Raw genomic sequence first — 56,739 nt, 5'->3', positions numbered from 1 at the left:
GTGTTCCTGGTCCTGCCGTTCATCTGGATGTTATCCCAATACCCGGTGCAGTTGGTTTACCCGTTGGCGTTTCTGAGTTTTCTGCTGGCCTTGCTGGGGACCAGCCGAGGATTTGGTCCGTATGAACATAACCAACTGATTCTGCCAGAAGGGTTGGCCCTGATCATTGGCCTGGTTCTTGAGGTGATAGGATTGCTCGCCGGGGCTATGATTGCAGAACGGAGCGCGGCCCGTGTGGCCTTGGAGCGCTTGAATCGCGATCTGGAGCGGCGGGTCTTCGTGAACTCCCAGGACTTGCGGCAGCGCAATCGCGAGCTACAGGTGCGCGATGCCTTTCTGCAATCGGTTACCGAGATCAACCGCTTGTTCTCCGCTCCGGCAGTGCCGGGGTTACCGCAGATACTGGAACAGTTCTGCGCTATCCTGGCCTCCCGAATGCCACTTGCTGCCGTATGGATCGGGCATGTTCAGGAAGACGAGAACCGCATCGAGTTGACGGCAGCGGCCGGGCCTCTCGCCGCACCCTTGGCACGGGTGGTGCTGCCTTGCCATGCCCGTGCGGGAGTGCCGCAATCCCCTGCCGGACGGGCTATCGAAAGCCAGCGCACCATGCTGTTTTCCAGCGACGATCCGCTCTTTGCGCCGTGGGCAGACCTGATTCAGCAATACCGCATGGGGGGTGGTATCTATTCGCCTTTCACCTGGCCCGATGGTAGCGCCGGCGTGCTGGCCCTCTATCGCTACGTCGATACCGCCTTCCCGGCGGAAATCAATGAGCTGTTGGAACGCTTGAGCGCCGACCTTGCGGCTTTTCTCCGCCAGCGTCAGGTGGCGCGGGAGCTGGAGGATATTCGAACGCTCCAGAAGACTATGCTGGTGAGCGGTGACATTGCCCTGCGTGCTCGCGAGGCACCGCAGATGCTTCGTGCCATCTGCGATGAGCTGATCCGGAGTACCTTGTTCAATGCGGCCTTCATCATACGTCCAGATGCCGCAGGCGTGTTTCAGGCGCTGGCCTTGGCTGGACACAATGTCGAGTGGATTCTGCAGCGGCGTTGGACGATCCACCCGGACGATGTGCCGGACGGGCAATCTTTTACCTCGCGTGCCTGGCGTGAGGACAGATTCCTGGCGGTCCAGGATTATTTGGGCGCGTTGGGGGAAAATGCTGCCTGGTTTGCTCAAGCCCGAGAGAATCATTGGCATTCCGTCGCTACTTTGCCTATCTATCATCGCGAAGAACGCTGGGCGATGCTGAACGTCATCAGCGATCGAGCGCACTTGTTCAACGAGGAGATCATCGAGGTGTTGCAGCGCGTGGCATTGCTGGTTGGACATGCTTTGGATGAAATTCATCTGAAGGGACAGTTGTCGGAAGAACGGCAACGGCAGAGCCATCTCGCGCGTCATGATGCCCTCACGGGTCTGGCGAATCGACGCGGGCTTACCGAATTTCTACAGCCGGCCATGGCCCGTGCACGGCGTAATGACGGTTTGCTCGCCTTGGCGGTACTGGACCTCGACGACTTCAAACCGGTGAACGATCAGTACGGTCACGCAGCCGGGGATCTCTTGTTGCAAGAGGTCGCCAATCGCCTTCATTCTTCCTTACGGCAGAGCGATCATCTGGCCCGACTCGGGGGGGATGAGTTCGTTCTGGTTTGGGACAGCTTGCAAAGCCGCGAGCAAATCCATTCCATTTTAGAGAAGATTGGCGAAACCTTGGCACAGCCCTATTTTCTCTCCGATCTGCCGACGATCTATGTTCGTCTGAGCGCTGGGATCACGTTTTACCCGCAGCCGGATGTGACCCCCGGAGATGCCGACCTACTCCTGCGCCAGGCCGATCACGCCCTGTACGAAGCCAAAGAAAACAAAAAGATACGGGATTTCTTCTGGTCTTTCTTCGCCGATGACAAAGCGAACGAGCGGCGCCAGATTCAGGCGTTGTTGCGGGATGGCCAGCTACTTCTGCAGTACCAGCCAATTCTGGATCAGCTGCAAGATCGGATTGTCGGTGTTGAGGCCCTGGCACGACTTGCCGGCGCAGAGAGGGCGATATCGCCGGGAGATTTCCTGCCCTTCCTGTCTCCAGAGGATCAATGGACTCTCACCAAATTGGTCCTTGCTCAGCTCAGCAAGGACTGGGAAGAGTGGCAAGGCCAAGGAATCCATCTGTGGATCGCACTGAATATCCCCCCGGGTTTTCTGGCAAGTGAGCGCGGCCTGCAAAGGCTGCAGGAACTGCTCGCGGATTGCGCCGTCCCGGCCAGACATCTGGTGCTGGAAATACTCGAGAGTGAAGAGTTGTTGTTGCTCGACTTCACCGCGCAGTCGATTCGCAGTCTGCAGTCGCTTGGATACCGTGTTGGCCTGGATGATGTCGGAACAGGCTATGCCTCCCTTCTCTATCTGAAAGAGCTACCGGTAGACAAGATCAAGATCGACCAGGCCTTTGTGCTGCACCTGAGCGAGAATCCAAACGATCTGCACTTTCTGCGCGCCCTGCTCGACCTGGGGCAATCGCAGGGGCTGGAAGTCATCGTGGAAGGGGTGGAAAACCAGACCATTCGCAACGTCTTGCGCCTGATGCAGGTGCCTCTGCTGCAGGGCTTTGCCATTGCTCGCCCCATGTTTGCCGAGGCTATTCCTGCTTGGTTGCGAGAGCGTTCAGGCGTGCGCCCGCGGTCTGCGACAACGGATTATGATTTGTTGCAGCTCTACGCCGAGATTATCGACTATCAGAAGACCATCTTCGCCCTGGTGAGCTTGAATCCGGCCTGGTTTTTACGCTTGGCGCCCTGGTCCGGAAGCCAATGTCCCATCCACGCTCGCCTGTCTGCTTTTCCGTTTGTCGGCAGGGAAGAGGTACTGCAGGCCCACGTGGAATATCATCGACAACTCGAACGCATTACCACGGCCCTGGCAAGGGGTTCGGCTGGCGATATCTCTACCCTCCAGAGTGCCGGTGACCAAGTATTGCGTAGCATAGAACGAATTATCCACAGCCCGCGTTTGCCGCAACGCAATCGCTATGCCCAAGTCTGACTTCGCCATGCTCGCCGCGCAAGGTCAGCACGACTTTAATCGACGACGCCGGCGACTACGGCGCAGTATCCGTGGGTTTTTTGGGGGTATCGCCATCATATTTTTCCTGCTGTATGTTTGGCAGGCCCGCACAGAAATAGAGCGTCAGCAGGAAAACTTCTTCCATCTCAAAGCGCATCAGCTCAATACCATGGTACAGCAGATACGGCGACGTCTGGATGGCCATTTTCATGATCTGCTGTTTTTGCGGGAAACCTTGCATTTTGATGCGGGGCAGTCGCCCTATCCGGATCTCGAGAGCCGAAAGGCTCTGGAGAGTTACCAGAAGAACCACCGTAATTCTCTGGCGATCAATATCCAGGATGGCAGTGGAAATACCATTGTTTGGTCGACCAATCGCGCACAAAGTCCACATGCCATGGTCCCGGAGAGCGCGTTTTTTACTGCCAGTGACGAACCCGACTGGCTCGTTGCCGAACCCCTCTATGCGCCGAGGTATGGGTTGTGGATCGTTCCCACACGTATCCCTCTCTACGATGCACGGGGAAAACCGGCAGGTTTTCTGGGCCAACCGATTGCCATGCGGGATTTGCTAAGTGAGGTGCCTCAACCGGGAGTGGTGGTCTTGGTAGAGCACTTTGGTCAACCCATCGCGGAACTCGATGCCGATGGTCACTGGGGGCCGCCCGACCGGCAGAATATCTCCGATCTGCAGCGGGTACGGGCTCCCATACTGGACCTACCCTGGGATCTGGAGATGCGCTGGCGCGGCAGCGGTTGGCTGGATACCCTTTCTTTTGCGCAATGGTTGCAGCTTAGTCTGCCGTTTGTTGCGCTGATGATCCTCCTTTGGATTTTTTATCGCACAGCGATCAAAAATGCGGATTCCTTGCTTGGCTTGCGGCAATTCCAATCGGCGGCGCTCGTCATTCATCATCGTTTATTGCGGGTGAAGAATCTACTCGATCTCTACCCTGCGATCTGCGATGCGGTAGTCCAGGAAACTAGCATTCACAGTTGTTTTCTCCTGCAGGCCGATAGCAAAGAATCCATCGTGAACTTGCTGGCCATGGCGAGTACCGATCGCCAGTTTGTTGCCTTGAAAGATCTCTCCCTGCCCGTGGGGACGGCTGGAGAAGTACCCCAGACGTTGGTGGGCCGGGCGCTGCATCGTGGCAATGTACAGCGCATCGACCGCATACAGGACTGTGTACTGCTCGCCTCGTTGAAAGAGTCGTTGGCGAGAGAAGATCTGTGTTGCGCAATCGCCCAGCCCATATTCCTGGAGGGTCGTTCCCAAGCCTGGGGCGTGTTGCTCTGTTTACTGCGAGAGCAAAACCAGACGACGAATGCTGTCGAACCATTCTTGCAGCAGGTTGCGGAAAGCTTCGGCCTGATTTTGAGCCTCTGGCAGCGCCGGGATGCGCTGGAACAAGCCCAGGGAATGCTGGATCTTCTGGCGGACTTCGATCCCCTTACCGGTGCCGCGAATCGCTCGCGGCTGGAACAAGCCTATACCAGGTTTCACTTTCAGGTCGTAGAGAGTGGGGAGGGGGCGGCCCTGGCGGTGCTGGACATCGATGATTTCCATCAAATCAACGAGCGCTTCCAACGCCAGACTGGAGACCAAATCCTGGCGCTCGTACGGGAACGTCTGGAGAGTGTTTTGGGGCTGGGCGATCTGGTGGCGCGTCTTGGGGGTGATGAATTCATCCTGCTGTTTTCTGTCGTGGGTGGTGTGCGGGGTCTGCGGCAGAAGCTCGACGATGTGGAAGCGGCGCTCGGCATCGATTTTGCGCTGCCTGACGGCAAGCTGCAGTTGGCAGCCAGCATAGGTGTGGCAATGCTCGCCGGTGATGAGGAACATTACCTCGATAGTCTCCTGCGCCAGGCGCGGCAGGCATTGAGCTTGGCCAAGGCACACAAGGCCGATCGTTTGCACAGTTGGGCCATTGCTGGGCAGGAACTGGAAACCAAGGCACGCACCCTCGCGCAACGTCTACTGGCCGAAAACGCCCTGGAGGTCTGGTATCAGCCGATCATCGACGGTTTTGATGGTGGTGTCCGGGGAGTGGAGGCTCTTGCCCGTCTGCGGGATGTGGATGGCCGTGTCCTGACCCCGGCAGAATTTCTTCCCCATCTCAAACTAGAGGAGATCCAAAACCTGAGCTGGCAACTGCTCACAGCCGCTCTGCAGGACATCAGCGCCCTGGAGAAGGAGGGCTGGCTCCTGGGGCTTTCCTTCAATATCCCGGCACAATCATTCACGCGTTACTGCCTGCCTTGCCTGCGCGGTGTCCTGGCGGCAAGCCCTGTGTCGCCGGAACGCATCACCATGGAGATTCTGGAAGGTGGAGATTTCCTCGATCAGCCCGTGGCGGCAGAGGTGATGGCTGAGATTCGTGGCATGGGCATCCATCTGGCTCTCGATGATGTGGGTACCGCTTATGCCTCACTGCAGCGCCTGCGCGATCTACCAATTGACAAAATCAAGGTAGATCAACATTTTGTGCGCGCTTTGCCAGATCACCCGGAGGATCTGCACTTCATCCGGGTCCTGCAGGATCTCGCGGAGGAAATCGGCGTGGAGCTGGTGGTCGAAGGTGTCGAAACTGCTGAAATCCTCGATGTGCTTCTGACGCTCGGGGTCGCTAAGTTGCAGGGCTATGGCATCAGTCGGCCTCTTCCCTTCAAGGATCTGCGCCGTTTTCTGGAAGCCCCTCTGCGCCTGGACGGTGTAAGACCGGCCACATTGTTCGGATTATTTGCGGGGATTCTAAGTATTCACGCAGTGATCAAAAAGACCCTGCAGCCGCTGGGGCGACAATTGTTCGTTCTGGAGAGCGCCTTACGCCGCGATGGTCCCTATGATGCCGCCTTGTCTCGCTTAGGCTACACGCCAGGAGAACCTCTGCACATCGCCTATCGCCGGTATCAGTCGATGCTCTCCCGCGCTTTGGCGGGCGGAGCCGATTCTCCGCACAATCGCTACTGGCAGGACGTGGAGGAGGCGCTGCGCGACCTCCAGAGCCAAATCCTTGCCGAGCGTCAGCGAGAGATTCCTGGCAATGGAGACGAGCCCGCGCCCTAGGCGAAACTGTCGACATTTGGCGACAGTTGCCGAAACCAGCACGATGGTAGAGCGTTGATATTCCAACACCTTAATTTCCGGCATGTACTTTGCTTAGCAGTCTATCCGAAGGATCTGAACACAGAGGTGTCGCCATGAAATTCTTTGACAAAAAAGTTGTTGCTGCAATGGTGGGGGCGTTGTTGGGCCTTGCCTCCCTAGGCTACAGCGTGGGTGCAAGTGCCGACGATTTGAATCTTGGGGTTGCGGTCCCGGGCCTGAGTCTGTATCTGGGGGATGCGCCCCGTTACTATGTCGCTCCACCGGTGATTTATGCGCCGCCGCCCCGTCGGGTCTATTACGCTTCTCCGCCACCTCGGGTGGTGGTATATCAGCCAGCACCGCGCTGGCGTCCGGGCCCACCGCCATGGGCCGGTCGTTGGCAGCACGGACGCGATCGTGACGGGGATGATGGCTGGCATCGCGATTGGCATCACTAAAATTCAGAGAAGAGGAGATCGTATGAACATCATGACAGGCCGTATCGTAAAATCGGCGGTTCTGCTATTACTGGTCGCCGGCTTGGCGGGTTGCGCCAATATGAGCCCTACCGGCCAGCGTGCCCTGAGTGGTGGCGCTATCGGCGCCGCCGGAGGCGCCGTTCTAGGTACTGTCGTCGCTGGTAATCCTGCGGTGGGAGCGGCTGTTGGTGGCGCGGTCGGCGCCGGCGTTGGGGCGGCACTACCGAATATCGAGCGTTCCCTGAACGGGAATTGAAGTGGTTGCGGGGCGGCAGCGCTCCGCTTGACGCTTGTCCAACCCCTTTGCGATCATGGCACGATCTATCGGTTATGATCTTTGGGGGAATATGGAAGCCAGCGACCGAAAGCGCCTGCTGCGTGAAATGCTTTTTGCGCGTCGTTTTGAAGAGCGATGCGCCCAGGCTTATCAGGAACGGGAGATCGGTGGCTTTCTCCACCTCTATCCCGGCCAGGAGGCCTGTGCCATTGGGGTCCTGGAAAAGGCACGCAAGGGACAGGACTATGTGGTTACCGGGTATCGTGACCACATTCACGCAATCCAGTGCGGTGCCGATCCCAAAGAGGTTATGGCCGAGCTCTACGGCAAGGAAACCGGTTCTTCCCGCGGTCGCGGTGGTTCCATGCACATCTATGACGTCGATCATCATTTCATGGGTGGCTATGCCCTGGTCGGTGGCCCTTTCCCTCTTGCCGCCGGCTTTGCCAAGGCCATCAAGCTGCGCGGTGGGGACGAAATCGCCATCTGTTTTCTTGGCGATGGCGCTAACAATCAGGGTACTTTTCATGAAACCATGAATATGGCCAGCCTATGGAAGCTACCGGTGCTCTTCGTCTGCGAAAACAATCTCTACGGTATCGGTACGGCCATCGAGCGCGCCTCCTCCGAGATCAATCAGTACCTGCGCGTCGCCCCCTATAAGATCGCGGCTTCCCAGGTGGATGGTCAGGACATCGATGTGGTCATGGCGGAGGCAGAGAAGGCCATCACCCATGTCCGCGAAAAGAAAGAGCCCTATTTTCTCGAGTTGATGACCTACCGTCTGCGTGGGCACTCCATGTCCGACTCCGGCGCCTATCGCAGCAAGGAGGAAGTGGAGCAGTGGGCGCAGCGTGATCCCATCGGCATCTTCAAGAAACGACTGGAAGAAGCGGGCATCATCGATGCCGCTGCTTTCCAGGCGATGGACGAGGAAATCCTGGAGCAGATTGAGAACGAGATCGTCCGCTTTGCTCTCGCAAGTCCGGAGCCCCGGGTCGAGGATCTGGAGCGGTATGTGTATGTGGCAGAGGGGGCGTAAGCATGGCAGAGATGATGTATTGGCAGGCCATTTTGCGTGCCCACGACGAGGAGCTGGCACGGGATCCGTTGGTGTTTGCGATGGGCGAGGATATTGGTGTGGCCGGGGGGACCTACAAGGCGACATCGGGTCTCTACGCGAAATATGGTCCGGAGCGGGTAATTGATACCCCGATTTCGGAGAATAGCTATACCGGTATCGGGGTTGGTGCAGCCATGCTTGGTTGTCGCCCCATCGTCGAAATCATGAGTGTCAACTTCGCCTGGCTGGCGATGGATCAGCTCATGAACAACGCTGCCAAGATCCACTATATGTCTGGCGGCAAGATTCGCTGCCCCTTCGTCATGCGGGTGCCCGGCGGCACCGCGCATCAGTTGGGGGCACAGCACTCGGCACGGATGGAAAAGGTATTCATGGGGATTTCCGGCCTGCGCGTCGTGACCCCCGCCACCCCCCGCGACGCCTATGGCCTGCTCAAGAGTGCCGTGCGCTCCGACGATCCAGTCGTGCTTATCGAACATGAAAGCATGTATAACCTGAAAGGCGAGGTGCCGGACGAGGAGTTCTTTACCCCGCTGGAAGGCGTGGAAGTGATGCGTCCGGGGCGGGATCTGAGCATCTTTGCCTATAACATCAGTGTCCACTGGGCACTGCAGGCGGCGGAGCGTCTGGCCAAGGAGGGGATCGAGGCCGAAGTCATCGACCTGCGTGCCCTGAAACCTCTGGATCGTGCAGGCATTGCTGCCAGTGTGCGCAAGACCCACCGTGCCCTGATCGTCGAGGAAGATGAGGCCCCGGTGGGAGTGGGTGCCGAGGTGATGGCATTGATCAACGAAGATGCCTTCTTCGAGCTCGACGCCGCACCCGTGCGCGTACACGCGAAGGACGTGCCCATCCCCTACAATCGCCGCCTGGAAAAGGCGGCCATTCCCAATGCCGACGACGTAGTCGCAGCAGCCAAAAAACTGCTGGGTAAGTAATTTCCGGCGCCCCGCGAGGGGCGCCGCCCACCTATTTTGAAATGGTGAGATATGGCTGAAGCATACGTCATCAAAATGCCCCAATTGTCGGATACCATGACGGAAGGCGTGCTGGTCTCCTGGGAAAAGCAACCCGGCGAGCGCGTCGAACGCGGGGACGTGGTTGCGACGGTGGAAACCGACAAGGCCATCATGGACGTCGAGGTCTTCCGCTCCGGCTACCTGGTTGGCCCGCTGGCAGCCGTCGACGCCGTAGTGCCGGTAGGTGAAGCCATTGCCTATCTGGTCGATAGCCCTGACGTGAGCGTGGAGGCCAGTCCGGCACCGACATCGAGCAGCGCGACGTCTGGGCCAGCCACGCCTGGCGCTGACCTGGGGTATGCCATCAAGATGCCGCAACTGTCGGACACCATGACGGAAGGCGTGCTGGTCTCCTGGGAAAAACAGCCCGGTGAGCGTGTCGAGCGCGGTGACGTCGTGGCGACGGTGGAAACCGACAAGGCCATTATGGATGTCGAAGTCTTCCGCTCTGGTTTTCTGTCCGGCCCCTTGGTGGCGGCAGATGCCGTAGTCCCGGTGGGCGAACCCATTGCCTATCTGGTGGATGAGCCCACGCAGGTGCGGCGCGATACCGCCTCGGGGGCTGCGATGCCCACCAAGCCCACTGCAGAAACGGCGGCCCCTGCGCCCATGCCCCCTGCGCCCACTCCCGCTGCCAGCGCGCAAGCTCCGCTGCGGACGAGTGGCGCCGTCCAGCCGGCCGCCCGGCCGACGAGCGCTGCGGCCAGCCCCTATGCCCGCCTGCTGGCCGGGGAGCGCGGTGTGTCTCTGGAAGGGGTTCGTGGGTCGGGTCCCGCCGGCGTCATTGTGGCTGCCGATGTCTTCGCCCAGAGTTCCGCGCCGGCTGCCGTTACCGTCCCGGTAGCAACGCCGGTGCCTGGCAATGGCCGTGCGATGACTGCCATCGAAAAGGCCATCAGTCAGGCCATGACGGCTTCCCTCAGTATCCCGGTATTTCATGTGACCATCCACGTGCAGCCGGAGGCGCTGCTGCGCCTGGCCAAGGCCAGCGGGGTTTCGGTCACCGTGGCCCTGGCCAAGGCTGCCTCCGCGGCCCTCGCAAAGCATCCCCTGATCAACGCCGCCTATCAGCCGGGGGATCGCATCGTCGACAATCGGCCACACGATATTGGTATTGCTGCCACCACGGAAGATGGCGGTCTGGTGGTACCCGTCTTGCGCGACGTGGCCAGCCATTCCCTGCGTGAACTGCAGGCGGCGTGGAAGCCTTTGCTGGAGAAGGCGCGCAAGCGGCGCATGAGCCCGCCGGAGTATCAGAATCCCACCTTCACCATTTCCAACATGGGTATGTATGGCATCAGTCAATTCGATGCCATCGTCACTCCGGGTACGGCGGCGATCCTCGCGGTGGCGGCGACGGGTCCGCAGGGCATGCCGATCACCATCACCGCCGACCACCGGGTGGTCAACGGGGCGGAGGCGGCGGCATTCCTCAAGGATCTGAAAACGGCCATCGAGCAGCCCGAGGCTTGGGCCGGAAGCAGCGGTCCCGTCATCCCCGAGGGCGATTACGATACCCAGGTACTGGTCATCGGCGGTGGCCCCGGTGGTGAGGATTGTGCGCGGGAGCTGGCCGAGCATGGCATCCGGGTGACGTTGGTGAACAATGCCCCCTATCCCGGAGGCGAGTGTCTCTGGCGCGGTTGTATTCCCTCCAAGGCCTGGCGCGCGGCGGCCGACCGCATTCGCGATCGCGCCCACGATGCCGCCATGGGTATCGCCCTGGGCGAAGCCAAGCTGGATTGGGCGCAACTGGAAAAACATCGCCGCAGCATCCTGCAGACACGCGGTGAGATGGCGCTGAAGACTGACCAAGGTATGAAGATTCAGGTACTGGAAGGCTTCGCTCGGTTCACTGGGCCGCATAGCGTCGAAATCACCGGCAAGGACGCCCGCAGCCTGAGCTTCGGCGCCTGCGTTATTGCCACTGGTGCGCCGGCCTTCGTGCCACCCATTCCTGGCGCGCAGGAAACGCTGGCCGCTGGTGCTGCGGTGACCTCGGATACGGTCTGGGACCTTGCTGTGCCCCCGAAGAAACTCTGTGTCATCGGCGCCGGAGCCATTGGTATGGAAATGGCGCAGATGTTCCACGATTTCGGTGCCGAGGTGCTGGTGCTGGAGGCCCTGCCACGTCCGGTCGCCGAAATGGAGAAAGAGGTTGCTGAGCAACTGATGGCGGTGCTGGCCAAGAACAGCCCGCGTCTTACGGTGCGGACCGGTGTGGCGGTGCAGAAGATCAGCGGTGGCAAGGGAGATGTGACGGTATGCTATCGTGACGGAGAAGGTCAGGAACACGACTATGTCGCCGAGCTACTGCTGATTGCGACCGGAAAACGCCCGAATACCGAAGCCCTGCAACTGGACAAGGCCGGCGTACAGCTGGGCGAACGCGGCGCCATTGCCACCAATGATCGCTGTCAGACCAATGTGCCGCATATCTTTGCCGTCGGGGACGTCATCGGCGGCTACATGCTTGCCCATACGGCCGGCCAACAAGGGCGAGTAGCGGCGGCCAATCTGCTGGGTGAGTCGGCGCGCTATGATCAACGCAAGGACAGTGGCGTGACCTTCACCCGCCCGCAGGTGGCCTTCGTCGGTCTTTCCGGTGAGCAGGCCAAGGCCGCTGGGATGGATGTAGCAGAGGTCAAGGTACCCTTGTCCATCGACGCCAAGGCGATGATGACCGGCGAGACCGACGGCTTGATCAAGTTGGTCGCGGACAAGCAGAGCCAGCGTATCGTCGGGGTGCATTTCCTGGCGGATCACGCCGATACCCTGGTCGGCGAGGCCGTGTTGATGGTCCATGGCGAACTGACGCTGGAACAGGTGGGCAGCGCCATTCATCCGCACCCGACGCAGACGGAGCTCTTTGGTGAAATGGCGCGGCGTCTGCAATCTCGGCTGCGGCGCTCAGCGCGCAACAAGCACTAAACCCCTTGAACGAGCGCGCGCAAAAATCCGCCGCCAGCTACAGCGAGATCGCCGGCCTGCGCGGTTCAGTGATCCGTTTTTATGGAAGGATGCTGGATTTTGTCATCACAATCCTCATCTTCCTCATGCTGGTCACCTTGCTCTATGCGGTCTGGAGCCTGATTGGCGATGTCTACGCGGCATTTTTCAGTCTGCATCAAGAAGAGGTCATCTCTAGTCTGGTCTCGGATGTGCTCTCGGTTTTCGTGCTCATCGAGCTTTTCCGCACCTTTACCGATTACCTCGAGTTCCACCGCATTCGCCTGCGGGTCCTGGCAGAAGTCGCCATTGTCTTCATCCTGCGGGAGCTCTTCATTGGTCTCTATGCCCATCGGCTGGGCCCTTTGGACCTGCTGGCCACGGCGGCGCTCCTGGCAGTGCTGGTGGCAGCCCGCGTTGCCGCCATTCAGTTCGTGCCCAAGCGCGGTCAGGATGGTTCTTGACGCCCGCCGGTAAAGGCGAGCAAAATTGTCGGATATTTCTGATGGTACGCGCACGCGCGTGAGGAGAATGTGGGAATGAGCACAGCTACGGAAACCATGACGGATCTGGACACCCTGCCGCCGGTGATGACCCTGACCGACAGCGCCGCGGACAAGATCAAATCCCTGATCGAAGAGGAGGGCAGCCCGGATCTCAAGCTGCGGGTCTTCGTGACCGGGGGGGGCTGTTCGGGCTTTCAGTATGGCTTCACCTTTGACGAAAACGTCAATGATGGCGACACCGAGGTGGAGCAGTTTGGCGTCCGCCTCTTGGTCGATCCGATGAGCTATCAGTATCTGGTCGGTGCGGAAATCGACTATAGTGAGGGTCTGGAAGGCGCGCAGTTCGTTATCAAGAACCCCAACGCTACGACCACCTGCGGTTGCGGTTCGTCCTTCTCTGCCTGAAAGACCCCGGCAGAGCAAGGCCGAAAGGGAGGCGTCCGTCTCCCTTTCTTTTTTTGCGCGGGGTATGATGCAGTAGTTCCCTGCCCCTGTCCTAAGGAGAAACGCCATGACTGATGCCACTGTCGTCCCCGGACTGGAGGGGGTGCCCGCCACCCATTCCGCTATCTCTCATATCGATGGGACGGCGGGCTTGCTCTCGTATCGCGGCTATCCCATCGCCGAGCTGGTTGCGCAGAGTCACTATGAGGAGGTTGCTCTACTGCTCCTCGACGGGGAGCTGCCCAAGGCCAAAGATCTCGAACGTTTTGATGCGGGACTGCGGGCGCATCGCCAGATCAAGTACAACGTGCGGGAAATCATGAAGTTTCTGCCGGTGACCGGGCATCCCATGGACATGCTGCATTGCGCCATTGCCAGCCTGGGGATGTTCTATCCGCAACAGGAGCTATCTGATGCCGAACGGGACAATGCCTCGCATCTCGATGCCATGGCGATGCGCATCATTGCGCGGATACCCACCATCGTCGCAATGTGGGATCAGATGCGCTTTGGCAATGATCCCATCCCGCCGCGCAGCGACCTGTCGCATGCCGCCAACTTTCTCTACATGCTGCACGGGCGTGAGCCGGATCCGCTGCACGCGCGTATTCTCGATGCCTGCTTCATCCTACATGCGGAGCACACCATCAACGCCAGTACCTTCTCGGTCCTGGTCAGCACCTCTACCCTTACTAATCCCTATCATGTGATTGCCGGGGCGGTGGGCACCCTGGCGGGCCCTCTGCATGGCGGTGCCAATCAGCGCGTGGTGGAGATGCTCGAGGAGATTGGCAGCGTGGATAATGTCGTGCCTTTCCTGGAGGCGCGCCTCGCGGCCAAGGAAAAGATCTGGGGCTTCGGCCATCGGGTCTACAAGACCACCGACCCGCGTGCGGCCATCCTCAAAGAGATGATGGAGGACCTGGCGCAGGCGGGACATCTGCGGCAAAGCAGGCAGTTTGCCATCGCCCGCGCCCTGGAGGAGGCCGCTGCCGAACGCCTGGGGTCGAAAGGGATCCATGCCAATGTCGACTTCTACTCGGGTGTGCTGTACCACGAGATGGGAATTCGCAGCGATCTCTTTACCCCTATCTTTGCCATGGCGCGTAGCGTCGGCTGGCTGGCGCACTGGCGCGAGCAACTCAGCAACAACCGTATCTTCCGCCCCACACAAAATTATACGGGGGCCTCCACCCGCGCCTATCAACCTCTGTCGGAGCGTCACGCTTGATTTCCGTTCTTTCTACCCCAACGCGCCTGGTGACCAACCAGGTCGATCCGCTGCACGAACTGGAAGAGCACCTGATTCGTAACCAGTGTGCCATCGAGCGCTGGTTCCGCTGTCAGTGGCAAACCACCCCGCCGCCCTTTTATGGCTCGGTGGATCTACGCAACGCCGGTTTCAAGCTGGCGCCAATCGACACCAACCTGTTCCCCGCGGGCTTCAACAATCTCAACCCCGAGCATGAAGCGCTGCACATCACCGCGATCCAGCATTACCTGGATCAGTATCACCCGAGCTTGCAGCGCCTGCTGCTCCTTCCCGAAAACCACACGCGTAACTTGTACTATCTGGAAAATGTGGCGCGACTCGCGGAGTTGCTGCGGGAGGCGGGACTCGAGTTGCGTATTGCGTCCTGGATGCTGGAAGAGGCACATACTCATGAGCTGCCCTCGGGCGAGCGCCTGCTGATCGAGCCACTGCGCCGCGTAGGAGCCCGCCTGCAGGTCGATGATTTCGATCCGCAGATGATCCTGCTCAACAACGATCTCTCCGGTGGCGTCCCTGAGATCTTGCAGGGGCTGGAGCAAACGCTGCTACCGCCACTGGCCGCCGGTTGGCAGACGCGGCGCAAGAGCCAGCATTTTGCCCATTACCGGCGCTTGGCTGTGGACTTTGCCGAAGTCGTCGATATCGATCCCTGGCTGATCGACCCGTTCTTTCGCCGCTGCACGGAAATCAACTTTCTGCAGGCCGAGGGACTGGATTGCCTAGTCACCAATGTCGACGCGGTCATCGCCGAAATTGCCGAGCGCTACCGCCACTATGGCATCGACGCGCGCCCCTTCGTCATCGTCAAGGCCGATGCCGGAACCTATGGCATGGGAGTGATGACCGCCTACTCGGGTACTGAGCTGCGTGAGCTCAACCGCAAAGCGCGCACGCGCATGGCCAAGAGCAAGGAAGGACTACCGGTGAGCGATGTTTTCATCCAGGAGGGCGTGTATACCTTCGAGCGGACACCGGAAGACTTCGTTGCCGAGCCCGTCGTCTATCTGCTCGGACAACAGGTCCTCGGGGGATTCTATCGCGTACATCGGGAGAAGGGTGAGGATGAGAGCCTCAACGCCCCGGGTGCCCATTTCGAGCCGATGGCCTTTGCCGAACCGGGGATCAACCCCTGTCGTAAATCCGCGCCGGATGCCCCCATCAACCGCCATTACGCCTATGGCGTCATCGCCCGGCTGGCGTTGCTGGCGGCGGCACGCGAGGCCGAAGACTGGGCCAAGGCGGGGCGATGACCATGCGCGTTGCCGTAGTCATGGATCCCATCGCCGGGATCAAGCCCGCCAAAGACAGTACCTTTGCCATGTTGCTCTCCGCCCAGGCGCGCGGTCATGAATGCTGGCTCTGTACCCTGGATGGATTGTCTTTGCGAGATGGGCAGGCTTGGGGCCGGCTCCAGCCGGTGCAGGTCTGGGACAATAGTGAACGTTTTTTTGCACTGGGTGAAGCGCTTGCGCGACCCTTGCGGGATTTTGATTGCGTGCTGATGCGCAAGGATCCGCCGGTGGACATGGATTTTCTCCATGCCTGCCAGATTCTTGAACATGCCGGCACCTGGGTGGTCAATGATCCGGCCTCGATCCGGCTGGCCAACGAAAAGCTTTTCCCGCTACAGTTTTCGCGTTGGCTCCCCCCCTATCTGGTCAGCCGCGATATGGCGGAGTTGCGGGATTTTCTGCAGCAGCACGGGGAAATTGTCGTCAAACCGCTGGCCGCGCGGGGCGGCGAAGGAATCTTTTACCTGCACGCTGAAGATCGTAACCTGGGTTCCATCCTCGAAACGATCACGGCGCGCGGCACGCATTTCGTCATGGCGCAGCGGTATCTGCCGGCGATCCGTCAGGGCGACAAGCGTATCCTGCTGGTGGATGGAGTGGCAGTACCCGGCGCGATGTTGCGGATCCCCGCGGCGGATGATTTCCGTGGCAACCTCGTGGCGGGCGCGCAGGCCGTAGCTGCGGAGCTCAGTCCCGCCGAGCAGGAGCTGTGCACAGAGATCGGACCCGTCCTGCGTGAGATGGGGCTGCTCTTTGTCGGCATCGACGTGATCGGCGAGCGTCTCACCGAAATCAACGTGACGAGCCCGACCGGCGCCCGTGAAATTCGCCGCTTTTTCGGTATCGACGCGACGGATTTGCTATGGGCACGGATCGAACAGGGTCGCTGAGACTGCCCTTTGCTGGGCAAAGCGCGGTATCATAGCGGCATGGAATTTTCATCGCTTAAAAATCACCTCTTGATTGCCATGCCCAGTCTGCATGATGGCCTCTTTGACCGTAGCGTCATCGTTGTCTGCGAGCACAATGCCGAAGGAGCGATGGGGGTAGTCATCAATCGCATCCTCGACATCAATATGGCCGACGCCCTCAAGGCCATCGACATTAGGCCATCGGAAGAGATGATCCACCGTCCAGTCTACTGGGGTGGACCGGTCAGCCCGCAGCACGGTTTCATTCTCCATCAGCCCCCGGGTGACTGGGAGTCCTCTTTGCTGGTAAGTGATACCCTGGCCTTGACCAGTTCGCCAGATATTCTCGCGGCGATCGCCGAGCACCGCGGGCCGGAGCAGTACCTGCTGACCCTGGGCTATGCCGGTTGGGGCGAAGGGCAGCTGGAGAAAGAAATCAGCGAAAATTCCTGGCTGCACGGCCCGGTCGATCCGCGCGTGCTATTCCAGCTCCCGGCTGGCGAGCGCTGGCAGGAGGCAGCGCGGGTGCTTGGTATCGATATGCGTCTGCTCAGTGGCGCGGTGGGTCATGCCTGAGCTTGGGCCCTGGCTCGGGATCGACTACGGCAGCAAGCGGATTGGTGTCGCCTTTCTCGGGGAAGCCGGTCTCGGCGCGCAACCTCTGACCACCGTTCGCAACGGAGCCGGCGGGCCAGACTGGAGTGCGCTGGGGCGCTTGATCGCCGACTGGCAACCGCGCGCCGTGGTCATTGGCCTGCCATTGCAGGCGGATGGCAGCGAGGGGCAGACCGCTGCTGCGGCAAGGCGTTTTGCGCAGACGCTCGCGCAGCGTCATCCCTTGCCGCAGCACTGGATCGACGAGCGACTCAGCAGTCATGCGGCCGAGGCGCAAATGTGCGCGCGCGATCTCTCCCGCGTCGAGCGCGATCGTCTGCGTGACCAGCTAGCTGCCTGTGCGATCCTGGAGAGCTTTTACGAGGAGCAACGATGGCATCGACCTGGGACCTGAGTATCCTGATCGACTCCTTGCAGCGTGATCTGCAGGCTCGGATCGATCCGCAGAGCTGCGTGATGGTGGGGATCTACACCGGTGGCGTCTGGATTGCGCGGGAGCTGCACCGGCGCCTGGGGGTTGCTGCCCCTCTGGGAGAGCTCGATATTTCCTTTTATCGGGACGACTTCAGTCGTGTCGGGCTGCATCCCGAGGTCAAGGCCTCGCGTATCCCGTTCTCCGTTGATGGCAGCCATCTGATCCTGGTCGACGATGTTCTCTACACCGGCCGGACGATTCGCGCCGCGCTGAACGAGATCTTCGATTATGGCCGTCCGGACCGAATCACCCTGGCAGTCCTCGTCGACCGGGGTCTGCGGGAGTTGCCCATCTGTGCCGATGTCGCCGCCCTGCGTTTGCGCAGCAACCCCTCTGATTACATCAAATTGCGCGGGCCGAACCCGCTGTCCCTGGAGTTTCTCCCGGGTGGGGAGTTGGCACCGGCATGATGCCCTGGCGCATGGGGGAAGGCGATCCACAGCGGGATGCCGAGGGACGTCTGCGCAACCTGCTGGCGATCGAAGGCTTGCGCGAAGGGGAGATTCTCGAAATTCTCGATAGTGCGGAGTCCTTTTTGGGGATCGGCGAGCGCACGGTCAAAAAAATCCCCATCCTCCGGGGGCGGACCCTGGTGAATCTGTTTTACGAGAACAGCACGCGTACCCGCAGCACTTTTGAGCTGGCGGCCAAACGCCTGTCGGCAGACGTGCTGAATATTGCCGTGGCGAGCAGCAGTGCCAGCAAGGGCGAATCCTTGCTCGACACCGTCGATAACCTGCTCGCCATGCAGGTGGATGGTTTCATTCTGCGCCATCCGGAGGCTGGGGCCGCGCACCTCCTCGCACGTCATCTCGGCGAGCGCGCCTGGGTAGTGAATGCCGGCGACGGACAACATGCCCATCCCACCCAGGCTCTGCTCGATGTCTTCACTATTCGCCATCTGCTGGGACCCATCTCGGAGCGGGTGGTGGTGATCTTGGGAGATATTCTGCATTCCCGTGTGGCCCGCGCCCTGATCCATGCCCTCTCCATTCTCGGTTGCCCGCAGATTCGTGTGGTCGGTCCACGCACCCTCGTCCCGCCCGAACTCCAGGGCCTGGGCGTCCACGTCTTTCATGAGCTGGAGCCGGCCCTTACCGGTGCCAATGTCGTATATGCCCTGCGTATGCAGCGCGAGCGTATGGACAGTCAGCGCCTGCCCAGCTTGGAGGAATATCACCGCCGCTTCGGCCTCACTGCAGCGCGCCTGCGTCTAGCGGAGGACAATGCCGTGGTGTTGCATCCGGGTCCCATGAATCGCGGCGTCGAGCTCAGTGCTGAGGTGGCCGATGGTCCGCAAGCCATTATCCTGGAGCAGGTGACCCACGGCCTGGCCCTGCGCATGGCCGTCCTTGCCCGCCTCGCCGGAGGCAATCCATGAGCCTGCGTCGACGGATTCGTAATCTGCGCTTGATTGATCCGGTCAGCGGCAAGGATTACCCAGGAGATCTCGCCCTGGCGGCAGGAAAAATCCTTGCGCTGGGCGAGATCTCCGACGACTTCCAGGCGGACGAAGAGATCGATGGCAGTGACCTCATCGCCTGCCCGGCCTTCCTCGAAACGCAGTTCCAGGCGCATACCCCGGGGTCGGGGCTGCATGGTGACCTGTGTAGTGAACTACACGCGGCGGCGGCCGGCGGTTTTGGCAGCGTCGTATTGGATCCGGATACCGCTCCGGTTGCCGATACGCCTGGCGTCCTCTACCAACAACGAGCGGCAGCGGAGGCCGTCGATTCTCTGCGCGTGTACCTGAGCGGCGCTTTAACGAGGGAGCTGCGGGGAGATGACCTCAGCGAGATGGTGGCCCTCGCCGAGGCCGGGGCGCAAATCTTCAGCCAGGGACGACAATCCGTGGCCGATAGCCAACGTCTGCGCCTGGCCCTGAGCTATGCCGCGGATCTTGGACGCACGGTCTTTCTCTGGCCGGAGGATCGCTGCCTTGCCGCCAACGGCGTCATGGATGAAGGTCCGTTGAGCCTGCGCCTGGGACTCGCTGGGCGTCCGCAGGCAGCTGAGGAGATTGGCGTGGAGCGCGATCTGCGCGTTGCGCGCCTAGCGGGTGCGGCGGTGCATTTCCCCAGTCTCAGCTCAGCAGCGGCCATTGCCCGGGTTGCCGAGGCACGGCGCGGGGGGCAGGCGGTAAGCTGCGGGGTCAGCCTGCACCACCTGCTGCTGAGTGCCGAAGATATCGGTTATTTCAATACCCACACCAAGATCCTGCCGCCATTGCGCAATCAGAAAAACCGTGACGATCTGCTGCGCGCGTTGGCGGATGGGGCCATTCAGTGTCTCAGTAGCCAGCATGTGCCGTGGGGCCGCGAAACGGAAGGGCAGACCTTTGCGCAAGCGCCTTTTGGCATCGCTGCGGTGCAGTGGACCCTGCCTCTTGCCCTGCGCCTGGTCGAAGAAGGCAGCTTGGACCTGCTGCAAATGATTCGTCTGTTGACCACCGGCCCCGCTGCCGTCCTTGGCCTGCCGCCACCGTCCCTGGCGCCGGGGGCAAACGCCGATCTTTGTCTCTTTGACCCTGACGCTGAGCTGCAGCCTAGTGCGACGGGCTTCAGCCGTGCCCGCAATCATCCCTACCCGGGCTGGCCACTGCGCGGGCAGGTACGCTACCTCTTTGTCGGCGGACGGCTTCGTTACTGCAGTGCCGCCGGATGAAGCGACCTAATTCCCTTTCCTGGCTGACGGTTTTTGGCTTCGGTCTGGCCATTGTGCCGTTGGTCCTGGTGATCGTGAGCATCACCCTGACCATCTCCCGTTTTGCCGAGGAGGGGCAGAGCAGCATCCTGCGCGCCGTAGCCCTGAGTGATAGCGCCAACCGTATGGCCAATGCGGTCCGCTCCATGGAGCGTTACGGCCTGCAATATACGGTGCTGCAGGATTCCGCGCTGCTTGTGCTCTTTCAGCAGAGTTTTGAAGAATATCAACAGGTCAGCAAGCGTTTTGCCGCCGCGGGTCCAAGTGTGGTCGATCAAAAGCGTTTGCATCGTCTGGATGAGAACCTGGCCAAGGCCCGCCGCGCCTTGCCTCTCGCCGCCCTTGAGGGTGGGCGGGGCAGCCTGGATCAGAGTTTCAGCACGGCCAGCCGCGAAATGCAGCAGCTCCAGGAAGACGTCAATGATGGCATCAGCGCGCAGGTCAAGCACCTGGGCGACCGTGCCCTGAAGATCAAGCGCCTGACGCTCTACGAGGTGTTGCTGGCGCTACCGTTGACCATCGTCGTGGCTATCTTCTTCATCATCCTCATTACCCGCCCCATCAAGCGGCTCGATCGCGCGATTTCCAGTCTCGGAGATGGCGACCTCGCCAGTCCTATCCAAGTGAACGGTCCCAAGGACATTGCCGCGCTCGGCGATCGCCTGGAGTGGCTGCGACAACACCTGCAGGAGCTGGAGGCGACAAAAATTCACTTCCTGCGGCAGCTTTCGCATGAGCTGAAAACGCCACTTACCGCGATCCGCGAGGGCTCGGAGCTGTTGCAGGAAGATCTTGGTCAGGGCCTCGCCGCCGAGCAACGCGAAATCGTCGATATCGTCCGCGACAACAGCCTGCGTCTCCAGCGTCTCATCGAAGATCTCCTGCGTTTCAGTGTTGCCGAGGGGCCAGCGGTGAGCGCCGGCATGCGCCATCCGATCCCGCTGCACGACGTCATCGAAGAGCTGCTGCAAAGCTATAAGCCGTTGCTGCGCAGCAAGGGTATGCGCGTAGACCAGCAGATTGCCGAACTCTGGACGGCGGCACACCGCGACCGGATCCGCACCATCTGCGATAATCTTTTGTCTAATGCCGTGAAGTTCTCACCGCAAGGGTCTACTATACGGGTGCGCTTGTGGCAGGATGGCGAAGAGGCGGTGCTCGATGTCATCGATTCCGGCCCTGGAGTGGCGCCTAAAGAGCGCGACAAAATTTTTGATATTCTGTATCGGGGTAGCGCCAGCGAATCGGGAAAGATCGAGGGCAGCGGACTGGGTTTGGCCATTACCAGGGAATATGTTTTGAGTTATGGGGGAAGTCTTGAAATTCTCGACAGTGAGGGGCAAGGGGCACATTTTCAAGTTCGTCTCCCCAGTATTCAGCATGACTCTTTTAGCCCTGAGTCTGAGCGGTTGCGCCGAGATGCCGGTGAGCAAACCCGAGCCCCATAGCGTCGTTCTCCAAGCGGACCAGATCATCGTCTCGCGCGCCGCCTACCAGCAGCTGCAGGAAAGGGCAGCCCAGGCGCAGAGTCAGGCGGCAGCCACGGCTGCCTGTGTTTCCGCGCAAAGCCGGATCGCCGGTCTGCAAAAAGAACTCGCAGACTTACGCGCCGGAGATCCAAGTTACCAAAATCTACAAAACAAGATCAACGACTTGCAGGGCCGCCTCAACCAATCCCAACAACGGGAAGGGGAGTTGCGAAAAAAGCTCAGCGAATTGATACAAATCGAAAAAAATTCCCGCATAGTGGGAGGGCGATAAATTGGCTAAGCAAGCGAAGGTCTTACTGGTAGATGACGACGCCGATTTATTGCGACTTCTGTCATTGCGGATGAAAAGCGCGGGTTACCAGATCAGTACCGCGGCCAATGGGCGGGAGGCCCTTTCGCAGTTGGCCGTCGAACATCCGGCCCTGGTCGTTACCGATCTGAAAATGGATGAAATGGATGGGATGGCGTTGCTCGATGCGATCCGCCGCGACTATCCCACCCTGCCGGTCATCATTCTAACGGCCCACGGCTCGATCCCGGATGCCTTGCTGGCCGCCAACCAAGGAGTTTTTGCTTTCTTGACCAAACCGTTTGATGGCAAAGAGCTCATGGCCGAGGTCGAACGCGCTTTTCAGTTGACCGCTGCCGCCCCCCAGGGAAAGCGCGGCAAGGAAGCCGCAGGCTGGGAGCGTATCCTGACCCGCAGCGCCAAGATGCAGGCGCTGCTCGATCAGGCGCGCCTGGTGGCGGCTGCAGATGCCAGCGTTTTCATTCACGGTGCCAGCGGCACCGGTAAGGAGCTTCTGGCGCAAGCCATTCATCAGGCGAGTCCGCGTCGTGATCGTCCTTTTGTGGCCGTCAATTGCGGGGCATTTCCCGAGCAGCTCCTCGAATCCGAACTCTTTGGCCACAAAAAGGGCGCATTCACCGGGGCTGCCAGCAATCACGTGGGACTGTTTCAGGCGGCGGATGGTGGCACCCTCTTTCTCGATGAAATCGGCGACATGCCTCTGGCCTTGCAGGTCAAGCTCCTGCGCGCTTTGCAGGAGCGGCAGATCCGTCCAGTTGGCGCCACAGAGACCATTCCGGTGGACGTCCGGGTGATTTCCGCCAGCCACCGCGACCTGGAGCGGGAAATGGCCGAGCGCCGTTTCCGCGACGATCTGTATTACCGGCTCTGTGTCGTCACCCTGGAGCTGCCGGCGCTGGCCGAGCGCGCCGAGGACATCCCGCTGCTGGCAGAGCATTTCCTGCGCGAGGCGGCCACGCGCAACCGCAAAGATGTGCGGGGTATCGCGCCCGAGGCCATGGAGTTGTTGGTTACCGCCCCCTGGCCCGGAAACGTTCGCCAGCTGGCCAATGTCATCGAACAGGCCGTCGTGCTTTCCACCACGCCGCGTATCGGTGCCCCCCTGATCCGCCATGCCCTGCGCGATCGTGACGGCGAAGTCGTCCCCCTCGCCGATGCCAAGGGCCGTTTTGAGATGAACTATCTGATTCAGCTCATGCGCATGACCCGTGGTAACGTCAGTCAGGCTGCACAGCTCGCGCAGCGCAATCGTACCGAATTCTATCGCTTGCTGCGCCGTTATCATCTCGACCCGGCGACCTTCAAAGAGGACGAGGAAGAGAGCCCGGAAACTTGAATAGGGAACTAGGAGAATAGTCCATGCCGATGGTAACTGTCCTTGCCTATGTGGAAGTGCTGATTGCTCTGCTGATTCTGGTGTTTTTGCTGCTCACGTTTTTTTATTTGGTCGCCCCGCAGGGGCTTGACACCTTTTTGCGTCGAGTTGGTGTAGGTCGGGGGATTGGCGCCCTGAGCGCGCGCAATGTCTTTGCAGTTCTCCGCCAACTCGGCATTCTGCTCTTCGTGCTCGGGGTCATCACCCTGGCGATGATTCTCTTTCGCGCCTGGCCCCAAGGCTGGCTGATTCCGGCTATCCAGGAACTGGTCATGGCAGTGGTGCTGTTTTTTGTTGGCCACTGGGGTGCCAAGGGTCAAAAAAAGCCATAGACTGCTACCTTCTCTCACTTTCCCAGAACGAGCGTGTCGAAGTGATACCCGAGGGTTCCAGCACCCCAATCTTATATGGATGCCTCCATTTGAGCAAGTCGACGTTCGATGTATGACGGTGAGGTCAAAGTGCTGCCTTATATCCGGCCTGTTATGCAGGAGGTTCCTGCTGGCCCTGATGAAATCCGCTGAAAGGGACCTTATCTTTATTGCGTCCTTTTTTGGGACAAGATTGATCCAGGCTCTCCCTTCCCCGGTCTGACCTGTTACGCCATCAATCGTGCCTACCTGCGCAACTGTGAAACTATAAACATGCTATTCGACTATCGTCCTGTAATCATGCGACGGCTACCGCTATTGGCTTGTAATTCGGGTCATACTGGCGGTTTTTGGCCAGCAACGCCCAGATCGTTCGAGCCATTTTATTGGCTTGTGCTACGACGACCACATTGTGGGGCCGCCGACAGCGTAATTTGTCGATCCAGGGATTTCGATCCCTGGTCTGGCAATTCACCACGGCTCGCGCCCCATGGGCCAATAGGGTTCGGAGATAGGTATCTCCGCGCTTGCTGATACCCAACAGGCGAATCTTCCCGCCAGTACCGGTCTGCCGTGGAACCAACCCCAAGAACGACGCGAACTCCCGGCCAGAGCGAAAGGACTTCATATCCCCTACTGTAGCCACGATAGCTGTGGCAGTGAGTAGCCCCACGCCAGGGATCGCCATCAAACGGGCCACCGCTTCCTGGTCCTTTTTCCATAGCCTCAGCCGTTTCTCTATATCGGCTATGTCTTTGTCGAATTCTGCCAGCCGCTGGATCTGACGCCGGAAGGTCTCTAGTGCCACGGCCGATAGCCTGTCCTCCAACGTCGAGAGAGCATCGGGGATCTCCTTGAGACCTTTCTCGCGGCCTTGGGGAAGATCTATACCAAATTCATAGAGCAGCCCCCGAATCTCATTCACCTGCATGGTCCGGATCTTGACCAACTGTTCCCGCATGCGATGCAAGGCCAGAACGGACTGCTGCTCCTCGCTTTTGACGGCGACAAAGCGCATACCAGGACGCTGAACAGTTTCCCAGATCGCCGCTGCGTCTGCCGCATCGGTCTTGTTGGTCTTGACGAAAGGGCGCACAAACTGCGCCGCGATCAAGCGCACCTCGTGCCCTAGCTTGCCCAGTTCCCGCGCCCAGTAGTGGGCACTACCACAAGCTTCCATGGCGACAATGCCGGGCTCGCGGTTCACAAAGAACTCGAGCAATTTGCCACGTCGCACTTGCTTGCGATGAATCTCGCCCGTCTCCCAATCTACCCAGTGCAACTGCATCACCCGTTTTGCCAAATCCAGCCCATAAATTGTATTCTGCATCGTGAGTCCTCCTTGACCCATTTGTGGATGAACTTCCACCTTGGCACTTTGATGCCGTTCGGTTCAAGCGAGGGCTCCCTGCCTACTCGTGGAGCTCCCCGCTGCCGATCCTATAAGGGGAGGCATCCATTACATCTTTGTAGAATCGGAACTGCAGCGCGCAGAGTTCTTCGCAGCGATCGAAGAGGCCTCGCGCCGGGCATTTGCGGAGCTTTGTCGGGAGCCGGAGGTTGCGGCGTATGTTGCCACTCTGGACAGTGCTACGCTGGAGCATATGCAGGCGGCACAGCACCGCCACTTCGCGCGCTTGTTACTGGAAGAGGATCCCGTGGTACGGGAGGAGCTCAGCCAGAAAGTGGGCGTAGTTCACCATCGTTTGGGCCTGCCTGCCGATTGGTTGGTGGTGGCCAGTGGACTGTTTTCGGCACAGCTGCGGCGCGGCCTCGCGGCCTTTGCACAGCCGCTGCCCGAGCTGGATCAGCGCATTAGTCAACGGCTGGCCAGCGACTTGGTCGTACAATTGCGCGGCATGCGACAGTTGGAAGCGGACGAAGAGCAGATCATCGAAAGAATCGACATTCTTTTGCTCAGCGAGCCGGATGAGAGACAATTGCTGCGGCGCATGATCAACAAGATCGTACTGCTGCCCGGGGTGGACGGTGCGTGGATCGGCAAACCCTATGCGGGGCAACTGCAGCCTATCGCCATTGCTGGTGCGCAGATGGCAAACTATCTCGAGCAGGTCAACATCCGTATCGACGCTGGACCGACCGCCCACGGTCCCATGGGGCGGGCTTGGAACACCGGGCAGCCGGTGGCTGTCGATGATCTGGAGACAGACCCCCTGTTTCTGCCATGGCGGGAGACCTTGCACAATACGGGGGCCTGGCGCAGCACCATTGCCTGTCCGGTGCAGGTCGCGGGCAATCTCGAGGCGTTATTTGGTGTGTACAGCCACACGCCAAGGTATTTTTCCGCGTCCTCCCGCCGGCGCACCCTGATGCGTCTCACTCGCATGCTGGGCATTGCCCTCGAAAAACAGGACCAACGCGAACGTCTGGAACGCAGTAATCGATTGTACCAGACCTTTCTGAGTCAGGGAGACATCATCATGCGCTCCCGCTCCGCCGCCACGATTTTGCGTCAGACCTGTCATCGTCTGGTGGAAAATGGCCTGTTCAGCACCGCTTTTGTCGCGCAACCGGACAGCCATGGCTATTTCGTGCCGATCAGTGCTGCGGGCAGAAACAGCGACAAACTGACTCGCGCGCGGGTGCATGTCGATCAGCGCGAGCCCGCGTCTCTCCTCGCCACGGCCTGGCGAGAGAGAAGATTGCAATACCACAACCACTATCGTGAGGATCCGAAATATCAAAGCCTTGCCAGCCTGATCGCCGAGTTCGGCTGGAGCAGCCTGGCGATCATTCCTATCCAGCATCAGGGCGATCTCTGGGCTGTTCTTTGCGTAGCCAGTTCCCAGCCGGCATATTTTGACCACACACTATTGTCGGCCCTGGCGCGCACAGCCAAGATCCTGGGTTTTGGCCTGGACGAATTGGCGCTGAAGAATCAGATCGAAGCGGAGCGAGAGGAGCAGAGCTGGCGTGCCAGACACGATGCTCTGACCGAACTCCCAAATCGTGCTGCATATCTGGCGGAGCTGCCAAAAGCCCTGGCGCGCACCGAGGAATGTCTGTTGGCAGTGTGTATGATGGATCTCGATGATTTCAAGCCAGTGAATGACCAGCACGGGCATGCGGCGGGGGATCTGGTCTTGCAGGTGGTGGCTCGGCGCCTGCGTGCTGCCGTCCGCGAGGGCGATCTAGTGGCACGCTTTGGCGGCGATGAATTTGCATTATTATTGGGGGAGCTGACTTCCATGGCTGTGCTGGAGCGCGTCCTGAATCGGGTCCAAGGTGCGATCCGGGAAAAAATTGTCCTTGCCGACGGTAGCGAAGTGCAGATAGACAGCAGTTTGGGCGTTACCCTCTATCCTCTCGACGATGCGCCGGAGGAGATCCTGCTACGACATGCCGATCAGGCCCTTTACGCGGCGAAAAGTACGAAAGGCCAGCGCGCGAAAACTTTCTCTCTCTATGATGCTATCGACGATACAGTACTTCTCTCGGAACCTCCCACTGCCCCTAGGGATGCCAATTAGTCTGACAAGCCTTCGGCTGCTGGCGCCTCATCGCGGAATTCCAATGCCGCAGAGTTCAAGCAATAGCGCAGCCCGGTAGGTGCTGGCCCGTCGCTAAAGACGTGTCCCAAGTGACTGTCACAGCGGGCGCAGCGAATTTCGGTGCGGATCATGCCATGACTCGTGTCGCGCAGCTCACGGATATGGTCGCCAGCGAACGGAGCAAAGAAGCTTGGCCAGCCGGTTCCCGAATCAAATTTTTCCCGGGAACGAAAGAGTGGTAGATGGCACAACGCGCAGACAAAGACGCCCGGGCGTTTCTCGTCCAACAATCCACCGCAAAATGGCGGTTCAGTGCCGTGCTCAAAGAGGACGTGGCGCACTTCGGCCGAAAGGTGCCGGGCGCGCAGCGCACGCTCTTCGGCGCTGATTGGGGTAAGATCATAACCTGCCGAAGAACTCTTCATGCCTTCCTCCGATATTGCGGAAACAAGCTTGCCAGGGCCTGGATTTTGGGCTGCGCAACGGCGCAGATATAGGATTGATCGGGGTTGCGGCGCGCATAGTCCTGGTGGTACTCCTCGGCTGGATAAAATGTGTCGAGGGCTTGCAGCTCGGTAACGATCGGCTGTCGAAAAAATCCTCCCTTTTCCAGCTGGGCGATATAGGCGCGAACCATGTCGGCCTGGGCATCGTTCAGAAAAAAAATGGCGGAGCGATACTGGCGGCCGATGTCGTTGCCCTGGCGATCGCGCTGAGTGGGGTCGTGGGCCACCCCGAAAAACACCTGCAGTATTTGCCCGAATCGCAGCTGTTGCGGGTCATAACGCAGCTCTACCGCTTCCGCGTGATCCGTGGCACCACTGCAGACCGCACGATAATTGGCGTCCTTCTCCTGCCCACCAGCGTAGCCAGAAAGCACCGCCTGTACTCCCGCCAGTTCGCGATAGACCCCCTCCACGCACCAAAAGCAGCCGCCAGCCAGAACGATTCTGGCGGGCACGTCGGCTTCTGGATCCTGCCACTCGGGAAGAGGGAGAACATTTGTCAGCATCCGCAAGCTCCTGAAAAACGCTGGTCGATGCGAGCAAGATAGACCTTCCTGGCTGGCCGCCGCAAGGGCGAGGTGAAGTGGCCCCCGAAAGTTGGACAAGGGGTTAAGCTCTGGGCTTCAGGAAAGGAGTCGAGGGATGAAGGGAAAACGCAAGCAGTACAAGCCGGAATTCAAGGCGCAGGTAGCCCTGGCGGCCTTGCAGGGCGATAAGACGATGGCCGAGCTGGCGCAAGAATTTGGGGTACACCCCACCATGATCAATGCCTGGCGCCGGCAGCTGGTGGAGCATGCGGCCACGGCCTTTGAACGGGGAAAGTCCCAGACCGAGGAGCCCGTGGACGTGCAGGCTTTGTATCGGAAGATCGGACAGCTGGAGATGGAACGCGATTTTTTAGCCTCCAGGCCCGGTCTCATGTCTCGGATCGGGAAAGGCGCCAAATGATCGACCGGGCCCAAACCCCAGTTTCTGTGCAACGGCAATGCGCTCTTTTGGGCGTGCCCCGCAGTACGGTCTATTACCGCGCGCATCCTCGGCCGATGGGCGACGGGCTGTTGCGGGCGATCGATCGCCTCTACACCGCCTTTCCATTCATGGGTAGGCGGCAGATCCATCGGATGCTGAAAGCGGAGAATGTCGTGGTCAACCGCAAAACGGTACACCGGGCCATGCGTATCCTCGACATTGCCGCGGTGGCGCCCGGACCACACACCAGCAAGCCCCACCCCCAGCACCCAAAATATCCTTATCTGTTGCGTGGCGTGACGGTGGACCGTCCCCACCAGGTCTGGTCCGCGGATGTGACCTATCTGCCCATGGCACGAGGATTTCAATACCTCGTAGCCGTAGTGGACTGGTTCAGTCGTAAGGTGTTGTCCTGGCGGGTTTCCAACAGTCTTGACGCGGGTTTCTGCGTAGAGGCCCTGAAAGAGGCCATACGCCGCTATGGCACCCCCGAGATCTTCAACACGGATCAGGGTGCTCAGTTCACCGCGGAGTCCTTCCTCTCTGTACTCCGCCAGCACGGCATTCGAATCAGTATGGACGGCAAAGGCCGGGCCCTGGATAACGTCTTTGTCGAACGGCTTTGGCGCACCGTCAAATACGAGCACGTCTACCTGCGGCCAGCAGAAACTGGAACCGAGTTGAAAGCTGGCCTCAGAGCCTACTTCGACTGGTATAATGCCGAAAGACCGCACTCCTCTCTGGGAGACAGAACACCCGATGTGGTCTATGCAGAAGGTTTACAAAGGCTGGTGGCCTGACCCGCCATGGAAACAGGTTCAGAGCTTAATCACTCCAGCAGGCTGTCCAATCCAGGGGGGCCACCTCAAGGGGGCCTGATCACATCAAGACCGTGCCCAATGCCCCGTGATTGCACGCGATTGCCGGCGGTTGACCCTATAGGGGTGGACAACGCATAATTCGGGGCCCCGGGGGTGTAGCTCAGTCGGTAGAGCAGCGGCCTTTTAAGCCGTGGGTCATGGGTTCGAATCCCATCGCTCCCACCATGTCAAATTTTGCTCTCTCCTGTCGCGTGGCCGCTCGTGCCAGCGCAAGCCGATCATGGTTGGCAGCGACTCCGCGGCCTGGACTCGAATCCCTTGCAAAGCGCAGGATATGCTCTAATCTCCCCATCACGGGGTGGTGTATCTGCCAGCTAGGAGAACGAGGAGAGTTTCCTGTTTTCGGCTTTCCGCCATCAGTATGGTGGGCGCAAAGGCAGCAGAAGCAGATCGCCCGATTAAGAGAATGGTGAACAACCTGGAGGATTGGATGGAGTTGTTAGAATGTGCCCAGCAAGACTCGCAGTTACAGGCTTTCATTGCAATCGCCGGGATTACTGCAGAGGATCTTTGCTTGTTGCAGCAGGCAGCACCCAAAATCGTTCCGATCGTTCCCGAGGTGGTGGATCTGCTGCAGGCCAATCTGTTGCAGCAGGAGCAAATTGCCGCCAAGCTTGGCCAGGCGTATGGCAACTACGCAGCACACCTTGGCCAGTGGTTGACGAATCTTTTTTCGGGTCCGCACGATGCCGACTTCTTGCGCCAACAAGAGGAGTTGGGCAAACAAAATGTACAACACAAAATCCCGCCCTTGTATAACGCCTTTATCATGAGCTTTTTGCGCGCGGCATTGCCGCATTCCTTCGGTAAAAATGCCATTGCCCGAGAGTTTCCGGACGGTGCGCTGACTGCGGCTACCCTGCGGCTTCTCGATTTTTGTCAATATCTTACGGATCGAGCGTATACCACCCGTCTACTGGAGGTTACCGGCATCTCAAAATCACTCCTTGATCGTTTGATGACCGCATGACGACGGTATGACGGAAGAATCAGATATAATCGCCGCAAACCTGGACCTGGTAGCCCGTCAGGCCATCCTTGATGCCAAGGGCAACGTGCAGGCCTACGAATTGTTGGCGCGGGAAGAATATAGTCCAACCGAAGATCCGTTTCTGGCTTCGGCACAGGTTTTGGTAAAGGTGTTTTCGATCTACCAACTGGAACAGCTTCTCGACGGGAAAAAAGCCTTCATCAACTTTACCAATAGTTTGTTTGATGAAAAAACGTTGGAATTGTTTCCCTGCGATCGCGTCGTTCCGGAGTTTACCATTACCGAGTCTCCCAGTCGTGAATTTCTGGGGAAAATACAATATTTGAAGAAGGCTGGTTTTCGGATTGCCATCGACAGATTTTCTGGTAAAGCGTGGGAAGTTCCGCTGTTACCATGGATGAATTATGTAAAAATCGATGTCAACGCGATTGCTGCGGCGGATATGCAAAATTTAGTGAAACTGGTCCGCGCACAGAAATACGCTACCCGCATGCCGCTACTCATTGCTACCCGCGTAGAGACGCGGGAACAGGCAGCCAACTGTTTTGCTGCGGGTTTTGACTGGAGTCAGGGATATTTTTTCATGCGGCCGCAAGTCGTTTCCAATCGTCATGTTGGCAACGATCAAAGAAATCTCTTTCAGCTATTGAATTTGCTCTCCGGGGATGGACCGATTGACGAGATTGAGGAGGGCTTTCGTCGCGATCCGGCCTTATCGGTGCAATTGTTGCGCTATCTGAATTCTGCGGGCATGCGCCGTGGTCGTGAAATAGATAGTATTCGGCAAGCCTTGCTTGTCTTGGGTCGAGTTCCCCTGCAACGCTGGCTGACGCTGCTGATGTTCACCAGTCAGGGGCCACGCAAGCACTCCCTGCTGGCAATGGCCAGCAGCCGTGCGCGCCTTGCGGAATTGCTGCGGCAAGAGAGTACACATCTGGAGCAATCATCGGAGGCGCTGCACCGCTCATTTCTGGTGGGAATGCTGTCGCTGGTGGATGCCCTGTTCGACCAGCCGCTGATGGACATCCTGAAAGAACTGAAACTGCATCCCTCAATCACTACGGCATTGTTGGAGCGTGATGGTGAGGATGGTGTCCTGCTCCAGCTTCTCGAGAGTATAGAGCGGGGAGATTATCCGGCGATGCAACAGTGGGCGACCCGCGTGGGAGTTCCCGTGGAGAGCGTCAATCGTTTGGCTCTGGAGGCCATGGCGTGGACTGCGGCGCTGCCGCGTTAGCGAAAATTCCAGGTCCTGATAATCCGCAGATTCTGTGGTGGCTGTTGCCAGGCCGGCGGCAGGGAGGGGAACGGCGCTGCGCTGATCAGGATTTCCCGTACCGCTTTGGCAAGGATCTGATTTTTCTCGCCCTCTACTATCTCTATGCCCAGTAATTCTCCGGAAGGTGAGATCGTCACGGCGACCACGATCTTGCCGGTGGGGAGTTTTTCTTGAGTGAGCTGGGCTTTGGCCATATCGACGATATGTTTTTGCCAGAGTAGGAGATAGTCGGCGAGTTCCCGTTGTTTGAGCGCCGTTGGCGGGGTCTCAGCTCGTTCTTGGCTGCTGGGTAGCCCTCGTCCTTGTGCCAGACTCGGGATATCGTTGGCCGGATGGAGCTGGTGGCGTTGCGGCAGGGGGGCCAGGGTGATTTCCACCCGCGAATCATGCGCTCGCTGCGCATTCTGGATGGCTTGTAGTGCGGGCATGAGATCTGCCCAAAACAGCAGAAATAGAGATCCGACGACCGCAGTAGCGGCAAGAAGCCAGGGAAAGAGTTGATCGAGGTCGTCTGCCTTGGGTATGAATAGTCGAGTCAAGTACAGCATCGTACGAATGGAAATCACCCGGAGCCAGAACCATGGCAAGGCCAGTGATTCTCGGGTCCGGGATCGACGGCGACGGGAAGCGGCTGGATTTACCGGAGCCAGTCACAAACCTCCACGGCCGAATAGGTGATGATACCGTCGGCGCCCGCACGTTTGATGGCAAGCAGGGACTCCAACACCGAATTCTGCAGATCCAGATAACCGGCCTGGGCCGCAGCGCGCAACATACTGTATTCCCCCGACACCTGGTAGGCGAAGACGGGAAAGTCGCAACGTTCCCGTACATCGCGGATGAGGTCTAGATAGGCCATAGCCGGTTTGACCATGACCATGTCGGCCCCTTCTCCCAGGTCCAGGTCCAGTTCGCGAAAGGCTTCGCGACGATTGGCCGAATCCATCTGATAGGCGCGGCGATCCCCAAAACTGGGGGCGCTGTCGGCCGCATCGCGAAACGGTCCATAAAACGCGCTGGCATACTTGATGGCGTAGGAGAGAACCGCGACGTTTTCGTGCCGTGCTGCATCCAGCGCCTCGCGAATGGCCAGTACCATGCCATCCACCATCCCGGAAGGGGCGATGACATCTACCCCCGCCTCGGCGTAGGAGAGGGCTTGCTGCTGCAGGTTTTCCAGGGTGGCATTGTCGTCGCGATCACCGTGGGCATCGAGCACGCCGCAGTGGCCGTGATCGGTGTATTCGCAAAAACAGGCATCAGCAATCACCAGCAGATTGGGGAAGCGTTCCTTGATGGTGCGGCTGGCGCGCTGTACCAGTCCCTCACTCGCCCACGAGGCGCTGCCCACGGCGTCCTTGGCCTGGGCATCCAACACGCCAAACAGCAGTACCCCGGGAATGCCACGATCTACGGCATCGCTACAGAGGCGTAACGCCGAGTCGATACTGTGGCGAAACACTCCAGGCATGCTGGCGATTTCGCTGCGAATCGCCTCGCCCTCGACGAGAAAGATCGGTAACAGAAAGTCGCTGGGATGCAGATGGGTCTCACGCAAGAGGGCGCGCATGGCTGCCTGGCGACGCAGGCGGCGGGGCTGATGGCGCAGGGAATGGGGTTTCATGCACTTTTCTCCTGCTGCCTCGCCCAATCCTCCAAGGCGGCGATCAAGCCGGCATTGCTTGCCTCCGGTGCCACCCAGGGAGCGGGTAGGCCCTTGCTGGTGATGGCTTCTGCGGTCAGCGGGCTGATGGCGATAATGGGGGTCTTTTTCAGCCAGCGCTGCCCAAGTCCCCCGACCATCTGATAAAAATTGTGAAAAATTTCTGGGCTGGTGACGGTGACCGCATCGAGCTCGCCCCGCGCCCAGGCATGCAGCAGTGGCGTTGGGTTCGCCCCGGGAACGACGCGGCGATAGCAGAAGATCTTCTCTACCATGGCGCCCCGCTCTTCGAGGGTCTGCTGGATGAGCTCGCGCCCCTGGTCGCCGGCAAAGAGGGCAAAGCGTTGCCCCGCAACCGTCTGCCACTCCGGGTTTTCCAACAGGCCTTCCGAGCCTGCGCGCTTGGGTGCCAGGGCCACCTCGATGCCAAACTCGGCAATGGCTTTGGCGCTCTCTCGGCCGACGGCGGCGACCCGGACCGATGCCGGCCATGTATGTTGACCACGACTCTGCCATCGACTCAAGGCAAAATGCACCGCATTGCGGCTGGTAAATACGGCCCAATCAAAGGAATCGAGCTGGTCCAGGGCCGCATCCAGGGAGTGCCAGGTCTCCGGCGCATCGATCTGTAACGCGGGGAAGGCGATGGCGCGCGCACCCAGGCGTTGCAGCTCCGCAATCAGTTCGGCGGACTGTTCCTTCGGCCGGGTGACGACGATGCCTTTGTTCTGCAGGATAACGCTCATGCTGGTTGTAACTCCTTGATGATCTTTCCCGCCCCTTGCTGCAGAAGGTCCTCTGCAACCTGCTCGCCCAGGGCGATGGGGTCGCTGCCGGCCGCCTCTGCGCGCAATACGGTCTGGCCGTCCGGGCTCGCCACGCGACCTTCGAGTTTCAGCATGCCTTCTTTCCAACGAGCGAGGGCGGCTACCGGTAGACGGCAGTCGCCGCCCAGGGTGCGATTCATGGCCCGTTCCGCGCGGACACAAAGACTGGTTTCCTGATGCGCAAGGGGCAGTACCAAGGATCGGGTTTTTTCGTCATCGGCGCGGATCTCGATGCCAATCGCCCCTTGTCCCACCGCTGGCAGGGAGTCTTCCACGGCAAAGAAGCTGCGGATCCGTTCCTCCATCCCCAAGCGCTTGAGTCCGGCCGCTGCAAGAATGATCGCGTCATAGTCGCCGCAGTCGAGCTTGGCCAGGCGGGTAGCGACATTGCCACGCAAATCCTCGATCTGCAGGTCGGGTCGCCGGTGCAGTAGCTGCGCCCGCCGCCGCAGGCTGGAGCTTCCCACTCGCGCGCCTTTGGGAAGCGCTATTTCATTCTCGTACTGCGCGGCGACAAAGGCGTCGCGCACATCTTCCCGCTCCAGGATCACCGCCAGCTCCAGACCCTCGGGCTGCAGCGCGGGTACATCTTTCATGGAATGGACGGCGAGATCGACTTCGCCTGCGAGCAGCGCGCTCTCGATTTCTTTGACGAACAGACCCTTGCCTCCTAATTGATGCAAGGGGACTGCCAGCTCGCGGTCGCCAGTCGTGGTCATTGGTACGAGGTCCACGGAGAGGAAAGGGTCCCGTGTCAGCAAGGCCTCGCGCACGTGCTCTGCTTGCCAGAGTGCGAGGGGGCTGGCGCGAGTACCGATACGCAATGGGTCCATGCCAAATTTCGTCGATTGCCGGAGAATGTTCCTCACCATAGCAGTGCCACTACTCCTGTCAAGCAGTGGTGGATGAATGATTGCTGAATTTCCAGTGCCTGCGATACAATCCCAATTATTCCTTTGGAGAAGAAACCATGCAGCTTCGCGGTGTCGTCGTCGTGTTCGGCCTCTCTTTCTTGGCGCTATCTGGTTGCGCGCGCAATGTCGGCAGTGGTGCGCCCACCGCAGTCACGCCCGTGGCGCCGGTGAGCTCGGTCGCTACCAATGGCTATAATGGCCAGGGCGTCGGCTCTCAGGACCTCAATACCAACGGTCCTATTGGCGGTAGTAACCGCGGCCTGACGGCGGCGGAATTGGCGGCATTGCCCAGCCATCTGCGTGTTCATTTTCCCTTCGACAGCGACAGTATGGATGCCAACGGCCAGGCCATTGCTGCCGAAAACGCCCAGTTCATGATGAATCATGCCCACGTACAGGTGCGCCTGGAAGGCAACACCGATGATCGGGGCACGCAGGAATACAATCTGGCCCTGGGCGAACGGCGTGCGGAAACTGTCAAGCGCTATCTGGAGTCTCAGGGAGTAAGCGCTGCCCGTATCAGTACGGTCAGCTTTGGCAAGGACAACCCTCTCTGCAGCCAGAATGATCAGGCATGCTGGGCGCGCAATCGGCGCGTCGACTTTGTGTACAGCGGGGGGTACAACGGCTGATCTGGAGGTCGTTTTCGATGAAGGGTAAGTGGACTGCAGTTATGGCTGCTGGGCTCCTGGCTGGTAGTTCTCCGGCCTGGGCAGAATCCCAGGGGCAGCAGATTCTGCAACTGCAACAGCAAGTGGCGGTGATGCAGGGCGAAATCCAAAGCCTAATCGCCGTGCAAAAGGCTAGCCGGGGCAGTCAGTCTGCTCTCGGTGATCTACTCAATCGCTCGCAGCAGATGCAACAGGAAATCCGTGAGCTGCGCGGCGAGCTCGAAAGCAAAACCCACGCCCTCACTGCTGCGCAACAGGAAACCGATACCAAGCTGGCGGCGCTGTCTGCTGCTGTCGCGAGCAGCGGTGCTGCTACGGCGGTCACCGCCAGCAGTTCGAGTGTCGCGGTGCTGAATCAGGCGCCAAGCAGTGCCATTGCTGCCGAGGCCAGCAGCGCGGCCAATTCACCCGTGCAGGGGTTGGGGCAAGCGGATTATCAGCGTGCCTTTGATCTATTGCGCTCGGGGAAATATGGAACGGCAGCCACTGCGCTGCAGGACTTCATCCATAAATATCCGCAAAGCAGCCTCGTTGTAGATGCCTATTACTGGCTCGGCCAGGCGCAGTATGTACTCGGACAGAATGACGCCGCCATCAAGAGCCTCAGCGCCGCTGCCCAGCATACGCAGAGTAGCAAAGCGCCAGATGCACTCTTGCGCATGGGACAGATCTACCAGGCCATCGGACAGCCGGCCAAGGCGAGAGCCACCTTCAACCGGATTCTGAAGCAGTTCCCCAACACCCCGGCGGCACAAAAGGCACAAACCCAGCTACAGGCCAGCGGCCAGTAGCTATGGCGCGGCTGCGCATCACGGAAATTTTTCATAGCCTGCAGGGAGAAACCAGTGCCATGGGTCGTCCGGCGACCTTCGTTCGCCTTACGGGCTGCCCGCTGCGCTGCCAATATTGTGACAGTGCCTATGCCTTTCACGGGGGCGAATGGATGGAGCTCGAAGAGATCCTCGCCCGGGTAGAGGAGCGTACAGACCAACTGGTTGTGGTGACTGGAGGTGAACCCCTGGCCCAAGCCGGGGTGCATGATCTGCTCCAGAGTCTCTGTAACGCTAATCGTGAGGTCTATCTCGAGACCAGCGGCGCCCTTTCCGTGCGCGACGTCGATCCACGGGTGGTCAAAATTCTCGATATCAAGACGCCGGGCTCCGGGGAGAGCGAAAAAAATCATTGGCAGAATCTGCAATACCTGAGTGCCCGCGATCAGGTAAAGTTCGTTCTGTGTGACCGCAAGGATTACGAATGGGCACGCGACGTTGTGCGGGAGCATCCCTTGCCGGTTGCAGAGTGGCTCTTTTCTCCCAGTTATGGCGAGCTGGATCTGCGCGAGCTGGCCGAGTGGATACTGGCGGATCAATTGCCAGTCCGTTTGCAGGTGCAACTGCACAAATGGATTTGGGGCGACATCCCGGGTCACTAATGGAGGGGGCATGACGGCTAACGAAGCGATTCTGTTGCTTTCCGGGGGCCTCGACTCGGCTACCGTGGCAGGTCTTTTGCGGCGCGATGGTCGTGTCCTCCACGCCTTGTCTTTCGACTACGGGCAGCGTCATCAAAACGAACTGGATTACGCTCGCGCCGTGGCGCAGACCATGGGGGTGGCCAGTCATCGGATTCTCAAGATCGACCTGGGTGGGTTGGGCGGTTCGGCCCTCACCGATGCTGCCCTGGCGGTGCCGGAAACCGGCGTTGGCGAAGGGATTCCGATCACCTACGTGCCGGCGCGTAACACCGTATTCCTCTCTTATGCCTTGGCCTTGGCGGAAGTGCTGGGGGTTACGGATATCTATGTCGGGGTCAATAGTCAGGACTACAGTGGCTATCCCGATTGCCGACCTGCCTTTATCGATGCCTTCAATCATCTTGCGGCGGTGGCGACCAAGCTTGGCGTGGAAGGCGCAGCGCCCCAGATCCACGCTCCTTTGCAGCAGTTGCGCAAGGCAGGAATCATTCGCGCTGGACTCGATGTTGGCGTCGACTACAGTCTCACCCGTTCCTGCTACCAGTTGGATTCTGCGGGACGCTCCTGTGGCCGTTGTGACGCCTGTCGCCTGCGCCTAGCGGCCTTTGCCGAACTCGGCATTGCCGATCCGGCCCCGTATCGCTAAAAGTGCAGCTCAGCAATCGCCAGGGCTAGCAGCGCCAGTCCAAGAAGCACGAAAATCCCTCCAGTCCACTGTTGTAGGCGTTTTTTCGCGATGGGGCCGCGTAGCCACCGGGCAAGACGCGCGCCGGCAGCGGAGTAGACGATATACCAACTGAATTCAATGACGGCAAAGCTGAGAATCAGCTCGGCAAATTGCAGCTGCAGATTATCCTGATAGCGCATGAATTGTGGCACCAGAGCAAGGGTAAAAAGGATGGCCTTGGGATTACTCATGGCTACCAGAAATCCGGTGCGATACAGGGCGCCCGGTGCGTGTCTACCGATTTCTGCCTCTGCGTCAGTCCCTTGCGGTTCTGTTGATGCGCTGCCGTTCCTGCCTGCCTGTCGCCAGGCTGAGATGCCGAGATAGAGCAAATACAGCGCTCCAATGACGCGCACGAGGGTAAAGAGCCGAGGCCAGCTTTGCAGAAACAGGCCAAGGCCGCCTACGGAAACCAGCATCATCAACAGCAATGCAGAAAAACAGCCAAACATGGTAGCGACCGAACGCCTCAGGCCGTGTATTGCACCATGGGTCATCAGCAGGAGCATGTTGGGTCCTGGGATTCCAGAAATGACCAGGACCGTCAGTACATAGAGAAGCCAAAGATGCAGACTCATCGGCGCCGCGGAATCGAGACGGAGAGTGTCTACCGCTTTCCGTCTTTAGTGTGACCAGGCCGGCTGGCTGTCCTCTCCCGCGCCGTGCAAGATCGCCAGGGTACGACCGTCGACGCTGGCCTCGGCCAGAACCTTGCGGCCGCCGCGGTGGGTACCGTAGATCACCATTTCACCATTGTCGGCAAAACTTGGGTGGTCACAGTTGCCTTGGGCATCGAGAACCTTCAGATCGCCGCCCGCGGCATTCATCACTGCCAGGGCATAGACGCCATCGGTACGATGGATGAAGGCGATGCGCTGCCCATTGGGGGAAAAGGCCGGGCTGGCATTGTAGTTGCCGCTGTAGCTAATGCGGTGTTGGCCGCCACCCTGGGCGTTCATGACAAAGATCTGCGGACCACCGTCGCGGTCCGACACAAAGGCGATTTGCCCGCCATTGGGAGACCAGCTGGGGGAGGTGTTGATGCTGCCACCGCGAGTCAATTGTTGCCGCTGCCCGGTACGCAGATTGACGCTGAAGATGTTGGTCTCGCCGCCTTCCGAGCGTGCGTAGGCAAGCTCCTCTCCGTTGGGCGAAAAACTGGGCGCACTGACGATCTGTCCTCCTGGGGCAATGGCTTGACGCGTGCCCGTGGCGAGGTTCTGCACGAAGATGGTGGCCCGCGAATTCACATACGTTACGTAGGCCAGCCGTTGGCTGTCTGGAGACCAGACCGGGGAGAGCAGAGGCATGCGCCCCTGCACCACTACGTGCGGATTCCAGCCGTCCGATTCCGCCACAATCAGCGAATACTCGGCCCCCACCTGACGCACGTAAGCGATGCGGCTGGCAAAGGGCCCGGGTTTGCCGGTAAACGCCTGATAGATCACGTCGGCTACGTGGTGCGCGGTCATATGCAATTCTGCCGGCGAGCAGGTGAAGCGTTTGGCGGCGAGTTCCTGGCCGGTGGCCACATTGTAGACATAGACGGTGACCGTATAACCTGCGGCGCTCTTTTCCACCGCACCGACGGCGAGACCCGTGGCGCCGATGCCGGTCCAGGCGCTGGACTGCACCGCACCCGGTGCCTGTGGGTCACTCGGATAGCTGGCTGGGCTGAGAACCCGGAACAGGCCGCTGTGACTCAGATCGGCCCGCACCACGTCGGCCACTGTCGGTTGTCCCGCAATGCCAGGGCCGAACGAGGGAATGGCAATCGGCAAGGCTGTGGAGACGCTTTTGGTCACCTGGACGGTCAGGGCCGCCTCGCTGGGCAAAACGAAAGCGAGGGCCAATAGTCCCAGAAGAAATACGATGACGCTCTTACGCATGGTTGAGATCCTCGGCGTTGAATCGGATGACGACGCTTTTGTAGGCACTGTATGGTAGACCAATGGGAGGAACAAAAGGTGCCGCAGCTTCGACCGCGCGAATCACTGCCTGATCAAAGGCGGGATTGCCGCTGCCGCTGACTACGCGGGGCTGACCGATGATTGCCCCCATTGGCGTCAGTTCGATCGCCACCTCGCAGTTCAGCGATGCGGCAAAGGTGGTATCCCAGGCGCGGTATACCCGACGCTGGATTTTCTGTCCAAAGAGCGCCGCCAGGCGTTGATCCTCGGCGGCTTGCTGTGCCTTCGCGGCCGCCAGATTGGCTTCGGCCTGCGCCTTGGCCTGTGCCTCCAATTGTTGTTGCAGGGCCTTGGCCCGGGCTGCCTGGGCGGCCTTGGCCGCTTCCTCGGCCATTTGCTTCTTCAGCGCCGCGGCTCTGGCTGCTGCTGCCTTTTCTGCTGCGGCCTTTTCGGCTGCCTCTTTGGCGGCGCGTTCTTCTGCTGCCTTTTGCGCTGCGGCTTTAGCTGCCGCCGCACGTTCGGCCGCCTTTTGCGCCGCAGCTTTCTCCGCTGCGGCTTTTTGTTCGGTGGCCCGTCGGGCAGCTAGCTCCTCCGCGTGCTTTTCCGCAGCCGCCCGTTTTGCTGCGAGCTGGGCGGCAGCTTCCCGTGCCTGCTTTTCGACTTGGGTGGGCGAGGGCTTCGCAGGCTGCGGCGCTGGCTTGGGCTCTGGCTCCGGCTTAGGTCTCGGGATCGGCTTCGGCGCAGGTTTTGGTGCCGGTTGTGGCACTGGCCTGGGGACCGGTGCGGGGACGGGTGTAGGCTTTGCCGCTGGAGCGGGAGCCGGACTTGGCAGAGTGCTCTCCAGCGTCGCCTGCATGGCGGCGTGCCCAGCCGCCGGGATATTGACGTGGAAGGTCCAGAACAAGGCCACCAGGACCGCCACATTGAGGATGACGGCCAGCAGTAGCGGCAGAATGCGGGGTTGTTCGTTCAATGCCGTTCCGGTCGGGTAAGCAGGCCCACGTGGGAAATGCCCGCCTGCTGCAGGGCCGCCATGACTGCCATCACCTTGCCGTAGTCCGCATGGGCATCGCCACCGACCAGCACCTGCAGCTGCGCCGGATTACCCGCCCCGATCTTTTCTATGGAGTGCGCGAGGTTCTGTAGTTGCGGGCTCAGGTGTTGATCCTTGTACTGGAGATCGAGCTTGCCATCCTTGGCTACCGAGATGACGATAGGCGGGATTTTGTCCGGCACGGGTTTGCTCACGCCCTTGGGCAGATTGACGTTGACACCCTGGGTCAAGAGTGGCGCGGAGAGCATGAAAATCACCAGCAGCACCAACGATACGTCGATGTAGGGCACGACGTTCATCTCGGCGAGCAGACGACGGCGCTTCCGGCTTCTCATACTTTGCTCTCAGGCAATTGGCGATGCAGGATGTTGGTGAACTCATCCATGAAGACTTCATAATGGGCATCGAGTTCATCGAGGCGATGGACAAAGCGGTTATAGAAAAAAGTGGCCGGGATGGCGGCAAACAGACCCGCGAGGGTCGCGATCAGCGCCTCGGCGACGGGTGGTGCCACCGCTGCCAAGGTTGCCTGTTGTGCCATACCGATGTTCATGAAGGTGGTCATGATGCCCCAGACCGTGCCGAGGAGGCCCACGAAGGGGGCTACGGAAGAAATCGAAGCGAGCAGGGGAAGATTGCTCTCCAACTGGCCAATCTCGCGGATCTGGGCGCCGCGCATGGCGCGCCGCGCGGCATCCAGGGCATCGCCAGCGTGCCCCTTGCGCTGCCGCTGAAATTCTTCATAGCCCGCGCAGAAGATGCTTCCGGCGCCCATTTCCAACTGCGGATTGTTACTCACATTCTGGTAGATCTGTGCCATTTCACCGCCACTCCAGAAGCGTTTTTCAAAGCGTTTCAGGGCCCGATGTGCGCTAGAGAACACCATCCCTTTTTGAAAGATGACGAACCACGATACAACGGATGCGATCAGCAGCAAGAGCAGGATACCCTGCACGACCGGACTGGCATGCAGGATCAGGTGGCTGAGGGATAGATGTTGGGCTGGGGCAGTGGTGTCCATGGGGTCTCGTGTTCAGGGATGGTCGGGGAAGAAGGCACGCAGCACGTGCCGGGGTATGGGGGTGGGGCGAAAATCCGCAGCCGTCAGACAGGCAACCTCGACCTCGCCGCGGCAAAGCAGCATCCCGGCATGCGCAACCTGCTGGGTAAAGCGCATGCGCAGGGGACGGACTTCGTCAATTTGGGTCTCGATGTCCAGCAAGTGGTTGAAGCGGGCCGGAGCGCGGAAGTCGAGGCGTGCGCGACGCACCGCAAAAATCACGCCATCGTCTCGCTCCAACTGGTCCAACTCGAGGCCCCTCTCGCGTAACATTTCCGTGCGGGCGCGCTCCATAAAGCGCAAATAATTGGCATGATACACCACGCCGCCGTGATCCGTATCTTCATAATATACGCGCACGGCGAAGTGGCCTTGTGGCGTAGCGCTAGCCCGCATCGAAGAGACTCCCGGACTGCCCGGATGCCGGTCGTGGCAGCCCCAGGGCGAGGTAGCTCTGCGCCGTTGCGCAGCGGCCCCGGGGCGTGCGAATAAGGTAGCCGGATTGGATAAGAAAGGGCTCGAGCACATCTTCGATGGTGCCGCGATCCTCGCCCAGCGCTGCGGCCAGGCTCTCCACCCCCACCGGTCCACCGCCAAAGCGCTCGATGATGATGCCGAGCAGGCGACGATCCTGGGGATCAAAGCCGTGCTCATCCACTTCCATCAGCTCCAGGGCGGCGCGGGCGGTGGCATGGTCGATCGTGCCATTGCCGCGTACCTGGGCATAGTCGCGTACCCGGCGCAGCAGGCGGTTGGCGATCCGTGGGGTACCGCGGGCACGCGCGGCGATTTCACGCACGCCTTCCGGGGCCGCAGGTACCTGCAGAATCCCCGCCGAACGTGCGACGATGCGACTCAGCTCCTCGACGCTGTAAAACTCCAGATGAAAACTGATGCCAAAGCGATCGCGCAGCGGCGAAGACAGGAGCCCGGCACGGGTGGTGGCGCCGATCAGCGTGAAAGGCGGCAAGCCGATCTTGATGGAGCGGGCCGCCGGACCTTCGCCAATCAGGATATCCAGTTCAAAATCTTCGAGGGCCGGGTAGAGGATTTCTTCCACTACCGGGCTCAGACGGTGGATCTCGTCCACAAAGAGCACATCATGGGGTTGCAGATTGGTGAGGATGGCGGCGAGATCGCCGGCCTTGTCGAGGATCGGGCCGGAGGTTACCTTGAGGCCTGCGCCCATCTCCTGGGCAATGATGTGCGCCAGGGTCGTCTTGCCGAGTCCCGGGGGCCCAAAGAGCAGGACGTGATCCAGTGCCTCCTGTCGTTGCCGCGCCGCGTCGATGAACAGTGACAGAGATTCGCGCAGGCGTTCCTGCCCAAGGTATTCCTGCAGCAGCCGTGGACGCAGGGCGTGATCGACCTTATCGCCCGATTGCTCGGTGGCACTCAAGTGGTCTCGGTTCATGGCGCTGGGAGTACTCATGGTCGACAAAGTTCCCGTTAACGACGCGCAAGAATTTGTAAAGATTGACGAATCAGATCTTCGATGGGGAGCTCTCCTGATAACCCATCGACTACCCGTTGCGCCTCGATGGCCTTGTAACCCAGGCTCTGCAAGGCGGCGATAGCCTCCTGCTTGGGATCACTGGCCAGCGTGCCGGGCTGCAAAGGGGTGCCGCCGGCAGCGATCTTGTCCTGCAACTCGATGATCATGCGCTCCGCCGTTTTGGCGCCAATGCCGGGAATGGCCGTGAGCCGTCTTTTGTCGCCCAAGAGCAATGCCTCGCGCAACTGTCCTACTTCCAGTCCCGCCAGGCAGGCGAGGGCTACCTTGCCGCCAATGCCGTTGACCTTGATCAGCAGACGAAAGAGTTCGCGCTCGTCGAGAGTCAGAAAGCCATAGAGTAGTTGGGCATCTTCACGCACGACAAAATGCGTAAAGACCTGCAACGAACTCCCCTCGGCGGGGAGTCGATAGAAGGTGGAAAGCGGCATCTCGATTTCGTAGCCCACGCCGGCGACGTCGAGCCACAGCCAGGGTGGGCGGCGCTGCAGGATCTTGCCGTGCAGGCTGGTGATCATCGCCCGACGATCTCCCGGGACTGCCAGAACTGTTGCGTGCCGGCGCTATGGGCGTGGCAGATGGCACAGGCCAGGGCATCGGCAGCGTCGGCCTGGATCGCTTCGTGCACACCGAGGAGACGGCGCACCATGTGCTCCACCTGCGTCTTGTCGGCATGGCCGGCACCAACGGTCGCCTTTTTGATTTGCAGCGCCGTGTATTCACAGACCGGTAAATCCTGCTCCAAGAGGGCGACCAGCGCCGCGCCGCGCGCCTGCCCAAGCTTTAACGCAGAATCGGCATTGCGCGCGAGAAAGACCTGTTCTACGGCAGCGCTTTGCGGCGCAAAATCTTGTAGTACCTGCCGCAGTCCTCGATGGATGGCGGCAATGCGTTCCAGAAATGGTCGCCCGCTCACGTTGACGCAGCCGTGGGTGATATGGCGCAGACGCCCCGCGGAATCAGCCTCGATGATGCCGTAGCCAGTGCGCAGGGAGCCGGGATCGATGCCGATGATACGTTGCATGGTTGCTGGGGATTGGTCCGTCGCTCACCGCATCCTCAGGATGCCGCTGCCTCCAACCGTGCCATCTCTTCTTCACTCAGTTCATAATTGGCGTAGACGTTCTGCACGTCGTCATTTTCCTCCAGAAACTCGATCAGGCGCAGGAGCTTTTCCGCCTCCTCGCCGCTGACTTCAATGGTGTTTTCGGGGATCATGGTGATCTCGCTGTCCTCGGGTTGCAGCCCGGCATCTGTCAGTGCCTGTGTCACTGCGTGCAGGTCAGTAGCCGCGGTGTATACGGCGATCCGTTCCCCCTCATTGACCACATCCTCTGCCCCAGCCTCCAAGGCCGCCTCCAGAATACGGTCTTCATCGGCATCGGCAGGGAAGGTGATCAAGCCCAGCTTTTTGAATTGATAGGCCACCGAGCCCGCAGTGCCCATATTGCCACCGCGCTTGGAAAAGATATGGCGAATCTCGGCTACCGTGCGCACCTTGTTGTCGGTCATGGTCTCCACCAGGATGGCGACGCCGCCGGGGCCGTAGCCCTCATAGGTGACCTCCTCGTAGTCCACGCCCTCCAGCTCTCCGGTGCCCCGCTTGACGGCGCGCTCCACGGTATCCTTAGTCATATTGGCCGCATAGGCCTTGTCGAGGGCGAGACGCAGCCGCGAGTTGCTGCCCGGGTCACCACCACCGGCGCGCGCCGCCACGGTAATTTCGCGAATGAGGCGGGTAAAGACCTTGCCTCGTTTGGCGTCTTTGAGTGCCTTCTTGAATTTGATGGTGGACCATTTGCTATGACCGGACATACCCAACTCCTGAACCTTCACAACGCGCTGATAGCGCGCATGATAGCCCAAATATCACGCAAACGTCATGCCAGGGTGGTGATGGCGCTGCGCGTCGCACCGAGGATCTCGCCAGCATCGGCATCCGGATGAAAATGCAGGGGAACTCCGTAGCGCAGCACGGGATGCTGGCGCCGCAGCCAGGTCTGCCAGTCAGAGGAATATTGATGCACTCCCAGGACCCGGGCGGGGACGACCGGCGCGGCGCTCTCACGGACCAGCCAGGCCAGGCCCTTTTCCATCCCTTCGCGGGCAATGCCGCCTTCGGGAAAAATGCCGAGAACCCGCCCGGCCTGCAATTGCCGACGCGCCTGCAGCAGCGCGCGCAGATCGCGGCCATCGCGGCGCACCGGGATGCACGCGCTCAGGTCCAGCCACGGGCGCAGCCAGCGGAGATCGTAGTATTCCTGTGCCACCAGAAAGGAAATCAGGCGCTGATTGCTGGCGATCAGAAGCAGGGGGTCAAGCACCGAAAGGTGATTGCAGGCGATGATGGCGGCGCCGGACGCCGGAACCGTGCTGGCGTCCCAATGGCCCCCTTGGTACTGTCGTGCGTAGCAGAGGATTCCCCGATGTGCGGCACGTTGCGAAAATGTCCAGTCGCTGCTCTGATCGGCGGCAGCCGCCGGCATGATCGCGCTCAGGACTGCTCCAGCATGCGTTGCAGGGCGACGCGTGCCTCTACAGCGGTTTGTTCGGCTACGCGAATGACATTGCGCTCGCGACCGGCGACCAATTCCTCCAGCGTCAACGCCAACTGCTCCGGGTCGATGCGGAACATGGTCGAGCACATGCAGACCATGGGCGACATGAATTCCACTGTCTTCCCCTCGGGACGCACCTCCTCCGCCAGGCGGGTGACGAGGTTGATTTCCGTACCCACCAGCCACTCACTGCCGGATTCTGCAGCCTTCACGGTTTTCAGGATGAAATCCGTGGAGCCGACGGCATCGGCCATGGAGCAGACCTCAAAGGCGGCCTCCGGGTGGGCGATGACCTTGCCTTGGGGGTGTGCGGCACGCCAGCGTTCGATATGAATGGGCTGGAACATCTGATGTACCGAACAGTGCCCTTTCCAGAGCAGGATCTTTGCCTGGCGAATCTCCTCGGGAGAGAGCCCCCCCAGAGGCAGCGCGGGATCCCAGACCGGCATCTCGCGCAAGGGAATGCCCAATTGATGCCCACTCCAGCGCCCCAAGTGCTGATCAGGAAAGAAAAAGGCCTTGGGACGCTGGTGAAAGCCCCAGTCGAGGATCTTGCGGGCATTGGAGGAGGTGCAGACCGTGCCACCATGGCGTCCACAGAAGGCCTTGATTTCGGCGCTGGAATTGACGTAGGTGACGGGGGTGATCTCCGCCTCGGGATCGAGCACCGTGCCCAGCTCTTCCCAGGCGCGCTCCACCTGCTCGATACTTGCCATGTCGGCCATGGCGCAGCCCGCCTGCAGGTCGGGAAGGATGCTTTTCTGCTCGGGACGGCTGAGAATGTCCGCCACCTCAGCCATGAAATGGACCCCGCAAAACACGATATACTCGGCATCCAGCTCGGCGGCTGCCCGCGATAGTTGCAGGGAATCGCCATGGAAGTCGGCATGGCGATATACTTCCTCGCGCTGGTAGTGGTGGCCGAGGATGACGGCACGCTTGCCCAGCGCCGCCTTGGCGACGCGAATCCGGGTATCGACTTCCGCCGCTTGGTTGCGTCCGCGAAATTGCACCGTGTCGACCGTCATTGCCACCTCCGTCCGATCATCCGCACTAACACTACCAAGCTAAGAGGCTGCACGCCCGGCGTCAAGGTTACCGAAGAGGCGAATGATGGCGTTACGGTTGGTCCAAGAACCGCAGCGTTCCGCTGCTTCGGTGGGGGATAGCCAAGCAAAGGCACAATGCTCCTCGGGCCGCAGGCGTGGCGTTTCCGTCCTTGCCAGACAGAGAGTGAAGATTCGCTCCTCGTTTTCTGTTACCCCTGGCGCATAGCGCTCCGACCAGGGTGGAACGATGGGAAAACGGTTACGCACGCCGGTATCAATCAGGCCCGTGGCGGCAAAGCCGGTTTCCTCGCGCAGCTCCCGCTCTGCCGCTTGTTGCCAGCGTTCTCCCGCTTCGAGGCTGCCGGTGACCGACTGCCAAAAACCTTGAGGTCGAACCCGTTCCAGCAGCAGTACTTGGGTTGCGGTATGCACGAGTACGAGTACTGACTTAGGGATTTTGTAGTCCATCTCCCACTCCCGGCCGGAGCCGGATACCAAGCTCCTGCAACTGGCGGTCGGCCACTGGACTGGGCGCTGCGGTGAGCAGGCAACCCGCCTTTTGCGTCTTGGGGAAAGCGATGACGTCGCGAATGGTATCACTGCCACTCATCAACATCACCAGACGATCGAGCCCGAAGGCCATGCCGCCATGAGGTGGCGCACCAAAGCGTAAGGCATCGAGCAGAAAGGCGAACTTGTCCTGCGCTTCCTCGGGTCCGATTCCCAGAGCCGCGAAGACCTCCTTCTGCACCTCCTCGCGATGGATGCGGATGCTCCCGCCACCAATCTCGTTGCCGTTCAGTACCAGATCATAGGCGCGGGCGAGGGCGTGTTCCGGATCCGTCCGCAGGGTTGCCAGATCGGTGGACTGGGGCGCGGTAAAGGGGTGATGGGTGGAGCTCCAGCGCTCCTCTTTCTCGTCAAACTCGAACATCGGAAAGTCGGTGATCCAGACGGGTTTCCATCCTGCCTGTACGAGCCCGAGATCCGTTCCAACGCGGTTGCGCAGGTTACCCAGGGCCTCGTTGACGATCTTGGCGCGGTCGGCCCCAAAGAAGAGGATGTCGCCATCCTCGGCGCCACTACGCTGCAGAATCTCCTGTAATACGGGTTCAGGCAGAAATTTGACGATGGGCGACTGCAGGCCGGAAGCCCCCGAAGCAAGATCATTGACCTTGATCCAGGCCAGCCCCTTGGCGCCATAGATGGCGACAAACTCGGTGTAACCATCGATCTGTGCCCGGCTGAGACTCGCCCCACCGGGCACCCGCAGGCAGGCCACGCGGCCGTGCGGTGCATCGGCAGCAGCGCGAAAGACCTTGAATTCGACACTGCGCATCAGATCGGTCAGCTCAGTGAGCTCCAGCGGGTTGCGCAGGTCGGGGCGATCCACGCCAAAGCGCTGCATGGCCTCGCCATAGGTCATGTGTGGGAAGGGGTCTGGCAATTCTGTCTGCAAGACGTCACGAAACAGGCCGCGAATCATTGGCTCCGCCAAAGCCATGACGTCTTTCTCTTCGACAAAAGACAGCTCGATGTCGATCTGCGTAAACTCCGGTTGCCGATCAGCGCGCAAATCCTCGTCACGGAAACACTTGGTAATCTGGTAGTAGCGGTCAAATCCCGCTACCATCAACAGCTGTTTAAAGAGTTGCGGGCTTTGCGGCAGGGCGAAGAATTCCCCCGGGTAGGTGCGCGAGGGTACCAGATAGTCGCGTGCGCCCTCGGGCGTGGAGCGCGTCAGTACCGGGGTTTCCACATCGATACAGCCGGCGGCATCCAGGTAATTGCGCACGTGGCGCGTGATCTGATGGCGCAGGCGAAGATTGTGCAGCATCTGCGGTCGTCGCAGATCGAGATAGCGATATTGCAGACGCAGGTTCTCGCCGATGCCCTCTTCATCCAGCGGAAAGGGCAGGGCATCAGCGCGACTCAAAATTTCGATTTCCTCCGCCAGAATCTCCACCTTGCCGCTGGGCAGCTGCGGATTTTCCGTCCCAGCAGGGCGCGCCCGCACCTTACCGACCACCCGCACGACAAACTCCGAGCGACAGTCTTCGGCACTGGCAAAGGCCGCCGGGCGATCGGGATCGACCACCACCTGCACCAGACCCTCACGATCGCGCAGATCGAGAAAGATTACTCCGCCGTGGTCGCGCCGCCGTTGTACCCAGGCGCAGAGGGTGACCGACTCGCCGATTTGTTGTTCTGTAACCTGGTGACAATAATGACTGCGCATAAGGTGTATCCTGGCAAAAAATGAGGGCCCGATCGGGCCCGCTAATGGTGTCGCTCCCGACGTCCTACGTCAATGACAGGCGCAGGCGCCGCCCGCACAAGGGGGTGCCGCGCTGGTACTGCCCTCCTCGCTCTTGGTCGTTTTACTGGAACCCTTGAAATCTGTTTCGTACCAGCCGCTGCCCTTCAGGGCAAAACCGCCAGCGCTGAGCTGCCGCTCCAATCCTGGCTTGCCGCAGGCCGGACAATCTACCAGGCGCGGGTCAGACATTTTTTGCTCAGCGCTGAGCTGATGACCGCATTCCTTGCATACATATTCATAAGTTGGCATCGATGCTACTCCTTTCCTGTACCAATCAGCCTATTATAAATATGTACTCGCTCTTGCCAATGCAAGAGAGTACCATCTGCCCGCCGCGTTCTTTACTTGTCGTTTTCGAGGTACACAGATTTGCTTGGCGCTGACATCCATGGCGCATTGCGCACCCTCATCGCACTGCTCGCAATTCTCAACCCCATTGGAGCGGTCCCCATCTTCATCGCCCTCACCAATGATGAGAGTCCGGCGCAACGCCTGCAGACCGCCAAGATGGCGGCGCGCGCGGTGGCGGTGGTGCTCCTGATTTCTGCCTTTCTAGGGGAATACATCCTGCGTTTCTTCGGGATCAGCATCGCCGCCTTCCAGGTCGCCGGTGGCATGATTCTCATGCTGCTCGCCCTGAACATGCTGCAGGCCAAGTCCGGCGGACGTTACAAGCATACCCCGGAAGAGGCGGCAGAGGGTATGCAGAAGGAGGCGGTGGCGGTAGTACCGTTGGCCATCCCGCTGCTCGCCGGACCGGGCACCATGGTCACCGTCATCATTGCGCACAATCGGAGCAATACTTGGCTGGCCAGTGGTCTCTTGGTCGTCGACATTCTGATCATTAGTCTGGTGGCGTATGCTGCTCTGCGTCTTGCCGAGCCCCTGAGCCGGAGAATGGGGGTAACCGGAATCAATATCTCGACGCGGATTTTTGGATTGATCCTGGCCGCCATTGCGGTCACCTTTCTTGCAAATGGCTTGTCCACTCTTTTCCCCGGTCTGCACGCGACAGTCATCTCATAAGGGAATCTAAATCGCCTATCAACTGCTATTGTTGGTAAGAAAGCTACTTTTTTGTATAAAATAAACGGTTAATGAGGGAAACATTAGTTGCCACCCGTTTCTCCTATCGGATCAAGCCGCGGCATATGTTGCTCGGTAAGAATTTGAGGTACGAAGATTAACGCACAGGTACAAGAAAAAGATCTGCAACTCCAGGAGCTGTCTGCTCGCTACGACTGGCCAACGGTCGAGTACGACGAATCGCTGACCGCTTCCGCCGCCATTTTGCGCCGACTGAATGTCGATTCACTGCGTGACGAATTATGGTTGCCTATCCGCTGGGATGATGACAGCGCTGAAGTCATCGTTTGCAACCCGGAAGATCCGCAGCTTGTAGAGCACATCCGCAGCTCTCTGGGGGTGCGGGAACTCTGCTTCCGGGTGGCGACGCCGTCGGATCTCGTGCGTCTGATTGAAAACAGTGCGGACCTCAACGAGCATTTTCCCGTGTATGCCGGGCGCACACCCCTGGCCAAGGTGCGCACCTACCTGGCGGGCCTGCGTACCCGCTACTCAGCGCAGAGGACGCAGTTTGCCCGCAGTCGTACGGGTCTCGCTCTCGCGCGTACTGGGCTCACCTTCATCACCATCGCGGTCGCATTTTTTCGTTTGTTTGGTACCGGAGATCTGCTTATTTTTGAGATTCCGCTGCTCATTATTGGCCTATTTGCCATTGTCGATGGCCTGCTTTGGTATTTTCCAGCACGGAAGGAATCGCGCCGAATCAAGAGCTATCCCCCATACCCGGTGCCAGAAGGATACACCGCTATCAATATGGTAGATCCGGGTGGCGCGATGGAGTTTTCGCGCAGTGCCATCGTTCCCGGCAGTACGGCGTTGCGGCAAAACTGGGATGCCCTCTCTCCGGTGGAGCGCCGGCGCTTTCTGGCGAATGACCGTACCAACCTCGCCGAAGAGCGAACCATATTAGCCTATCTGCGGGTGATGATGGCCAAGGCCCGCACCGGGCTCGCCTTTGCCCGTACCGGAGTCGCTTTTGCTGGTGTGGGTATTGGCTTTATCCGGAAATTCCCTGCCGGCCCCTGGTCGATCTTCGACTGGAGCCTCGTCGTTATCGGTGTGTTGATGCTGATCGAGGGCTTCCTCTGGTATGGGCCGGGGCGGCGTGCCGCCAACAAGGCGCTGGCAGCGGTGGCAGAGAAACGCGACGTTGCCGGCCTTTGGGATACGATTTTTCCTTCTCTGTGTCTCTATGCGCAGGGCATCGATCCGGTAGCAGAGGCCAATTCGCCGCAGGCTCAGCCCGGCGTCTTCGCTACTACCGGACTCGCCCTGGAGCGCACCACCCTGGCAGACAAACGCAATACCATGTCGCGGCTGCGAACGATCATGGCGCGGGCGCGCACCGGCATGGCCTTCATCCGTACCGGCTTCAGTGTCATGACCGTGGGCACCGGCCTCTTTGTGTATTTTCATTTTACCGGGCATGTGCATGTCTTCTGGTCCATTTTCGATATCGCTTTGGTCATCGCCGGCCTGTACCTGATCGCTGATGGATTGCACTGGTATCTGCCCGCCGAGCGGGTCAAGCGGCGTTCCAGGTATGTCGATAACGACTTCGAAATTGCTGATGCAGACTACAGTCTGCCGCGCAGCGCCTGGAAGCGAGAGCTCTACCGTGAGTGACGACTTGCGCATCTACGACGCCCTGCTCGACAACGGCGTTCTCAGCGCTGCGGAATTGACGGAGGCAAAGCGTCAGGCGGCGTGGCGTGGCATCGAGCTGGAGCGCGTTCTGCTGAGGGACTTTGCCGTAGCGCGTTGCGATTTGCTGTCGGCGCTGGCAAAGCGTTACGGCTGCGCCTGCGTGCAATACGACGAGCGCTTGCCGGTTCCTACCGAGCTCTTCGCAGGCCTCGATGCCAAGGTACTGCGTATGAATGTCTGGTTTCCGCTGCGGCGCGTCGACAACACGGTCATCATTGCCGCAGCCGATCCTAGCAATGAAGCGATGCAAGAAGAGGTACAGCGACTCATCCCCGCGCCGCGCTATGAGTTTCGTGTTGCCCTGCGCGAAGACATCCGCTGGTATATCCAGGACTACCTGCATGCCGAAGCACCGTTTCTCATCGGCATAGAACGCACGGGGCTGGCCTACTGGCGCAACACCATGGCGCATTGGCGCACCAAGCTCGCGGCACATCGTACGGCCCATGCCCGCGCGCGGACATCAATGAAGCTTCTGCGCTGGGGCTTGACCCTGGTGGCCATATCCAGCGTAGTCTCGCATTTTCCGCACTCGTTTCTGGCTCCCTATCACTTGCCCATCTTGCTCTCGGGTGCGGTGCTGGCCGGTTTCGGATTGCTTGATTACCTCAAGGTGCGACGAGCGCGTATGGACTTGCCGTGCCAACGCGCGCTGATCGATATCACCACGCAAAATATTCGCTTTACCGAGCGTTATCATCTTCCCGAAGCGCCCATGGAGGCCGAGGACCAATCGGCGCTTGCCAAGCTCGCTGCCGCAATTCCCAACTACTGTTCGGTGTTGCGCCCGGTGCCCGCGAGTAAGGAACGTACCCACCTGGCGCGAGAACGTAACATTCTTGCTGCGCAACGGACTATCGCTGCCAGCCACCGCACCTCCTATGCCCGAGCCAGAACGGGATTGTCCCTGATTCGTACGGGTGTTTCTTTTGTCGGTCTGGGCATTGCCATGCACAAGTTGCTGAATGCCAGCGCTTATAGTTTCACCGACTATGTTCTCATTGGCGCTGGATGCTTGATGTTCATCGATGGGCTGCGTTGGTATCTACCCGCGCGTCGTCTCAAATACGGTATCGGCCGCGACAGTAAACCGTAACAAAAAAGGTGGCCGGACATCGACCACCTCAAGCGGGCTGAGAAAGCCTGAAATTATGGTTTCACATAGTCAAAGCCATGCGACTCCAGTTGCATGATGCGCACGATTCCCGCCGGAACAATGACTACTGAGGGGTCGAGGGGGGGCAGATGACCCGTCTTCTTCTTGAACGCCTCCATGCTGTTATGACAGACATCAAATTCCACCCCCTCGGCGTTGATGGCAGCAATGCGGTCCGCGATTCCCTTGTTTTTCGGCAGATACATCTTGATGCCGGGACCAAAGGCCACGACGATGACTTGTACCTGCTCCTGCCCAAAATAATTGAGTAAATTCTGCGCATTGTTGAGGGTCAGGTTCCAGCGCGCGGGATCGGCCTGACTGACCTGCAGGACCACTTTGGCCTTGGCGAAGGGGTGATTGTGTATGAAGGTCGGTTTGCTGTAATCGAAATCGTGCAGCATCGATACATTGGCCCAGGCCGGACTTGTTCCCAGGACGAGGAGAAGCGGAATGCCAAGCGTAAAGAGAACGCGACGGAATAGCGAAGAGTGACGCATTTGTGGGCTCCTTATGACGTTAGAAAGCAATCATTGCCTGCAGGGCAAAGACATTATCGACAGCGCTGGCTACGCTCTCACTGGTGGCGTTCGGATGGGGAACATCCAGCGTGCGGAAATAATATCCCGCCATCACCTTGGTCAATGGCGTGAAATGGTATTGCAAACCCAGCGCATAGGTCTTGAAAATCCGGTTTTGGGCAGGATTGTTGGGCAGGCGGTTGTAGTAATCGTAGCGCAGATTTACTTCGATGTTTTTGGTCAGGAAAAGTCCGCCTTCCACCATATACCCCCAAGCCTTGTTGCCAATACCCGGATATAGCTGAGTTTGGTACAATGCCGCTTGTTTCAGATCGGCCTTGTTGAAGGCTGCGGGTGCATCGATCCAGCCATTGCCGCGCATATATTCAAAACGAAACTGCCGACCCCAGGGATGCATGTATCCCTGCAGATATTGCAAGTCGGCACCGTAGCGGTTCATGTCATAATTTGCGCCATCAAAACGTGGCACGGCGTGCTGATACCAAATGCCGCCCTGGATATCGCTGCGAAACGGTCCTTTCCCGCCAAGGATATACGCTTCTTGCAAGCGTACCGCTTCCATAGGCTCGTTCGATTGGTTGCCTGCGGCGACGGTACCGTACATGCCGACCATGGCTCCATAGGTGAACTCCCATGGCCCGCTGCGAAACCAGTCAAAGATCATGGCACCGGGGTAGCGATAGCCATTGACGCCCAGTTTTTCCGTGCCAGGAATCAGGTAGCCGGCGGGACTATCTTTGCTGATGTAGGCGGAATTCAGCATGGGCTGGTTCATCAACTGGTTAATGACCGTCGAGCTGATGACATAGTTATAAGTCATAAAGCCCTGCATGGCGCCTTCGCTACTCGGAGCGCGAATCAGGCCCACCTCCACCCGGGCTCCGGGGATGTAGCTGAAAGTGACGTGACCATCGATCAAACCCGGCTGGTATCCGCTCCGTACATGGGTGTAGCCATTATTGCCAAACTCCCCAGCGACAAAGTACGAGATATTGGGATTCAGGTTTCCGCGAAACATGATACGAGCGCGTAAAATACCGGCGGTCGTACCCTGGCTAAAATCCGGGCCGACCAGGTTGATGTGCGGTACCTCATGCAGCAGCCCATCTTCCGTACCAGGCTGTACCCAGATCGTCGGCTCGATAAAGCCCGATACCCCAAACAACGGCGCTTTCGCTGGAGAAATGCCCTGCAGTTCGAACCAATTTGCGGCTTCCGCCCCCGGTGCATACAGAAGGCCGGCAGCGAGCGCGGCAGATACTACCCCAGACAACAGTAGCGGTTTCGTTCTGGTCATATATCACCCCTATGATTGTGATGTGCAAAATACTAGCAAGGCATGTGCCATGATAGGCGCTTGCGCAAAATGCAATGGTTAATGGGCATTACTGCTGATGGACTGGATGTTGTTTAGCCAGCTTTGTGCGCCAAAATGCATCTTCCCTGTTCTCTCGGGAACACCAGAAAATTCGTATAAATTTATCGTCATTGCCGACGGGTTCGGATAGTGCTGTATCGGTCACCCGCGCCCGGCTTCGCCCTGATCGGCAGCGATGCTACCATCGCCGGTAAATTTGGCAGATGGAAGGCAACATGGATCACGCGACAGCTCTAGGCCAATTACAGCTCGGCGCAGCCGATATCCTGCCCGAGGGCGGTCTGGTCTCGCTACTGCAACGGGCAGAAAACGAAAAGCGGTCCCTACGGATCAAACTGGGTATGGATCCAACCGCCCCGGACCTCCACCTTGGTCACACGGTTCTGCTCCACAAGGCTCGCCAGTTTCAGGATCTGGGGCACGAATTGCTGTTTGTCATTGGTGATTTTACCGCACGCATCGGAGATCCCACCGGCAAGAACAGCACCCGCCCGCCGCTCAGTGCGGAGGATGTGCAGGCCAACGCCCAGACCTACCGCGAGCAGATTTTCAAGGTCCTCGACCCAGAACGTACGCAAGTCGTGTTCAATTCCCAGTGGCTCGACCGCTTCAGTCCGAGTGAAATGATCCACCTCGCGGCGCAGTCCACGGTGGCCCGCATGCTGGAACGCGACGACTTCAGCAAGCGCTACGCTGCCGGCCAGGCCATCGCCATTCACGAATTTCTCTACCCCCTCCTGCAAGGGTACGACTCCGTTGCCCTCAAGGCTGATGTCGAGCTGGGTGGCACCGATCAGCGCTTCAATCTGCTGGTCGGTCGCGAGTTGCAGAAAAATTGGGGGCAGCCCCAGCAGCTGGTTTTTACCATGCCCATTCTCGAAGGGCTGGATGGCATACAAAAAATGTCCAAATCCCTGGGCAACTACATCGCCTTACAAGACCCTCCGGAGCAGATCTTTGGTAAGGTGATGTCCATCTCCGATACCCTGATGTGGCGCTACTACACTCTTCTGTCGCGTCTGCCAGCGGCAGAGCAGCAGCGCCGGCAGCGAGAATGTGAGAGCGGAACGCGCAATCCCCGCGACTGTAAACTTGCCCTGGCACAAGAGCTGGTCGCGCGTTTTCATGGCGCGGATGCCGGACAGTTGGCGTATGATGGTTTTCTGGCACAATTTCAACGGCATGAGCGTCCAGATAACCTCCCTTTGCAGGAAATTGCCATGGATCAGCCGTATAGCATAGCGCGTCTTCTACAGAAT

General features: G+C 59.5%; 57 protein-coding genes and 1 tRNA gene (2 of these 58 only partly in view). 34 read left to right on the top strand and 24 right to left on the bottom strand.

The window, feature by feature from the left end; translation table 11 throughout:
- From MQE22_RS12200 to MQE22_RS12100, 21 genes are all read left to right on the top strand, one after another.
- Positions 1-3,048, top strand: the 3' portion of a protein-coding gene (locus tag MQE22_RS12200) for a bifunctional diguanylate cyclase/phosphodiesterase (protein ID WP_215872949.1). It extends 714 nt beyond the left edge of the window; the window shows 3,048 of its 3,762 coding nt (coding positions 715-3,762); its start codon lies off the left edge, out of view; it ends in the stop codon at positions 3,046-3,048.
- Positions 3,035-6,139, top strand: coding sequence for a bifunctional diguanylate cyclase/phosphodiesterase (locus MQE22_RS12195; protein WP_215885408.1), 3,105 nt, complete (start codon positions 3,035-3,037; stop codon positions 6,137-6,139). The genes MQE22_RS12200 and MQE22_RS12195 overlap by 14 nt, the downstream gene beginning before the upstream one ends.
- A gap of 134 nt (positions 6,140-6,273) precedes the next feature.
- Positions 6,274-6,618 carry a hypothetical protein gene (locus MQE22_RS12190; protein ID WP_226827671.1) on the top strand — a complete coding sequence of 115 codons (345 nt, stop codon included), beginning with the start codon at positions 6,274-6,276 and terminating at the stop codon, positions 6,616-6,618.
- A gap of 22 nt (positions 6,619-6,640) precedes the next feature.
- Positions 6,641-6,895: a hypothetical protein gene (locus MQE22_RS12185; protein WP_215872090.1), complete on the top strand. Its 255-nt coding sequence runs from the start codon at positions 6,641-6,643 to the stop codon at positions 6,893-6,895.
- Positions 6,896-6,986: 91 nt separating this feature from the next.
- A complete protein-coding gene (pdhA, locus tag MQE22_RS12180) occupies positions 6,987-7,958 on the top strand; it encodes a pyruvate dehydrogenase (acetyl-transferring) E1 component subunit alpha (protein ID WP_215872091.1) in 972 nt (323 codons plus the stop codon).
- A gap of 2 nt (positions 7,959-7,960) precedes the next feature.
- Positions 7,961-8,938 carry an alpha-ketoacid dehydrogenase subunit beta gene (locus tag MQE22_RS12175; protein WP_215872092.1) on the top strand — a complete coding sequence of 326 codons (978 nt, stop codon included), beginning with the start codon at positions 7,961-7,963 and terminating at the stop codon, positions 8,936-8,938.
- A 51-nt stretch (positions 8,939-8,989) separates the two neighbouring features.
- Positions 8,990-11,950 carry an FAD-dependent oxidoreductase gene (locus MQE22_RS12170; RefSeq protein WP_215872093.1) on the top strand — a complete coding sequence of 987 codons (2,961 nt, stop codon included), beginning with the start codon at positions 8,990-8,992 and terminating at the stop codon, positions 11,948-11,950.
- A 5-nt stretch (positions 11,951-11,955) separates the two neighbouring features.
- Positions 11,956-12,432 (top strand): phosphate-starvation-inducible PsiE family protein, encoded by a 477-nt coding sequence (locus MQE22_RS12165; RefSeq protein ID WP_226827668.1) that lies wholly within the window; start codon positions 11,956-11,958, stop codon positions 12,430-12,432.
- 75 nt (positions 12,433-12,507) lie between these two features.
- The gene (gene erpA / locus MQE22_RS12160) at positions 12,508-12,879 is read left to right on the top strand and encodes an iron-sulfur cluster insertion protein ErpA (protein WP_226827665.1); all 372 of its coding nucleotides are present in this window, start codon (positions 12,508-12,510) and stop codon (positions 12,877-12,879) included.
- Between the two features lie 106 nt (positions 12,880-12,985).
- Positions 12,986-14,149: a citrate synthase gene (locus MQE22_RS12155; protein ID WP_215872094.1), complete on the top strand. Its 1,164-nt coding sequence runs from the start codon at positions 12,986-12,988 to the stop codon at positions 14,147-14,149.
- Entirely contained in the window at positions 14,146-15,441 is a 1,296-nt protein-coding gene (gene gshA, locus MQE22_RS12150; RefSeq protein ID WP_215872095.1) for a glutamate--cysteine ligase, read from the top strand. Before MQE22_RS12155 ends, gshA begins: the two co-directional genes overlap by 4 nt.
- Positions 15,438-16,373, top strand: coding sequence for a glutathione synthase (gene gshB / locus MQE22_RS12145; RefSeq protein WP_215872096.1), 936 nt, complete (start codon positions 15,438-15,440; stop codon positions 16,371-16,373). The genes gshA and gshB overlap by 4 nt, the downstream gene beginning before the upstream one ends.
- A gap of 39 nt (positions 16,374-16,412) precedes the next feature.
- Positions 16,413-16,970, top strand: a complete 558-nt coding sequence (locus MQE22_RS12140; protein ID WP_215872097.1) for a YqgE/AlgH family protein — start codon at positions 16,413-16,415, stop codon at positions 16,968-16,970.
- Complete coding sequence (gene ruvX / locus MQE22_RS12135) at positions 16,963-17,403, top strand: Holliday junction resolvase RuvX (RefSeq protein ID WP_215872098.1); 441 nt, start codon at positions 16,963-16,965, stop codon at positions 17,401-17,403. The genes MQE22_RS12140 and ruvX overlap by 8 nt, the downstream gene beginning before the upstream one ends.
- Positions 17,382-17,894: a bifunctional pyr operon transcriptional regulator/uracil phosphoribosyltransferase PyrR gene (pyrR, locus tag MQE22_RS12130; protein ID WP_215872099.1), complete on the top strand. Its 513-nt coding sequence runs from the start codon at positions 17,382-17,384 to the stop codon at positions 17,892-17,894. The genes ruvX and pyrR overlap by 22 nt, the downstream gene beginning before the upstream one ends.
- Positions 17,891-18,865 carry an aspartate carbamoyltransferase catalytic subunit gene (locus MQE22_RS12125; RefSeq protein ID WP_215872100.1) on the top strand — a complete coding sequence of 325 codons (975 nt, stop codon included), beginning with the start codon at positions 17,891-17,893 and terminating at the stop codon, positions 18,863-18,865. Before pyrR ends, MQE22_RS12125 begins: the two co-directional genes overlap by 4 nt.
- Positions 18,862-20,148 carry a dihydroorotase gene (locus MQE22_RS12120; protein ID WP_226827662.1) on the top strand — a complete coding sequence of 429 codons (1,287 nt, stop codon included), beginning with the start codon at positions 18,862-18,864 and terminating at the stop codon, positions 20,146-20,148. The genes MQE22_RS12125 and MQE22_RS12120 overlap by 4 nt, the downstream gene beginning before the upstream one ends.
- The gene (locus tag MQE22_RS12115; protein ID WP_215872101.1) at positions 20,145-21,635 is read left to right on the top strand and encodes a HAMP domain-containing sensor histidine kinase; all 1,491 of its coding nucleotides are present in this window, start codon (positions 20,145-20,147) and stop codon (positions 21,633-21,635) included. The genes MQE22_RS12120 and MQE22_RS12115 overlap by 4 nt, the downstream gene beginning before the upstream one ends.
- Positions 21,613-21,948 (top strand): hypothetical protein, encoded by a 336-nt coding sequence (locus tag MQE22_RS12110; protein ID WP_255789760.1) that lies wholly within the window; start codon positions 21,613-21,615, stop codon positions 21,946-21,948. The genes MQE22_RS12115 and MQE22_RS12110 overlap by 23 nt, the downstream gene beginning before the upstream one ends.
- Before the next feature lies 1 nt (position 21,949).
- Positions 21,950-23,323 carry a sigma 54-interacting transcriptional regulator gene (locus tag MQE22_RS12105; protein ID WP_215872102.1) on the top strand — a complete coding sequence of 458 codons (1,374 nt, stop codon included), beginning with the start codon at positions 21,950-21,952 and terminating at the stop codon, positions 23,321-23,323.
- A gap of 23 nt (positions 23,324-23,346) precedes the next feature.
- Positions 23,347-23,694 carry a hypothetical protein gene (locus MQE22_RS12100; protein WP_215885407.1) on the top strand — a complete coding sequence of 116 codons (348 nt, stop codon included), beginning with the start codon at positions 23,347-23,349 and terminating at the stop codon, positions 23,692-23,694.
- A 337-nt stretch (positions 23,695-24,031) separates the two neighbouring features.
- On the opposite strand, the gene MQE22_RS12095 is transcribed toward MQE22_RS12100, so the two are convergent.
- Complete coding sequence (locus MQE22_RS12095) at positions 24,032-25,063, bottom strand: IS110 family RNA-guided transposase (protein ID WP_255789396.1); 1,032 nt, start codon at positions 25,061-25,063, stop codon at positions 24,032-24,034.
- 88 nt (positions 25,064-25,151) lie between these two features.
- Here MQE22_RS12095 and MQE22_RS12090 point away from each other — a divergent pair, with 88 nt between their 5' ends.
- Entirely contained in the window at positions 25,152-27,224 is a 2,073-nt protein-coding gene (locus MQE22_RS12090; protein ID WP_255789759.1) for a diguanylate cyclase domain-containing protein, read from the top strand.
- Here MQE22_RS12090 and msrB read toward each other — a convergent pair.
- Together msrB and msrA are read right to left on the bottom strand one after the other, a co-directional pair.
- Entirely contained in the window at positions 27,221-27,670 is a 450-nt protein-coding gene (msrB, locus tag MQE22_RS12085) for a peptide-methionine (R)-S-oxide reductase MsrB (protein WP_215873111.1), read from the bottom strand. The genes MQE22_RS12090 and msrB overlap by 4 nt on opposite strands.
- On the bottom strand, positions 27,667-28,257 hold the full coding sequence (msrA, locus tag MQE22_RS12080) for a peptide-methionine (S)-S-oxide reductase MsrA (RefSeq protein WP_215873112.1): 591 nt from the start codon (positions 28,255-28,257) through the stop codon (positions 27,667-27,669). Before msrA ends, msrB begins: the two co-directional genes overlap by 4 nt.
- 136 nt (positions 28,258-28,393) lie before the next feature.
- Here msrA and MQE22_RS12075 point away from each other — a divergent pair.
- From MQE22_RS12075 to MQE22_RS12060, 4 genes are all read left to right on the top strand, one after another.
- A protein-coding gene (locus MQE22_RS12075; protein WP_483190452.1) for an IS3 family transposase occupies positions 28,394-29,520 on the top strand; the annotation gives its coding sequence in 2 pieces (ribosomal slippage) (positions 28,394-28,660 and positions 28,663-29,520; 1,125 coding nt in all).
- Between the two features lie 170 nt (positions 29,521-29,690).
- Positions 29,691-29,766: transfer RNA gene (locus MQE22_RS12070), tRNA-Lys, on the top strand.
- A gap of 265 nt (positions 29,767-30,031) precedes the next feature.
- Entirely contained in the window at positions 30,032-30,571 is a 540-nt protein-coding gene (locus MQE22_RS12065; RefSeq protein WP_215872378.1) for a protoglobin domain-containing protein, read from the top strand.
- A 7-nt stretch (positions 30,572-30,578) separates the two neighbouring features.
- Entirely contained in the window at positions 30,579-31,829 is a 1,251-nt protein-coding gene (locus MQE22_RS12060; protein ID WP_215885800.1) for an EAL and HDOD domain-containing protein, read from the top strand.
- On the opposite strand, the gene MQE22_RS12055 is transcribed toward MQE22_RS12060, so the two are convergent.
- From MQE22_RS12055 to hemC, 4 genes are all read right to left on the bottom strand, one after another.
- The gene (locus MQE22_RS12055; protein WP_255789757.1) at positions 31,826-32,299 is read right to left on the bottom strand and encodes an energy transducer TonB; all 474 of its coding nucleotides are present in this window, start codon (positions 32,297-32,299) and stop codon (positions 31,826-31,828) included. The two genes, MQE22_RS12060 and MQE22_RS12055, sit on opposite strands and share 4 nt — an antisense overlap.
- A 209-nt stretch (positions 32,300-32,508) precedes the next feature.
- A complete protein-coding gene (hemB, locus tag MQE22_RS12050; protein ID WP_215872681.1) occupies positions 32,509-33,495 on the bottom strand; it encodes a porphobilinogen synthase in 987 nt (328 codons plus the stop codon).
- Positions 33,492-34,280, bottom strand: a complete 789-nt coding sequence (locus tag MQE22_RS12045) for a uroporphyrinogen-III synthase (RefSeq protein ID WP_215872682.1) — start codon at positions 34,278-34,280, stop codon at positions 33,492-33,494. Before MQE22_RS12045 ends, hemB begins: the two co-directional genes overlap by 4 nt.
- On the bottom strand, positions 34,277-35,194 hold the full coding sequence (gene hemC, locus MQE22_RS12040; RefSeq protein ID WP_215872683.1) for a hydroxymethylbilane synthase: 918 nt from the start codon (positions 35,192-35,194) through the stop codon (positions 34,277-34,279). Before hemC ends, MQE22_RS12045 begins: the two co-directional genes overlap by 4 nt.
- A gap of 137 nt (positions 35,195-35,331) precedes the next feature.
- Here hemC and pal point away from each other — a divergent pair, with 137 nt between their 5' ends.
- Genes pal through queC form a run of 4 tightly spaced genes read left to right on the top strand, consistent with a single transcriptional unit; the run spans position 35,332 to position 38,066 of the window.
- Entirely contained in the window at positions 35,332-35,907 is a 576-nt protein-coding gene (gene pal, locus MQE22_RS12035) for a peptidoglycan-associated lipoprotein Pal (RefSeq protein ID WP_215872684.1), read from the top strand.
- 17 nt (positions 35,908-35,924) lie between these two features.
- Positions 35,925-36,737, top strand: coding sequence for a tol-pal system protein YbgF (ybgF, locus tag MQE22_RS12030; RefSeq protein ID WP_215872685.1), 813 nt, complete (start codon positions 35,925-35,927; stop codon positions 36,735-36,737).
- A 2-nt stretch (positions 36,738-36,739) separates the two neighbouring features.
- A complete protein-coding gene (gene queE / locus MQE22_RS12025) occupies positions 36,740-37,378 on the top strand; it encodes a 7-carboxy-7-deazaguanine synthase QueE (RefSeq protein ID WP_215872686.1) in 639 nt (212 codons plus the stop codon).
- Positions 37,379-37,388: 10 nt separating this feature from the next.
- Entirely contained in the window at positions 37,389-38,066 is a 678-nt protein-coding gene (queC, locus tag MQE22_RS12020) for a 7-cyano-7-deazaguanine synthase QueC (protein WP_215872687.1), read from the top strand.
- Here the strand turns inward: queC and MQE22_RS12015 are convergent.
- The 15 genes from MQE22_RS12015 to MQE22_RS11945 all read right to left on the bottom strand — a co-directional run bounded on the left by MQE22_RS12015 (position 38,063) and on the right by MQE22_RS11945 (position 49,860).
- Positions 38,063-38,725: a LysE family translocator gene (locus MQE22_RS12015; RefSeq protein ID WP_215872688.1), complete on the bottom strand. Its 663-nt coding sequence runs from the start codon at positions 38,723-38,725 to the stop codon at positions 38,063-38,065. The two genes, queC and MQE22_RS12015, sit on opposite strands and share 4 nt — an antisense overlap.
- A 45-nt stretch (positions 38,726-38,770) precedes the next feature.
- Entirely contained in the window at positions 38,771-40,036 is a 1,266-nt protein-coding gene (gene tolB, locus MQE22_RS12010) for a Tol-Pal system beta propeller repeat protein TolB (protein WP_215872689.1), read from the bottom strand.
- Complete coding sequence (tolA, locus tag MQE22_RS12005) at positions 40,029-41,030, bottom strand: cell envelope integrity protein TolA (RefSeq protein WP_215872690.1); 1,002 nt, start codon at positions 41,028-41,030, stop codon at positions 40,029-40,031. Before tolA ends, tolB begins: the two co-directional genes overlap by 8 nt.
- Positions 41,027-41,446, bottom strand: coding sequence for a protein TolR (gene tolR / locus MQE22_RS12000; protein WP_215872691.1), 420 nt, complete (start codon positions 41,444-41,446; stop codon positions 41,027-41,029). The genes tolA and tolR overlap by 4 nt, the downstream gene beginning before the upstream one ends.
- The gene (tolQ, locus tag MQE22_RS11995) at positions 41,443-42,132 is read right to left on the bottom strand and encodes a protein TolQ (RefSeq protein WP_215872692.1); all 690 of its coding nucleotides are present in this window, start codon (positions 42,130-42,132) and stop codon (positions 41,443-41,445) included. Before tolQ ends, tolR begins: the two co-directional genes overlap by 4 nt.
- 12 nt (positions 42,133-42,144) lie before the next feature.
- Positions 42,145-42,567, bottom strand: a complete 423-nt coding sequence (gene ybgC / locus MQE22_RS11990; protein WP_215872693.1) for a tol-pal system-associated acyl-CoA thioesterase — start codon at positions 42,565-42,567, stop codon at positions 42,145-42,147.
- Entirely contained in the window at positions 42,557-43,603 is a 1,047-nt protein-coding gene (gene ruvB, locus MQE22_RS11985; protein ID WP_226827494.1) for a Holliday junction branch migration DNA helicase RuvB, read from the bottom strand. The genes ybgC and ruvB overlap by 11 nt, the downstream gene beginning before the upstream one ends.
- A gap of 17 nt (positions 43,604-43,620) precedes the next feature.
- Positions 43,621-44,202, bottom strand: a complete 582-nt coding sequence (gene ruvA, locus MQE22_RS11980; RefSeq protein WP_215872694.1) for a Holliday junction branch migration protein RuvA — start codon at positions 44,200-44,202, stop codon at positions 43,621-43,623.
- The gene (gene ruvC / locus MQE22_RS11975) at positions 44,199-44,708 is read right to left on the bottom strand and encodes a crossover junction endodeoxyribonuclease RuvC (RefSeq protein WP_215872695.1); all 510 of its coding nucleotides are present in this window, start codon (positions 44,706-44,708) and stop codon (positions 44,199-44,201) included. Before ruvC ends, ruvA begins: the two co-directional genes overlap by 4 nt.
- A 35-nt stretch (positions 44,709-44,743) precedes the next feature.
- Entirely contained in the window at positions 44,744-45,499 is a 756-nt protein-coding gene (locus tag MQE22_RS11970; RefSeq protein ID WP_215872696.1) for a YebC/PmpR family DNA-binding transcriptional regulator, read from the bottom strand.
- Between the two features lie 65 nt (positions 45,500-45,564).
- A complete protein-coding gene (locus MQE22_RS11965) occupies positions 45,565-46,170 on the bottom strand; it encodes a lysophospholipid acyltransferase family protein (protein WP_215872697.1) in 606 nt (201 codons plus the stop codon).
- 8 nt (positions 46,171-46,178) lie between these two features.
- Positions 46,179-47,270, bottom strand: a complete 1,092-nt coding sequence (nadA, locus tag MQE22_RS11960; protein WP_215872698.1) for a quinolinate synthase NadA — start codon at positions 47,268-47,270, stop codon at positions 46,179-46,181.
- Between the two features lie 39 nt (positions 47,271-47,309).
- The gene (gene nudB / locus MQE22_RS11955) at positions 47,310-47,759 is read right to left on the bottom strand and encodes a dihydroneopterin triphosphate diphosphatase (RefSeq protein ID WP_215872699.1); all 450 of its coding nucleotides are present in this window, start codon (positions 47,757-47,759) and stop codon (positions 47,310-47,312) included.
- A complete protein-coding gene (aspS, locus tag MQE22_RS11950) occupies positions 47,740-49,530 on the bottom strand; it encodes an aspartate--tRNA ligase (RefSeq protein WP_215872700.1) in 1,791 nt (596 codons plus the stop codon). Before aspS ends, nudB begins: the two co-directional genes overlap by 20 nt.
- Positions 49,531-49,599: 69 nt before the next feature.
- A complete protein-coding gene (locus MQE22_RS11945) occupies positions 49,600-49,860 on the bottom strand; it encodes an FmdB family zinc ribbon protein (protein ID WP_215872701.1) in 261 nt (86 codons plus the stop codon).
- A gap of 120 nt (positions 49,861-49,980) precedes the next feature.
- Between MQE22_RS11945 and MQE22_RS11940 the strand changes: the two genes are divergently transcribed.
- The 3 genes from MQE22_RS11940 (at position 49,981) to MQE22_RS11930 (ending at position 53,500) form a co-directional block, all read left to right on the top strand.
- Positions 49,981-50,637, top strand: a complete 657-nt coding sequence (locus tag MQE22_RS11940; protein ID WP_215872702.1) for a MarC family protein — start codon at positions 49,981-49,983, stop codon at positions 50,635-50,637.
- Between the two features lie 156 nt (positions 50,638-50,793).
- Positions 50,794-52,323: a GspE/PulE/PilB domain-containing protein gene (locus MQE22_RS11935; RefSeq protein WP_255790305.1), complete on the top strand. Its 1,530-nt coding sequence runs from the start codon at positions 50,794-50,796 to the stop codon at positions 52,321-52,323.
- Positions 52,316-53,500 carry a GspE/PulE/PilB domain-containing protein gene (locus MQE22_RS11930; RefSeq protein ID WP_255789756.1) on the top strand — a complete coding sequence of 395 codons (1,185 nt, stop codon included), beginning with the start codon at positions 52,316-52,318 and terminating at the stop codon, positions 53,498-53,500. Before MQE22_RS11935 ends, MQE22_RS11930 begins: the two co-directional genes overlap by 8 nt.
- A gap of 53 nt (positions 53,501-53,553) precedes the next feature.
- Here MQE22_RS11930 and MQE22_RS11925 read toward each other — a convergent pair whose 3' ends face one another.
- Together MQE22_RS11925 and MQE22_RS11920 are read right to left on the bottom strand one after the other, a co-directional pair.
- Entirely contained in the window at positions 53,554-54,060 is a 507-nt protein-coding gene (locus MQE22_RS11925) for a DsrE family protein (RefSeq protein WP_226827496.1), read from the bottom strand.
- 19 nt (positions 54,061-54,079) lie between these two features.
- Positions 54,080-55,399 (bottom strand): porin, encoded by a 1,320-nt coding sequence (locus MQE22_RS11920; protein WP_215872704.1) that lies wholly within the window; start codon positions 55,397-55,399, stop codon positions 54,080-54,082.
- 296 nt (positions 55,400-55,695) lie between these two features.
- Between MQE22_RS11920 and tyrS the strand changes: the two genes are divergently transcribed.
- Positions 55,696-56,739: the 5' portion of a tyrosine--tRNA ligase gene (gene tyrS / locus MQE22_RS11915; protein WP_226827498.1), read on the top strand. 165 nt of this gene lie beyond the right edge of the window; 1,044 of the gene's 1,209 nt are visible here — the first part of the coding sequence; its start codon is at positions 55,696-55,698; its stop codon lies off the right edge, out of view.

The sequence above is a fragment of the Acidithiobacillus sp. YTS05 genome, from assembly GCF_024396695.1.
Lineage (GTDB): Bacteria > Pseudomonadota > Gammaproteobacteria > Acidithiobacillales > Acidithiobacillaceae > Igneacidithiobacillus > Igneacidithiobacillus copahuensis.
The sequence above is the reverse complement of the archived record's forward strand: the minus strand, read 5'-3'. Positions and strand labels throughout refer to the sequence as shown.

Bases quoted from the DNA above. Each gene is read 5' to 3' on its own strand.
- MQE22_RS12195 (WP_215885408.1), top strand. From the start codon at position 3,035: ATGCCCAAGTCTGACTTCGCCATGCTCGCCGCGCAAGGTCAGCACGAC.
- MQE22_RS12190 (WP_226827671.1), top strand. From the start codon at position 6,274: ATGAAATTCTTTGACAAAAAAGTTGTTGCTGCAATGGTGGGGGCGTTG.
- MQE22_RS12185 (WP_215872090.1), top strand. From the start codon at position 6,641: ATGAACATCATGACAGGCCGTATCGTAAAATCGGCGGTTCTGCTATTA.
- pdhA (WP_215872091.1), top strand. From the start codon at position 6,987: ATGGAAGCCAGCGACCGAAAGCGCCTGCTGCGTGAAATGCTTTTTGCG.
- MQE22_RS12175 (WP_215872092.1), top strand. From the start codon at position 7,961: ATGGCAGAGATGATGTATTGGCAGGCCATTTTGCGTGCCCACGACGAG.
- MQE22_RS12170 (WP_215872093.1), top strand. From the start codon at position 8,990: ATGGCTGAAGCATACGTCATCAAAATGCCCCAATTGTCGGATACCATG.
- erpA (WP_226827665.1), top strand. From the start codon at position 12,508: ATGAGCACAGCTACGGAAACCATGACGGATCTGGACACCCTGCCGCCG.
- MQE22_RS12155 (WP_215872094.1), top strand. From the start codon at position 12,986: ATGACTGATGCCACTGTCGTCCCCGGACTGGAGGGGGTGCCCGCCACC.
- gshB (WP_215872096.1), top strand. From the start codon at position 15,438: ATGACCATGCGCGTTGCCGTAGTCATGGATCCCATCGCCGGGATCAAG.
- MQE22_RS12140 (WP_215872097.1), top strand. From the start codon at position 16,413: ATGGAATTTTCATCGCTTAAAAATCACCTCTTGATTGCCATGCCCAGT.
- ruvX (WP_215872098.1), top strand. From the start codon at position 16,963: ATGCCTGAGCTTGGGCCCTGGCTCGGGATCGACTACGGCAGCAAGCGG.
- pyrR (WP_215872099.1), top strand. From the start codon at position 17,382: ATGGCATCGACCTGGGACCTGAGTATCCTGATCGACTCCTTGCAGCGT.
- MQE22_RS12125 (WP_215872100.1), top strand. From the start codon at position 17,891: ATGATGCCCTGGCGCATGGGGGAAGGCGATCCACAGCGGGATGCCGAG.
- MQE22_RS12120 (WP_226827662.1), top strand. From the start codon at position 18,862: ATGAGCCTGCGTCGACGGATTCGTAATCTGCGCTTGATTGATCCGGTC.
- MQE22_RS12115 (WP_215872101.1), top strand. From the start codon at position 20,145: ATGAAGCGACCTAATTCCCTTTCCTGGCTGACGGTTTTTGGCTTCGGT.
- MQE22_RS12100 (WP_215885407.1), top strand. From the start codon at position 23,347: ATGCCGATGGTAACTGTCCTTGCCTATGTGGAAGTGCTGATTGCTCTG.
- MQE22_RS12095 (WP_255789396.1), bottom strand. From the start codon at position 25,063: ATGCAGAATACAATTTATGGGCTGGATTTGGCAAAACGGGTGATGCAG.
- msrB (WP_215873111.1), bottom strand. From the start codon at position 27,670: ATGAAGAGTTCTTCGGCAGGTTATGATCTTACCCCAATCAGCGCCGAA.
- msrA (WP_215873112.1), bottom strand. From the start codon at position 28,257: ATGCTGACAAATGTTCTCCCTCTTCCCGAGTGGCAGGATCCAGAAGCC.
- MQE22_RS12065 (WP_215872378.1), top strand. From the start codon at position 30,032: ATGGAGTTGTTAGAATGTGCCCAGCAAGACTCGCAGTTACAGGCTTTC.
- MQE22_RS12060 (WP_215885800.1), top strand. From the start codon at position 30,579: ATGACGGAAGAATCAGATATAATCGCCGCAAACCTGGACCTGGTAGCC.
- MQE22_RS12055 (WP_255789757.1), bottom strand. From the start codon at position 32,299: ATGCCCGCACTACAAGCCATCCAGAATGCGCAGCGAGCGCATGATTCG.
- hemB (WP_215872681.1), bottom strand. From the start codon at position 33,495: ATGAAACCCCATTCCCTGCGCCATCAGCCCCGCCGCCTGCGTCGCCAG.
- MQE22_RS12045 (WP_215872682.1), bottom strand. From the start codon at position 34,280: ATGAGCGTTATCCTGCAGAACAAAGGCATCGTCGTCACCCGGCCGAAG.
- hemC (WP_215872683.1), bottom strand. From the start codon at position 35,194: ATGGACCCATTGCGTATCGGTACTCGCGCCAGCCCCCTCGCACTCTGG.
- pal (WP_215872684.1), top strand. From the start codon at position 35,332: ATGCAGCTTCGCGGTGTCGTCGTCGTGTTCGGCCTCTCTTTCTTGGCG.
- ybgF (WP_215872685.1), top strand. From the start codon at position 35,925: ATGAAGGGTAAGTGGACTGCAGTTATGGCTGCTGGGCTCCTGGCTGGT.
- queE (WP_215872686.1), top strand. From the start codon at position 36,740: ATGGCGCGGCTGCGCATCACGGAAATTTTTCATAGCCTGCAGGGAGAA.
- queC (WP_215872687.1), top strand. From the start codon at position 37,389: ATGACGGCTAACGAAGCGATTCTGTTGCTTTCCGGGGGCCTCGACTCG.
- MQE22_RS12015 (WP_215872688.1), bottom strand. From the start codon at position 38,725: ATGAGTCTGCATCTTTGGCTTCTCTATGTACTGACGGTCCTGGTCATT.
- tolB (WP_215872689.1), bottom strand. From the start codon at position 40,036: ATGCGTAAGAGCGTCATCGTATTTCTTCTGGGACTATTGGCCCTCGCT.
- tolR (WP_215872691.1), bottom strand. From the start codon at position 41,446: ATGAGAAGCCGGAAGCGCCGTCGTCTGCTCGCCGAGATGAACGTCGTG.
- tolQ (WP_215872692.1), bottom strand. From the start codon at position 42,132: ATGGACACCACTGCCCCAGCCCAACATCTATCCCTCAGCCACCTGATC.
- ybgC (WP_215872693.1), bottom strand. From the start codon at position 42,567: ATGCGGGCTAGCGCTACGCCACAAGGCCACTTCGCCGTGCGCGTATAT.
- ruvB (WP_226827494.1), bottom strand. From the start codon at position 43,603: ATGAGTACTCCCAGCGCCATGAACCGAGACCACTTGAGTGCCACCGAG.
- ruvA (WP_215872694.1), bottom strand. From the start codon at position 44,202: ATGATCACCAGCCTGCACGGCAAGATCCTGCAGCGCCGCCCACCCTGG.
- ruvC (WP_215872695.1), bottom strand. From the start codon at position 44,708: ATGCAACGTATCATCGGCATCGATCCCGGCTCCCTGCGCACTGGCTAC.
- MQE22_RS11970 (WP_215872696.1), bottom strand. From the start codon at position 45,499: ATGTCCGGTCATAGCAAATGGTCCACCATCAAATTCAAGAAGGCACTC.
- MQE22_RS11965 (WP_215872697.1), bottom strand. From the start codon at position 46,170: ATGCCGGCGGCTGCCGCCGATCAGAGCAGCGACTGGACATTTTCGCAA.
- nadA (WP_215872698.1), bottom strand. From the start codon at position 47,270: ATGACGGTCGACACGGTGCAATTTCGCGGACGCAACCAAGCGGCGGAA.
- nudB (WP_215872699.1), bottom strand. From the start codon at position 47,759: ATGGACTACAAAATCCCTAAGTCAGTACTCGTACTCGTGCATACCGCA.
- aspS (WP_215872700.1), bottom strand. From the start codon at position 49,530: ATGCGCAGTCATTATTGTCACCAGGTTACAGAACAACAAATCGGCGAG.
- MQE22_RS11945 (WP_215872701.1), bottom strand. From the start codon at position 49,860: ATGCCAACTTATGAATATGTATGCAAGGAATGCGGTCATCAGCTCAGC.
- MQE22_RS11925 (WP_226827496.1), bottom strand. From the start codon at position 54,060: ATGCGTCACTCTTCGCTATTCCGTCGCGTTCTCTTTACGCTTGGCATT.
- MQE22_RS11920 (WP_215872704.1), bottom strand. From the start codon at position 55,399: ATGACCAGAACGAAACCGCTACTGTTGTCTGGGGTAGTATCTGCCGCG.